Annotated in this window: 49 protein-coding genes and 2 tRNA genes (2 of these 51 running past the window's edge); 15 read left to right on the top strand and 36 right to left on the bottom strand. The window is 41.0% G+C overall.

What is annotated here, in order from left to right:
• Positions 1-359: the 5' portion of a GGDEF domain-containing response regulator gene (locus OCV39_RS18625; protein ID WP_171756350.1), read on the bottom strand. It extends 604 nt beyond the left edge of the window; the window shows 359 of its 963 coding nt (coding positions 1-359); it begins with the start codon at positions 357-359; its stop codon lies beyond the left edge, outside the window.
• A 138-nt stretch (positions 360-497) separates the two neighbouring features.
• On the opposite strand from OCV39_RS18625, the gene OCV39_RS18620 reads away from it, so the two are divergent.
• Positions 498-935: a DUF3069 domain-containing protein gene (locus OCV39_RS18620; protein WP_017051200.1), complete on the top strand. Its 438-nt coding sequence runs from the start codon at positions 498-500 to the stop codon at positions 933-935.
• A gap of 157 nt (positions 936-1,092) precedes the next feature.
• Here the strand turns inward: OCV39_RS18620 and modC are convergent, their stop codons facing one another.
• Genes modC through OCV39_RS18600 form a run of 4 tightly spaced genes read right to left on the bottom strand, consistent with a single transcriptional unit; the run spans position 1,093 to position 5,143 of the window.
• A complete protein-coding gene (gene modC / locus OCV39_RS18615; RefSeq protein ID WP_261889662.1) occupies positions 1,093-2,202 on the bottom strand; it encodes a molybdenum ABC transporter ATP-binding protein ModC in 1,110 nt (369 codons plus the stop codon).
• The gene (gene modB, locus OCV39_RS18610) at positions 2,199-2,891 is read right to left on the bottom strand and encodes a molybdate ABC transporter permease subunit (protein WP_390903256.1); all 693 of its coding nucleotides are present in this window, start codon (positions 2,889-2,891) and stop codon (positions 2,199-2,201) included. Before modB ends, modC begins: the two co-directional genes overlap by 4 nt.
• Before the next feature lie 10 nt (positions 2,892-2,901).
• Positions 2,902-3,660 (bottom strand): molybdate ABC transporter substrate-binding protein, encoded by a 759-nt coding sequence (modA, locus tag OCV39_RS18605; RefSeq protein WP_261889661.1) that lies wholly within the window; start codon positions 3,658-3,660, stop codon positions 2,902-2,904.
• Complete coding sequence (locus OCV39_RS18600; RefSeq protein ID WP_261889660.1) at positions 3,653-5,143, bottom strand: cobyric acid synthase; 1,491 nt, start codon at positions 5,141-5,143, stop codon at positions 3,653-3,655. The genes modA and OCV39_RS18600 overlap by 8 nt, the downstream gene beginning before the upstream one ends.
• Positions 5,144-5,316: 173 nt before the next feature.
• On the opposite strand from OCV39_RS18600, the gene OCV39_RS18595 reads away from it, so the two are divergent.
• From OCV39_RS18595 to OCV39_RS18580, 4 genes are all read left to right on the top strand, one after another.
• Positions 5,317-5,691 carry a YgiW/YdeI family stress tolerance OB fold protein gene (locus tag OCV39_RS18595; protein WP_261889659.1) on the top strand — a complete coding sequence of 125 codons (375 nt, stop codon included), beginning with the start codon at positions 5,317-5,319 and terminating at the stop codon, positions 5,689-5,691.
• A 91-nt stretch (positions 5,692-5,782) separates the two neighbouring features.
• Positions 5,783-6,307 carry a hypothetical protein gene (locus tag OCV39_RS18590; RefSeq protein ID WP_017052785.1) on the top strand — a complete coding sequence of 175 codons (525 nt, stop codon included), beginning with the start codon at positions 5,783-5,785 and terminating at the stop codon, positions 6,305-6,307.
• A gap of 292 nt (positions 6,308-6,599) precedes the next feature.
• The gene (locus OCV39_RS18585) at positions 6,600-7,325 is read left to right on the top strand and encodes a substrate-binding periplasmic protein (RefSeq protein ID WP_017052786.1); all 726 of its coding nucleotides are present in this window, start codon (positions 6,600-6,602) and stop codon (positions 7,323-7,325) included.
• Positions 7,326-7,328: 3 nt separating this feature from the next.
• Positions 7,329-9,500: an HD domain-containing phosphohydrolase gene (locus tag OCV39_RS18580; protein WP_261889658.1), complete on the top strand. Its 2,172-nt coding sequence runs from the start codon at positions 7,329-7,331 to the stop codon at positions 9,498-9,500.
• A 143-nt stretch (positions 9,501-9,643) separates the two neighbouring features.
• On the opposite strand, the gene OCV39_RS18575 is transcribed toward OCV39_RS18580, so the two are convergent.
• From OCV39_RS18575 to OCV39_RS18545, 7 genes are all read right to left on the bottom strand, one after another.
• Positions 9,644-10,327: an ATP-dependent zinc protease family protein gene (locus tag OCV39_RS18575; protein ID WP_261889657.1), complete on the bottom strand. Its 684-nt coding sequence runs from the start codon at positions 10,325-10,327 to the stop codon at positions 9,644-9,646.
• Between the two features lie 75 nt (positions 10,328-10,402).
• Entirely contained in the window at positions 10,403-11,584 is a 1,182-nt protein-coding gene (locus OCV39_RS18570) for an amino acid aminotransferase (RefSeq protein ID WP_261889656.1), read from the bottom strand.
• A 104-nt stretch (positions 11,585-11,688) separates the two neighbouring features.
• The gene (gene nrdG / locus OCV39_RS18565; RefSeq protein ID WP_113797975.1) at positions 11,689-12,165 is read right to left on the bottom strand and encodes an anaerobic ribonucleoside-triphosphate reductase-activating protein; all 477 of its coding nucleotides are present in this window, start codon (positions 12,163-12,165) and stop codon (positions 11,689-11,691) included.
• 179 nt (positions 12,166-12,344) lie between these two features.
• The gene (nrdD, locus tag OCV39_RS18560; RefSeq protein WP_261889655.1) at positions 12,345-14,465 is read right to left on the bottom strand and encodes an anaerobic ribonucleoside-triphosphate reductase; all 2,121 of its coding nucleotides are present in this window, start codon (positions 14,463-14,465) and stop codon (positions 12,345-12,347) included.
• 572 nt (positions 14,466-15,037) lie between these two features.
• Positions 15,038-15,496, bottom strand: coding sequence for a YeeE/YedE family protein (locus tag OCV39_RS18555; protein ID WP_261889654.1), 459 nt, complete (start codon positions 15,494-15,496; stop codon positions 15,038-15,040).
• Between the two features lie 15 nt (positions 15,497-15,511).
• A complete protein-coding gene (locus OCV39_RS18550) occupies positions 15,512-15,931 on the bottom strand; it encodes a YeeE/YedE family protein (RefSeq protein ID WP_113798085.1) in 420 nt (139 codons plus the stop codon).
• 47 nt (positions 15,932-15,978) lie between these two features.
• A complete protein-coding gene (locus OCV39_RS18545; RefSeq protein ID WP_261889653.1) occupies positions 15,979-16,287 on the bottom strand; it encodes an ArsR/SmtB family transcription factor in 309 nt (102 codons plus the stop codon).
• 175 nt (positions 16,288-16,462) lie between these two features.
• Between OCV39_RS18545 and OCV39_RS18540 the strand changes: the two genes are divergently transcribed.
• From OCV39_RS18540 to ylqF, 3 genes are all read left to right on the top strand, one after another.
• Positions 16,463-18,166: an FAD-dependent oxidoreductase gene (locus OCV39_RS18540; protein ID WP_261889652.1), complete on the top strand. Its 1,704-nt coding sequence runs from the start codon at positions 16,463-16,465 to the stop codon at positions 18,164-18,166.
• A gap of 571 nt (positions 18,167-18,737) precedes the next feature.
• On the top strand, positions 18,738-19,667 hold the full coding sequence (locus OCV39_RS18535; protein ID WP_017052797.1) for a carbamate kinase: 930 nt from the start codon (positions 18,738-18,740) through the stop codon (positions 19,665-19,667).
• Between the two features lie 625 nt (positions 19,668-20,292).
• Entirely contained in the window at positions 20,293-21,237 is a 945-nt protein-coding gene (ylqF, locus tag OCV39_RS18530; RefSeq protein ID WP_017052798.1) for a ribosome biogenesis GTPase YlqF, read from the top strand.
• A 67-nt stretch (positions 21,238-21,304) separates the two neighbouring features.
• Here ylqF and OCV39_RS18525 read toward each other — a convergent pair whose 3' ends face one another.
• Positions 21,305-22,288 carry a CobW family GTP-binding protein gene (locus OCV39_RS18525; RefSeq protein WP_261889651.1) on the bottom strand — a complete coding sequence of 328 codons (984 nt, stop codon included), beginning with the start codon at positions 22,286-22,288 and terminating at the stop codon, positions 21,305-21,307.
• A gap of 591 nt (positions 22,289-22,879) precedes the next feature.
• On the opposite strand from OCV39_RS18525, the gene clcA reads away from it, so the two are divergent.
• Both clcA and OCV39_RS18515 read left to right on the top strand, forming a co-directional pair.
• Complete coding sequence (gene clcA / locus OCV39_RS18520) at positions 22,880-24,286, top strand: H(+)/Cl(-) exchange transporter ClcA (protein WP_261889650.1); 1,407 nt, start codon at positions 22,880-22,882, stop codon at positions 24,284-24,286.
• Between the two features lie 187 nt (positions 24,287-24,473).
• Positions 24,474-25,451, top strand: a complete 978-nt coding sequence (locus OCV39_RS18515; protein ID WP_261889649.1) for a TDT family transporter — start codon at positions 24,474-24,476, stop codon at positions 25,449-25,451.
• Positions 25,452-25,479: 28 nt separating this feature from the next.
• On the opposite strand, the gene OCV39_RS18510 is transcribed toward OCV39_RS18515, so the two are convergent.
• On the bottom strand, positions 25,480-26,169 hold the full coding sequence (locus tag OCV39_RS18510) for a DNA-3-methyladenine glycosylase I (RefSeq protein ID WP_017052802.1): 690 nt from the start codon (positions 26,167-26,169) through the stop codon (positions 25,480-25,482).
• A gap of 153 nt (positions 26,170-26,322) precedes the next feature.
• Positions 26,323-27,408: a ketoacyl-ACP synthase III gene (locus OCV39_RS18505; RefSeq protein WP_017052803.1), complete on the bottom strand. Its 1,086-nt coding sequence runs from the start codon at positions 27,406-27,408 to the stop codon at positions 26,323-26,325.
• A 426-nt stretch (positions 27,409-27,834) separates the two neighbouring features.
• On the opposite strand from OCV39_RS18505, the gene ushA reads away from it, so the two are divergent.
• Positions 27,835-29,541: a bifunctional UDP-sugar hydrolase/5'-nucleotidase UshA gene (ushA, locus tag OCV39_RS18500; RefSeq protein ID WP_261889648.1), complete on the top strand. Its 1,707-nt coding sequence runs from the start codon at positions 27,835-27,837 to the stop codon at positions 29,539-29,541.
• Between the two features lie 237 nt (positions 29,542-29,778).
• Complete coding sequence (locus tag OCV39_RS18495; protein ID WP_261889647.1) at positions 29,779-30,936, top strand: MFS transporter; 1,158 nt, start codon at positions 29,779-29,781, stop codon at positions 30,934-30,936.
• A 168-nt stretch (positions 30,937-31,104) separates the two neighbouring features.
• Here OCV39_RS18495 and OCV39_RS18490 read toward each other — a convergent pair whose 3' ends face one another.
• Positions 31,105-32,007: an AraC family transcriptional regulator gene (locus OCV39_RS18490; protein ID WP_136995319.1), complete on the bottom strand. Its 903-nt coding sequence runs from the start codon at positions 32,005-32,007 to the stop codon at positions 31,105-31,107.
• A 52-nt stretch (positions 32,008-32,059) separates the two neighbouring features.
• On the opposite strand from OCV39_RS18490, the gene OCV39_RS18485 reads away from it, so the two are divergent.
• Positions 32,060-33,445 (top strand): MATE family efflux transporter, encoded by a 1,386-nt coding sequence (locus tag OCV39_RS18485; RefSeq protein ID WP_261889646.1) that lies wholly within the window; start codon positions 32,060-32,062, stop codon positions 33,443-33,445.
• 91 nt (positions 33,446-33,536) lie between these two features.
• Here OCV39_RS18485 and OCV39_RS18480 read toward each other — a convergent pair whose 3' ends face one another.
• Positions 33,537-33,917 (bottom strand): nitrous oxide-stimulated promoter family protein, encoded by a 381-nt coding sequence (locus OCV39_RS18480; protein WP_136995317.1) that lies wholly within the window; start codon positions 33,915-33,917, stop codon positions 33,537-33,539.
• 137 nt (positions 33,918-34,054) lie between these two features.
• Between OCV39_RS18480 and OCV39_RS18475 the strand changes: the two genes are divergently transcribed.
• Positions 34,055-34,264, top strand: coding sequence for a DUF2986 domain-containing protein (locus tag OCV39_RS18475; protein WP_017052809.1), 210 nt, complete (start codon positions 34,055-34,057; stop codon positions 34,262-34,264).
• Here the strand turns inward: OCV39_RS18475 and OCV39_RS18470 are convergent.
• The 15 genes from OCV39_RS18470 to OCV39_RS18400 all read right to left on the bottom strand — a co-directional run bounded on the left by OCV39_RS18470 (position 34,256) and on the right by OCV39_RS18400 (position 51,690).
• Positions 34,256-34,729, bottom strand: coding sequence for a LabA-like NYN domain-containing protein (locus OCV39_RS18470; RefSeq protein ID WP_261889645.1), 474 nt, complete (start codon positions 34,727-34,729; stop codon positions 34,256-34,258). The genes OCV39_RS18475 and OCV39_RS18470 overlap by 9 nt on opposite strands.
• A gap of 79 nt (positions 34,730-34,808) precedes the next feature.
• The gene (gene cobA / locus OCV39_RS18465; protein WP_017052811.1) at positions 34,809-35,579 is read right to left on the bottom strand and encodes a uroporphyrinogen-III C-methyltransferase; all 771 of its coding nucleotides are present in this window, start codon (positions 35,577-35,579) and stop codon (positions 34,809-34,811) included.
• A 275-nt stretch (positions 35,580-35,854) separates the two neighbouring features.
• A complete protein-coding gene (locus OCV39_RS18460; protein ID WP_113797948.1) occupies positions 35,855-36,670 on the bottom strand; it encodes a formate/nitrite transporter family protein in 816 nt (271 codons plus the stop codon).
• A gap of 130 nt (positions 36,671-36,800) precedes the next feature.
• Complete coding sequence (gene nirD / locus OCV39_RS18455) at positions 36,801-37,130, bottom strand: nitrite reductase small subunit NirD (protein ID WP_113797946.1); 330 nt, start codon at positions 37,128-37,130, stop codon at positions 36,801-36,803.
• A 17-nt stretch (positions 37,131-37,147) separates the two neighbouring features.
• The gene (nirB, locus tag OCV39_RS18450; RefSeq protein ID WP_261889644.1) at positions 37,148-39,709 is read right to left on the bottom strand and encodes a nitrite reductase large subunit NirB; all 2,562 of its coding nucleotides are present in this window, start codon (positions 39,707-39,709) and stop codon (positions 37,148-37,150) included.
• Positions 39,710-40,127: 418 nt separating this feature from the next.
• Positions 40,128-41,315 carry a choline ABC transporter ATP-binding protein gene (gene choV / locus OCV39_RS18445; protein WP_261889643.1) on the bottom strand — a complete coding sequence of 396 codons (1,188 nt, stop codon included), beginning with the start codon at positions 41,313-41,315 and terminating at the stop codon, positions 40,128-40,130.
• 2 nt (positions 41,316-41,317) lie between these two features.
• On the bottom strand, positions 41,318-42,160 hold the full coding sequence (gene choW / locus OCV39_RS18440) for a choline ABC transporter permease subunit (protein WP_017052816.1): 843 nt from the start codon (positions 42,158-42,160) through the stop codon (positions 41,318-41,320).
• A gap of 142 nt (positions 42,161-42,302) precedes the next feature.
• Entirely contained in the window at positions 42,303-43,244 is a 942-nt protein-coding gene (locus tag OCV39_RS18435; RefSeq protein ID WP_261889642.1) for a choline ABC transporter substrate-binding protein, read from the bottom strand.
• A gap of 29 nt (positions 43,245-43,273) precedes the next feature.
• The gene (gene betA / locus OCV39_RS18430; RefSeq protein WP_261889641.1) at positions 43,274-44,980 is read right to left on the bottom strand and encodes a choline dehydrogenase; all 1,707 of its coding nucleotides are present in this window, start codon (positions 44,978-44,980) and stop codon (positions 43,274-43,276) included.
• A gap of 30 nt (positions 44,981-45,010) precedes the next feature.
• Complete coding sequence (gene betB, locus OCV39_RS18425) at positions 45,011-46,471, bottom strand: betaine-aldehyde dehydrogenase (RefSeq protein ID WP_261889640.1); 1,461 nt, start codon at positions 46,469-46,471, stop codon at positions 45,011-45,013.
• A 77-nt stretch (positions 46,472-46,548) separates the two neighbouring features.
• Positions 46,549-47,157, bottom strand: a complete 609-nt coding sequence (gene betI, locus OCV39_RS18420; RefSeq protein WP_017052820.1) for a transcriptional regulator BetI — start codon at positions 47,155-47,157, stop codon at positions 46,549-46,551.
• A 517-nt stretch (positions 47,158-47,674) separates the two neighbouring features.
• Positions 47,675-49,063 carry a C4-dicarboxylate transporter DcuC gene (dcuC, locus tag OCV39_RS18415; protein WP_171756379.1) on the bottom strand — a complete coding sequence of 463 codons (1,389 nt, stop codon included), beginning with the start codon at positions 49,061-49,063 and terminating at the stop codon, positions 47,675-47,677.
• A 404-nt stretch (positions 49,064-49,467) separates the two neighbouring features.
• Positions 49,468-49,541: transfer RNA gene (locus tag OCV39_RS18410), tRNA-Cys, on the bottom strand.
• Positions 49,542-49,592: 51 nt separating this feature from the next.
• A tRNA-Leu gene (locus OCV39_RS18405) sits at positions 49,593-49,679 on the bottom strand.
• A 247-nt stretch (positions 49,680-49,926) separates the two neighbouring features.
• Positions 49,927-51,690, bottom strand: a complete 1,764-nt coding sequence (locus OCV39_RS18400) for a COG3904 family protein (RefSeq protein ID WP_261889639.1) — start codon at positions 51,688-51,690, stop codon at positions 49,927-49,929.
• Positions 51,691-52,080: 390 nt separating this feature from the next.
• Here OCV39_RS18400 and OCV39_RS18395 point away from each other — a divergent pair, with 390 nt between their 5' ends.
• Positions 52,081-53,250 (top strand): HD-GYP domain-containing protein, encoded by a 1,170-nt coding sequence (locus OCV39_RS18395; RefSeq protein ID WP_171757407.1) that lies wholly within the window; start codon positions 52,081-52,083, stop codon positions 53,248-53,250.
• Between the two features lie 106 nt (positions 53,251-53,356).
• Here the strand turns inward: OCV39_RS18395 and OCV39_RS18390 are convergent, their stop codons facing one another.
• From OCV39_RS18390 to OCV39_RS18375, 4 genes are all read right to left on the bottom strand, one after another.
• Entirely contained in the window at positions 53,357-55,330 is a 1,974-nt protein-coding gene (locus OCV39_RS18390) for an LTA synthase family protein (RefSeq protein WP_261889638.1), read from the bottom strand.
• A 21-nt stretch (positions 55,331-55,351) separates the two neighbouring features.
• Positions 55,352-57,001, bottom strand: a complete 1,650-nt coding sequence (locus tag OCV39_RS18385) for a phosphoethanolamine transferase (RefSeq protein WP_261889637.1) — start codon at positions 56,999-57,001, stop codon at positions 55,352-55,354.
• 17 nt (positions 57,002-57,018) lie between these two features.
• A complete protein-coding gene (locus OCV39_RS18380; RefSeq protein ID WP_113799692.1) occupies positions 57,019-57,375 on the bottom strand; it encodes a diacylglycerol kinase in 357 nt (118 codons plus the stop codon).
• Between the two features lie 157 nt (positions 57,376-57,532).
• Positions 57,533-57,671 carry the 3' end of a glycine zipper family protein gene (locus OCV39_RS18375; RefSeq protein ID WP_136995303.1) on the bottom strand. 254 nt of this gene lie beyond the right edge of the window, so the window shows 139 of its 393 coding nt (coding positions 255-393); its start codon lies beyond the right edge, outside the window — the gene reads right to left on this strand; it ends in the stop codon at positions 57,533-57,535.

Here is a 57,671-nt window from a genome sequence, read left to right as displayed (position 1 = left end):
AACTTCGAGTTTAATACAAGGCGATCAACGGGTTTAATCAGGTAATCATCCCCCCCAGCCTCAATCGCTCGTGCAATCATTTCTGGCTCTTCATGGCTACTCAAAAAGATAATGGGAACCCAATCAGGAAACTGACTACGAATTTTTTGAGAGACTTCAAAACCATCCATGTCGGGCATTGATATATCGAGTAAAACTAAATCCGGGTCAAAGCTTGAATAGACAGCTAAGGCCTCTTTTCCGCTTCCTGCCGCTTCCACTTGATGTCCTAATTGCTTGAGCCTAATAGCAAGCTGCATACGGTCTAACTTCACGTCATCGACGAGTAGAATTCGCATTGAAGAACCCGCAACACTCATAAATAGCCTTATTAATTATTAGCTAACATACAAGTAGATATACCATATGAAACAGGCTCATTCACGATTTTTTGCTATATTTCGTTGACTTTTGGCTGAAACTTTTTAGCATTGCTTTCTTTTATACGAGAATTTGTCATGTCAGACGCAACTAACACAGAGCAACCTAAAGTTGATCTAGAAACTATTTCACCAGAACTACGCAAAGTCATGGAGTTTGATCAAGTCCCTGAAGCGATGTATTTCATGGTTACGTCGATTCATGAAGTATCTGAAGATGCAGTACGTGATGCTTGGGATACACTTCCAGCAAGTGCACAAAATGTGCTAGACAGTTTTGAACAATTCCACGCATTAATTTCTGTAAGTCAGGGTTTTGCTGGTATTAACGTAATGGAAGAGTTCCCTACGTTGAAATTACCAGAAGATATGACTGACGAAGCGAAAGAAGAGTATCGTGCAGAGCTTCTTGACCAAGTCCTTCACAACTGTGTGAAAGATATGGTTAAGCAAATAAAGAAAGCACGTCGCGACCCAATTTTGAAGCGTGATTTCAAAGAAGTGTTCGTAAAATAATATAACTATTTATCGGTTACATTATTAAAAAACACACAAAAAGCATGGCATTGGCGAGTATTAACTCGTGGGTGACATGCTTTTTTGTTCCTGCCGGTTTTATCTAGTTACTGAGTAAAATGGCTCATTAAATCCAATACGGATTAGCGCATGAAGACTATTCATGTGTAAATGCGATATCGCGTTGAGTGACACTCACACCTTTGATTTGAACATAGACATCCATCCCTATATTAAGATCCAACTCATCTAATGCCCAAGGGGTTATTGTCGCCCAAAGTTGCCTATTTGTTCCCAAATCAAGTTGAACACCAACACTCTGCTTATCATTCGCAATGTTCTTCGACTCTATGAGGCTTACACGGGCTTTTAAGATGTTCCTGATGGATGTTCGCTCCGGTTTATCTAAAGCAATTGAAACATCGTTAGCTCGTACCTGAAGCCTAATGGATGAACCTAGCTTCCCATCAATCCCTTGAACCCATAGAAAGACATTCTCTGCTAATTGAACTTTGGTCAGTGCATATTGGCGATGATGTTCAGCGATGGTGGCTTCAAACAAACTACTTTGCTCAGAGAAAGACTGCCACGGGCGCATGGAGTTTGAACCCCAAACTTCTTCAATTGAACCTGAAATTTCTACCTTGCCATCATTCACAATCACCAGATGACTTGCTAATCGCAAAATTTCATTCAAGCTGTGTGTCACATACAGGATTGGCGTTTTTACTTCGTCAGCTAACTTCTCTAGAAACGGCATAACTTCACGCTTACGGGGCAAATCCAACGATGCTAAAGGTTCATCCATGAGCAATATGTCTGGTTTACTCAATAATGCTCGGCCAATCGCCACACGCTGCTTCTCCCCTCCAGAAAGATCCGCAGGATAGCGATCGAGCATCTTAGTCAGAGACAACAGTGTAACGACCTTAGAAAAATAAGCGTCATCTGCTTGCTTTACACCATAGGTTAAATTGCCTTTGACACTATAATGAGGAAAAAGGCGAGCGTCTTGGAATACGTAGCCTACGTTTCTTTTCTCTACGGCGACATCGATTGAATGGTTATCATCGAACAAAATACGGTCATTAACTTTTATCAAGCCAGAATCGGGCTTGATTAGCCCACTGATAACATTAATTAATGATGTTTTTCCTGCACCAGAACGCCCAAAAATAGCGGTAATCCCTGTCGCCGGAATATCAAGATCAACATCAAATTGCGTTTCACCAAGCTGCTTTTGAAATTGCAGTGAAATTAAACTCATGACTGACTTCCCAAGCGTTTATTGGCTTTTTTGGACAACCAATCAGAAAAAAGTAAAGATGCCAGTGCGATCGCAATTGAAATCCCACACAGTCTCGCCGCTTCGAATTCCATCCCTGGGGTTTCGATAAAATTGAACATCGCCAATGGAATGGTCTGAGTCTCTCCTGGAATGTTAGAAACAAAACTGATGGTTGCACCAAACTCCCCTAAACTTCGGGCAAAAGAGAGCATAGTACCGGTAATAATCCCCGGAATGATCATAGGCAGTGTAATCGTGATAAATACTTTAAAAGGAGAAGCTCCCAATGTTTTTGCCGCTTGCTCTAACTTAGGGTCAACACTATCTAAACTCAGCCGAATTGCACGTACCATTAGAGGTAAAGCCACAACGACGCACGCTAATACGGCCCCTTTCCAACTGAAACTGAAAACAACATTGAAATTATCCGCTAACCATCGGCCGATAATACCTTGCTTTCCCATGACTACGAGCAATAGATACCCAATGACAACAGGAGGAAGAACAAGGGGAAGATGTAAAATACTATCTACTATCCCTTTTCCAATAAACTGTTTTCTTGCTAACAGCCATGCGAACCCAACCCCAATAGGAATTAGCCATAAAATGCTGATCGATGCGACTTTCAAACTTAAATAAAGTGCATCGCGTTCAAAGTCTGACAACATGTCGATTCTCTTATTGAGCTAAAGAGTTGAACCCAAATTGAATCAAGATCTCTTGAGCCTTTTCAGATTGTAAAAATGCCGCTAACTCTAACGATTCCGGCGAAGTATTAACGATAGCAAGAGGGTAACGAATAGGATCATGACTTGTACTAGCAAACTCAGTGATCAATTGGACATTCTTACTTTGTAATGCATCCGTTTTATAGACAATACCGAGTGGAGCTTCACCCCTTTCAACCAACGCTAAGGTCATGCGTACATTACTCGTTGGCGCAGTTAATGACTTCATAGCATTCCAAACATTTAACGATTGAAGGGTTTGTCTTGCATAAATACCAGCAGGCACGGCTTGTGGATTTCCGATTGCCAGTCGCCCTTTACCAATATTGGTTTGCCAGTCGCGAATATCCTCAATGGCAAACGGTTCAAGTGTCGATGTTTTAGGGGCTATAAGAACCAATTGGTTTTGAGTAAACGGGAACACATTCTCTTGCAAAACAGAACCACGTTTCACTAAATGCTGCATCCAACTTTCGTTAGCAGAGATAAACAGGTCCGCAGGTGCACCACGTTCAATTTGCCTTGCTAATGAGGAAGACCCCCCATAGATTGGTAATACATCCGTATCACTAGTCGTTTTAAACTCTGCCAATAAGGCATTCATAACATTGGTTAATGATGATGCAGAATATATTTTCACGTTAGCTTGCGCATTCAGTGAAATACAGAGCATGCTTATAACACTTGTTGTAATAACTTTTTTAAGCATTTGAATTGTCTCTGCCCCAGTGGTTTTTCAGTTCTGGCCATAATTGTTCTAAATTCATATGCTCTTCAATCGCATCAGCTATCGTATTGATCGCATTATCTTTAATAGATTCAAAATCAACACTTTCAACCGTGGATTGGTTTGCCCATTCGCAAATCAAGCTCGTCACTTGTGGTGATTCAAACAAACCATGGAGATACGTTCCCATGATTTGATTACAGTTGCTCACTGCCCCGTCTGCTTGCCCGTTACTCAACAAAACAGGCTGAGATTCATTTACCTGACTCACACCAGCATGAATTTCATACCCTGAGACTGGGACAGATTTGTTATTCAAAGTGAGCGTTCCAGTTACGTTGGTAAGATTCTTTTCAGATTTAAGTTCGGTTTGAATATCGAATAACTCTAAACCCGCGCTACTTCCGGCTGGCCCTTCAATACCTTGAGGGTCTTCAATCAATTGCCCAAGCATTTGATAACCACCACAAATACCAATCACCTTTCCGCCTAAACGAATATGACGTTTGATATCCGCATCCCACCCCTGAGATCGAGCGTAATCAAGATCCGCTCTTACCGATTTCGTACCGGGGAGAATGATCAAATCAGCTCTATCTAATTTTTCACCTTTACCCACATAACGGAAATCTATATCAGGGTTCAGCCGTAAACTATCAAAATCGGTGTGATTACTGATTCTTGTAAACACAGGAACCACAATTTTTATTTTCGCATCATCATTTGAGACCTGTTCCGATATGATGGCATCTTCTGCTTCTAAATTTAACCCGTGGATAAAAGGTAGAACACCAAGCACGGGCTTGTTTGTTTTCTCTTCTAACCAGTCTAAACCGGATTGCAATAACGCGATATCACCTCGGAATCGGTTGATAACAAAACCAATAACACGATCTTGCTCTGATTGAGAGAGTAGCTCTAGCGTGCCATAGAGATGAGCGAACACCCCACCACGATCAATATCGGCAACGATAATAACCGGAACGTCTGCTTTCTCCGCAAACCCCATATTCGCAATATCATTCGCTCTTAAATTAATTTCAGCAGGGCTGCCCGCGCCTTCGATCATGACGCTCTCAAACTCTGCATGAAGCTTTTCAAACGAGTCCATGACGGTTGCCATCGCCACTTTCTTATAATCATGGTAACTCGTCGCCTCCATATTACTAATAGCACGCCCCTGAAGAATGACTTGCGCGCCAGTATCAGAGTTAGGCTTTAATAATACAGGGTTCATATGCACTGTTGGTTCAACATTGCAGGCTTGAGCTTGCACCGCTTGTGCTCGTCCTATTTCACCACCATCTTTCGTAACGGCACTATTGAGTGCCATATTTTGTGGTTTAAATGGGGCAACTTTAACGCCCTTCCTCGCTAATACACGGCATAAACCTGCCACAAGAACACTTTTCCCGGCATCGGATGTCGTGCCTTGGACCATTAACGATTTTATCGGTGCATGCATAGTGATACGTCTTCTTAAGTCATTAGATTCGTTATTGATAAAACTATTTTACCCTCATTCCCAAGATAGTGCTCCGATAAATGAACCGAAAATGAATGTAACACTCAGTATTAATTCAAAAAAGGAGTGCTTTAATAGTGACAACTTAAACGAACAACGAAAGAGACATTCTTATGAAAAAAACAATTATCGCTTTAGTATCCACTTTAATCCTTGCACCTTCACTAGCGCTAGCGGGCAACGGCCACGATAACAATCGCCAAGCTTCTATCCAGTATAATGGCCCTGTCGATACAACCTCCGTTTCAGAGTTACTTCAAGATACCAGTATGTTTACAGAAAAAGATGTAGTTATCGATGGCACTATCATTCGTCAATTAAAAAATGACAAGTTTGTTTTTTCAGATGGCAACGCTGAAATTCAAATAGAATTGGATGATGTCCATTTAGCAACACCACTAGATGCAAATACTAAAGTCCGTATTTTTGGTGAGTATGAAGGAGGCAACACGCCAGAGATTGAAGTAGACCACATCCAAATCATGTAATAAATCAAAGTTCTAGCACTAATGGCCTGCATATTGCAGGCTTTTTTTGTATTATATCGAAATTCAGTCTACCTATGACTTCGGAGCATTCATGCTAGGACAAGCACGACGTATCGCAGCTTTGGGATTATTAAGCCTTATTCCAATTTCAGCACAGGCTAATAATTTCAATTACAACATGATGGAATTCAGGATGGGTACTAGCCCTGCCACATTTGGAACTGAACTGACTACCTATTTCACTGAAAACTCACACTTTATTGGTCGTTTCGATAGTGAATTTAGCAATGACTGGGATCTTGCTGGTGGCATAGGGTTTAATGGTCCTATTAACCAATTTGGCGATGTATATGGACAAATGCTACTTCATAGTGTGAAAGACAGCTCAGACACAACGTTCAAAACCGAAGTGAATATCGGCACCCGTTTTTGGGTACTAGAAGGAATCGAAGCCCATGTCAAATTCGGCAAAATCATCGATAACGATGATACAAAATCGACCTTTGCTTTTGGTGCCCGTTTTTACTCTACAGAACAGCTCGCGCTTGGGGCTGAAATGAAGAATAACGGCGTTTACGGCCACCAGATGGTGATGTCTGTCCGTTTTCATTATTAGAAAGGCAAGCGTGTTATAAAATTAGCACGCCTGTATAGAAAAAACATAACGGTAACATTAATTCACAATGATACAACCCGCCCATTAACCATCCAAAAACCAATCATTAATCATCTGTATTCATTACTTTTTTGGTGTGTATTATTTAGTTGAACTTCATCACAATATAAAAACTAAGATTTTTTTTCACACTCAATATGTTATTATTTTGTATGTATTTAATCTAAAAGATGCACATTTTTAATAAGCAAGTTAGTGCACGATAATAATAGTAAACAATGAAGAGATGGCTATGAAAAAAAAGTTATTAATTGGCCTAATTGCAACGTTATCTTGGGGTGTATCTAGTGCCGAAACTGTTTTAAACGTTGGTTTAATCGATCAGGATCGAGCGCCTTACTTCTATCGTTCAGGGGATGATGGTCAAATCCGAGGGGCCTACATCGATATCCTCAATATTATTGGTGAGAAACTCGATGTAACATTCACATACAAGCAGCTACCCCAAGCAAGAATTCGCTTGTACATGAAAAATGGCCAACTGGATCTGGAGCCTGGTATTGCGCAAGACTGGAGACTTGAACCTGGAGAAATTAAAGCTACTGTTTATACCGATACATTCTACCGCTCCGAAGAGGTTATTGTTTATAACCCTAAACAATTTAAACAAACTAAAGTCGATATCAGCGATTTTGACCAGCTTATCCCTTGCTCAATTCTCGGCTTTAATGATTTTAAATTAATTAACGTCAACACTAAGAATGAAATCGCAACAGAAAAACAATCCATTCATCTATTGAAGTTGAATCGTTGCGATTATGCCCTTTTCCCAATTGATGTCATTAAGCCTGAGATTGAACAAGGTTACTTGGAACGAACTAAACCTGTTGCCATTTATAACCTTAGATTTAGACTGGCAAAAAAGTATCAGTATTTACTTCCTGAATTTAATCGCCAAATCAAGTTAATGACAGAAAGCGGTGAAATAACACGCATCATGAATGAGCATACGGAATAATTTATGCATTTTAAGGCTAAAATACTCTCCATATTACTGCTCGCTGCCAGCTTATTTATTCTTGTGCATCAAGCGATCAAGGTTGAAATGACGCCTTCAGCCAATACAAGTACTGCCATTTCTGTGGCAACAAGTGAAATTGCAGATCTAAGCGCGCCTTTTGTTTATAATATAAACAAAGATCAATTGCGCCATTCCCTCAGTTCACAGCTCAATAATAATAAAATCATCCGTGGTGTTAAAATTACTGACGCCTTTTCTGATGAGGTCTTCTTTAGTTATTATACTTTGCATGAAAAAACGTACTTCAATGTGCCTCTTCCCAAAAAAATTACGAACCTTGCAAAACAAGAAGCCAATATTGCATTTAGCAATCAATATATAGGTCTATTAGAAGTCTATTACGATCTTGAAATGCAACCGATACGTAATAGCGAAGAAGGCTCAAGGTTTGAAAATAAAACGATTACCTTAGCAGGGTTTTTCATTGCTCTTATATCTAGCCTATTTTTAGTTTTTTCTATTCTCTCTCAGCGAAGCCTTGCAGACGATAACTCTTACTCATTTGGTACAACCAAGTTTTCAATCATACTCGTGGTTTTGATGAGTATTTTTATTACACTGAGTATGGCTGGTGGTTGGTACATTTTAGATGTAAATAAGCAATCAATTGAAGATAAATATAAGAATACAGCCCGTCAAACCTTGCACGAGATCTCTGTTAACATCAACAAACTTAGTGAAATTAGAGCAAATATTCACCACTACATCACCCAAAAACCTACTTTCCAAACTGCATTAGCAAAGCTGGTACTTGCTAGTGAAAAAGAGAACCTTCAAGAGGCTGCATTTCATGAAGCAGAACTCATCGCCTTCTTTAATAAATATGATGCTTTCATTAGCGGAGAATCTAAGACCATCATTTCAAGTGAAGGTAAGATTTTATTAAATTACGGCTCACCACTAAACCTGTCTCAAATTGACATGTCTTCCAATAGTGCTTTTATTCGAGCGGTCAGTGGCAAAATGACGCTATCACCGTCGATAACCTCTGTCAGTTTTGATGGGAAAATTAAAACATCACTCTACTTAGTCATTCCTATTTTCAACTTAGATCAACAAGTCGTAGCGGTATCATTTAATGAAATCGGCCAAAACAATGGCTTAAGCTCTGACTTTGATAATTATAATGTTGGAGAGAGCGGTGAGTTCTTATACACCGATCGTAGCGGTAACATTATTTCACCGTTACGCTTTGATATTGTTAGCAAAGCTAACATAAAATTTTCTAAATCCATCGCCCAGATCACCGCTCTGAGTGTCGATGAGAATGAACAAGCACAACTTGCATCGATTGTTGATTACCGTGGAAAAGAAGTATTTGTAAGCGCTCAGTGGAATGAACACTTAAACATGGCCTACTTCATTAAGAAAGATAAATCTGAAGTATTAAGTAGCTTTTATTCATTGCGCGACGGGGCATATATAATCTTCGGTCTCATTACTTTATTTAGTGTTCCATTTACGCTATTTACCCTTTACACAGGTAAACGTGCAAACGATAAAGTGAAAGCCTCTCGGTATGAAATATTAACTAGGCTTGGTAGCGCTGCTGAATTTAAAGATAATGACACAGCCCACCACATTACGAGAATGAGTTACTACTCCGTTATCCTAGCGAAAAAAATGTCGATGAATAAAGAGTGGCGCGAGTTACTTCTTCATGCTTCTCCAATGCACGATATAGGGAAGATTGGGGTACCAGACCATATATTAAACAAACCGGGTAAACTTGATCCTGAAGAGTGGGAGATAATGAAGCGTCACCCTGAATATGGGGCTGCCATTATTGCTGACTCAAACTCAGCCCTATTAAACATGGCTAAAGATATTGCGTTATATCACCATGAAAAGTGGAACGGTAAGGGATATCCGTACGGTTTGATTGGTGAAGCCATTCCCCTATCAGCGCGTATTGTTGCTGTTGCCGACGTTTTTGATGCTCTAACTAGTGAGCGAGTGTACAAGAAGGCTTGGTCTATTGACGATTCGGTAGAACTGATAAAAAGTGAGTCAGGACAGCACTTCGATCCTGAGGTCGTTGATGCCTTTACACAATCTATTGATGATTTCGTTGAAGTTAAACACAAGTTTTCTGATTCAATTGACGACTGAAAAACTAAACCCGCGAGTAATTAATGCTTAAATACTCGCTCTATCTCAATCAAGAGATATAAATAAAAAGCCTAAATCGGAATACGGTTTAGGCTTTTCTATTTTAATTCGATCAATGTTATGAAAACGGTGAACAGTAGAATTTATTTCTTTCTTTTTGACTGTACGAATTTTTTACTCACATCCACAACTGCCATATCTCTAAATAAACTTCGCCCAATGAGTACCGGATAAGAGAGGTGACTACGATCGGCTAACGTGAACTCGGTTCTATCTTTCAAGTTTCCTATCTCAATCCAAGCAACAACAATCGCCCTTTTATCACCCTCTTCACTGCTAGACTGGCGAATCTTAACCCAACGTTCAACAGGAAGATTAATCTCTGCACTTTTAAGATCTCCATGTGAGATTTTAAATTTTACCCAATCTCTACCGTCCCGCTCAAACTGCACAATATCTGTCGCACTGATAGAGGAAGTTGTTGCTCCAGTATCAATACGAGCTTTAAAACTCTCTTTCAGACCGGGAAAGTATACCCACTCTTCCTCACCTAAGATCAGCTTCCCATCAACCGTCTTTTTCTCATTGACTACGGGAAGCTTAGGTTCTTCAACAGAACTTACTGCTTTATTTTCCTGTTTAATTTCAGCTTCAGCCTCTAGTGCAGGGTCAGTTTCTATCTTTGGCTCAGTAGCTATCTTTGGTTCAATTTCTGCTTTTGGTTGAGATGCCATCTCGCTTTGTTCTGATGACAATGGGCTTGTAGAATTGCACGCCATCAAACTACTGCAAAGCATGAGGGGAATTATGTTTTTCCACTTATTCATTCGTTCACCTAATCCAACTTATAATGCTTACAGCTTGGAAGAGTTAACCAACCAAGCAATACAAAACATTGCTCATTACGCCACTTGTACAATCGATCGGGCGACAAAAGGAATGTGCTGCTCTGATAAACCAGCGATATTTATTCTGCCATCTCCAACCGCATAAATGCCAAATTGTTCGCGTAATTGCAGCATCTGTTCCGAATTAAATCCTAGCACAGTAAACATCCCCTTGTGACTTTCGATAAAGTCAAATTGATCTGTGTTGTGTACTGTTCGAAATTCATTACACAATGAGTGACGAAGGCTCACTAATCGCTGCTGCATTTCATAAAGTTCTGTTTTCCAAATACCAGTTAATTGTTGATCTTGAAGAATGGTTTTGACCAACGCTGCGCCATGATCAGGTGGCATCGTATAAGTAGAACGAGCAAGCGTGAGTAGTTTCCCTTTCGCATTCGCCACATCATGATTACTTTTACCAACTACAATTGCAGCCCCTGTTCTCTCACGATATAGACCAAAGTTTTTTGAGCATGATGTGGTGATTAACATCTCTTCCACATTATCAGCCATGTAACGTAAGCCTTTGGCGTCCTCTTCTAAACCATCTCCAAACCCTTGGTACGCAATATCTACAAATGGGGTAAAGCCATTTTTTTGAGACAGCTCAGTGATGGCTTGCCATGCTGAAAAATCAATATCAGCTCCAGTTGGGTTATGACAACAACCGTGCAAAAGTACAACATCGTTTACTCCCGCATTCGAGAGGTCATCAAGCATACGACTGGTATCAACTTGCTTAGTTTGTGGGCTAAAATAGTGGTAAAAGCGAACGTTCAGTCCCGCAGATTCCATGACTGGCTTATGGTTCACATAGCTTGGATTTGATATCCAAACCGTCGTATCAGGCTGGGCGATTTTCATTAAATCACCAAGCATACGCAAGGCTCCACTGGCTCCTGGTGTTTGAATTGCTGCAACTCTCCCGATAGCGGAAGTATCAGTCAGTAACAGATCAATCATACTTTGATTGAATTCTTCACAGCCTGCCAAGCCGACATAAGCCTTCGTTTTTTGAGTTTCAACGACGATATCTTGAGCCATTTTTACGGCTTGCATGATAGGCGTTTCACCTTGGCTATTACGATAAACACCTATGCCTAAATCTACTTTATCAGCACGAGCATCGTTACGGTATGCAACCGAAAGAGAGAGTATTGGATCGAGCGTTGGTTCTGGTAAGTGTGTAAACATGAAAGTCACAACCCTTTGAAATTCAAGTAATGACTTCACGTTAACACTAGTAAGATTAAAAATCGAAAGGAATTTTATAACTTTGTTATTGAACTGTAGCTTAGTTAATCATCAAAGGAAGTAAAACAGTGGATGATTTGATTTGAACTTCCTCGCCACTCCAGTGCGGGATCAGCCAATTCTTGCTCAAACTTTCCATCAATCAGAGTATCAACAAATTTGACGATTTCTTGTTGCTCAGATGTTAATTCATCTAATCTGTACCCTGTCCACATCCAAATGTCTTTTCCTTCGCATTCAGTTCGAACACGTTTCACTAACGTTAAGATCGCAGATAGATTGGCTGGATGTAACGGGTCTCCACCAGATAAAGATAGCCCTCTTCGCTTTATTCTTGTGTCATTCAGCTCATTAATGATGTGATCTTCTAACTCTTGCGTGAACAGATGACCAGAATCGAGTTTTTGGGTGATTTGATTGTAACAACCTTTACATTGGTGGATACAACCAGACACAAACAGCGTACAGCGGGTTCCGGGACCATTGATAACATCAACAGATTGATATTGATTGTAATTCATCAATCATTACCCCTTGTGGCAGTGGAGAATTAAGACGGACTTAGTGAGGGCGAAGTGGGACATTAAATTGAGACAATTATCAGGCATAAACATGAATGCTTTGCCTGATAATTGAATTTCAGAATATCAGCAACGAGTCTCTTGTTTTAGGTTGAGCCTAAACGTTGCTAATATGATGACTACAAGTGTTTAACGCGTCGCTGAACTTCTTCTTGTTTACCGAAGTTAAATGGACGCGCGTCTGGGCTGCCTAAGTAGCCACATACACGGCGAGTAACCGACACTTTTGTTGAGTCATGGTTACCGCATTTCGGACAAGTAAAGCCCTTACTGGTACATTCAAACTCACCGTTATAGCCACACTCGTAACACTCATCAATCGGTGTATTCGTACCATAGTATGGAACGCGGCTGTAACTGTAATCCCATACATTTTCTAACGCTTCAACGTTCTGCTGCATGTTAGGGAACTCACCGTAACAGATAAAACCACCATTTGAGATATCAGGGTATGGCATTTCAAAATCGATCTTATCGTATGGGTTCACTTTCTTTTGTACATCAAGATGGAAACTGTTGGTGTAGTAACCCTTGTCTGTTACACCTTCGATTAAGCCAAATTCTTTGGTGTCAATACGACAGAAGCGACTGCATAGGTTTTCACTCGGAGTACCATACAAGCTAAATGCATAACCCGTCTCTTTCGTCCAAGTTTCCACTGTTTTCTTTAAGTAACGAACAATATCAAGCGCTTTTTCACGTAATTCAGCTTCATCATAGATGTGGCCTTCACCACTTGATAACGCCGTCATTGTTTCATGGATACCAATGTAGCCCAGTGAAATTGATGCTCGACCATTCTTAAAGATCTCTGCAATAGAATCTTCAGCATTCAAACGTACGCCACACGCGCCTTCCATGTATAGGATAGGAGCAACGCGAGCTTTTACATTCTCTAAACGGCTAATACGAGTTTCTAGTGCTCGACGTGCCAGTTTAAGTTTGTCATCTAACAGAGTGTAGAATTGATCAATATTACCACCCGCAGAAAGTGCAATACGAGGTAAGTTCAGGCTAACCACACCAAGGTTATTACGCCCTTCGTGTACTAATTCGCCATTCTCTTCGTATGTATTTAGGAAGCTGCGGCAGCCCATTGGGGTTTTGAATGAACCCGTCACTTCGACAACTTTGTCGTAGTTAAGAATATCTGGATACATACGCTTTGTTGCACATTCCAATGCTAACTGCTTGATATCGTAGTTCGGATCTGTTGCTTGATGGTTTAAACCGTCTTTAATTGCAAACACAAGTTTTGGGAATACCGCTGTTTTACGGTTTTTACCCAAACCAGCAATACGGTTTTTCAAAATTGACTCTTGGATCAGTTTGGAAGCCCAGCTAGTCCCTAGACCAAAACCAAAGGTAACAAAAGGAGTTTGTCCGTTTGCTGTGTGGAGTGTGTTTACTTCATACTCAAGCGATTGGAACGCGTCATAACACTCTTTCTCTGTACGAGACATTGCAAATTTTTCTGGATTATGGATATCCCACTCTTTTGCAACGGCTAAGTGCTTTTCGTAGCTTGTTAGTACATAGGGTTCTAACACTTCATCAATACGGTTGATGGTTGTGCCACCATAAATATGACTCGCCACTTGCGCAATGATTTGAGCTGTCACTGCGGTTGCTGTTGAAATCGATTTTGGTGTATCGATTTCTGCGTTGCCCATTTTAAACCCACGAGTCAGCATGCCTTTGAGATCAATCAGCATACAGTTAAACATTGGGAAAAATGGTGCGTAATCTAGGTCATGATAATGGATATCACCATCTTCGTGAGCTTGTACTATATCACGCGGCAAAATATGAGTTTTTGCATAATGTTTTGCTACGATGCCCGCTAATAAATCACGCTGGGTAGGGATCACTTTGCCATCTTTATTGGCGTTTTCATTTAGTAGATCTGCGTTACTTTCTTCGATTAAGCCTTCGATTTCTTTTGTTAACGCACTCGATTTTTCACGAGAAATATCGCGGTCATGGCGATATTCAATATATGAGCGAGCAAGTCCTTTATACGGACCTTGCATCAGTTCATTTTCCACTAAAGTCTGGATTTCTGAAATGTGTACTTCATCGTAATCTTTTAGCTTCACTTCAACGGCTAAAGCTACGTTGAGTGCGTATATCGCCATTTCATTATCAATGTGTTCAGCTGCACTTTCTACTGCTGATTGAATACGATCTCTATTGAATGGCGCTCTTGAGCCGTCGCGCTTAATTACGATTGGTTTCACTATTTCCCCTTACCCTTAGAATACTCACAGACTTATCCACAAACACACTATATAGGGCTATTTATTATTTAACTGACACCATATGTTGTGGCGTATTAGACGAAAAGCACCTATTTATAGCATTGATCTAGATCAAGGAATTGCGTCTACTGTGCAAGATCAACTCGATCTAACGCACGCGATCCCACTTCTAAAAGAAACAATGAAATTATTGAAAAATGTGCTTTGGGGACTTGAAATTTACTCAGCCCTTTTGGCTAAAGGCTCTAAAGATTAGTGTTCGACGTCGACTGTCATCGGCTCACAAAACGTGGCGTTTTTCTATCATTTTTATTGTTTTTTATGCACCTTTAAATTTGATGTTTTAATGAAACAAAAATGTACATTTCAGACACCAAATATCTAAAATGTACTAAAACTAATCCACAATTTTCGATCAACATCAGCATCACTTCAATCTCTAACGCATAGACTCAATAACAATGCGTTAATCAGAGGTAGTTAAACAAGGTCAGTTAAACAAGATCAGCAACCTTAAACTCAATTCAAGTTACTGCTACTGTCGATGGTCATTAGTTCATGGCTTTTTTCATGATTTTATTATCACGATACTGCAATGCCCTATTCGTACCACCGAGTCCAAGCATCATCATTGAAAAGAAGACTAAGACGTCGACATTCCCTAAAGCCAAACTAGATACGGCAGGCCCAGGGCAAATTCCTGCCAATCCCCAACCTAAACCAAACACAGATGCTCCAACCACTAACTGCATATCAATGCTAGTCTTTGATGCTATACAAAACTCATCCGCCGCCACAGGAGCTTGGCGCGGTTTAATTACAAAATGGTAGAACGGCATGAATACTGCCAATGCTCCGCCCATCACAAATATCAAGCTAGGATTCCACTCACCGAATACATCAAGAAACCCAATAACAACGGCTGGGTCAGTCATGCCCGAGAGCACCATACCCACGCCAAATAAAATGCCCGAAACTAAGGCTGAAAGACTAAATATAAGATGCTTCATGTTTATTCCACTCTCTTAAATTAAATGTAAACGAACAAAAACAGTGAATGCGGCAACACCCATAAAAATAGAGGTTGCTACAATTGAGCGACGAGAAACCCTGCCTAAACCACAGATCCCGTGTCCACTTGTGCACCCATTACCTAATCGAGTTCCAACACCAACCAGTAAACCCGCTACGGCCAAAACCAAAAATGACGAATCAAACTGCGCGGGTACACTTCCACCGAATAAGTTTACACAAAGAAAACCACCGCTAATCATGCCAATCACAAATAGTAACCGCCATATGAAGTCGCCTTTCTTAATTTTCATTAACCCGCTTAATACACCACTTATCCCGGCAATTTTTCCACTAAGCAACAAAAGCAAAGATGCTGATATGCCTAGCAAAACGCCTCCAAATAATGCATCCCATGGAATCACGTTACTCATCATTACCTCACTTTTATGTACATTTTCTTATGAATTTTGCTTTGGCTTTATTTACAAAAGACGCCATGCAAGCTCTGAATAAGACTCTCAACTCTTGGGTCTGAAAGGGAGTAGAAAACTTGTTGTGCTTCTTTTCTCGTCTTTACCATGCCAAATTTTCTTAGCACCGTTAAATGTTGAGAGAAGGCTGACTGACTCAACACTGAATTTTGCTGTAGCTCTCCGACGCCGACCTCTCCTTGCGTCAACTGACACAAAACAATAAGTCGCTCAGGATGCGCCATATGCTTGAGCAACTCAGAAACTTCAATCGCCCTATCTTTCATTTCATGGATATCCATTTGCACTGCATCCATCTCACTCTCCCCTTTCTAAATCTTTAATTAGAGCATACTAATAAAAGTAAATTAGTCAAATCTAATTTAGGAAAGCTGCAATTAGCAACATTAACATTAGACAAGGCTAATTTAAGGTGTCATAGTAAATTCAACAGCGATATAGTGCTAAAATTCTAATGATTCGGAGTAAGTGATGACTAAAATAGTGATTATAGGTGGCGTTGCAGGTGGCGCATCGGCTGCGGCAAGAGCAAGACGTTTAAGTGAAGATGCCGAAATTATCATGTTTGAGCGGGGTCCATTCGTCTCCTTTGCAAATTGCGGCTTGCCTTACCACATCGGTGGCGATATTGAAGATCGCAGTAAATTGCTATTACAAACGCCTGAAAGCTTTCTCGCGCGATTTAACGTCGATGTACGAGTAATGAACGAAGTGATGAGTATCAATCGTTCAGAAAAAACAGTCACTATCCGTAATTTACTCGATCAGTCAGAATACACCGAGAGCTATGATTTTCTTCTCTTAAGCCCAGGAGCAGGCCCTATTGTTCCTCCAATTCCAGGGCTGAAAAACCCTCTCACGCACACGCTGCGTAATATTCCAGATATGGATAAGATTCTTCAAAGCATCGCGATAAATAAACCCGATCATGCAACCGTCGTCGGTGGCGGGTTTATCGGTTTGGAAATGATGGAAGCTTTCCATCAACTTGGAATAAAAACCACACTCGTTGAAATGGCCGATCAAGTCATGACACCAGTTGACAAAGAGATGGCGGGCTTTGCGCATGCTGAGATCAAGGAAAAAGGGGTAGACTTACGTTTAGGCGTTGCTTTGGAATCAGTGGAATTTGTCCCAAATACAAGTATAGCAAGCACAGAAGCAGGCCAATCAACTGAGCACCAACATTTAACTGGTGAGCTGAATTTATCTCTAAATAATGGCGATATATTAACGACTGATATTTTAATTATGGCAATTGGTGTGAAACCCGAAAGCAAGCTCGCGGTAGACGCTGGATTGGAGATTGGAGCACTTGGCGGGATTCATACCAACGAATTTATGCAAACCAGCGATCCTGTAATTTACGCTGTAGGTGATGCTGTAGAGGAAGCCGATTTTGTTACAGGCAATCAGGTACTCGTGCCACTTGCTGGCCCTGCAAACCGCCAAGGTCGCATGGCTGCCGATAATATGCTTGGCCGCGAAGAGACCTATCAAGGAACTCAAGGAACGGCAATTTGTAAGATCTTCGATATTGCCATTGCTTCAACAGGTAAAAATGAGAAAGCGTTAAAACGTGATGGAATTCATTACGAGAAAGTTTACGTTCATACTGCAAGTCATGCGAGTTACTACCCTGGGGCGGAAATTGTCTCCTTGAAGCTCCTTTTCGATCCTGAAAATGGCACCATACTTGGAGCGCAAGCAGCAGGTAAAGAAGGAGTAGATAAACGAATAGATATCATTGCAGTCGCACAACGTGCAGGAATGACCGTTGAGCAACTGCAACACATTGAACTGACTTATGCTCCCCCATTTGGAAGCGCAAAAGACGTGATAAACCAAGCGGCATTTGTCGCAAGTAATATAATGAATGGTGATGCTAACCCTATTCATTTTGATGAAATCGATCATTTACAAGCAGACCAACTCTTACTTGATGTTCGTAACCCTAGTGAGCGTGAAGATGGTAACTACATAAAAGGCGATATTAACATCCCTGTAGATCAACTTCGTCAGCGAATAGATGAACTTCCTGAAAATAAAGAAATTGTAATTTATTGTCAGGTAGGCTTACGTGGCAATGTTGCTTACCGTCAGCTAGTCAACAATGGTTTAAAAGCGAGAAACTTAATCGGGGGATTCCGCACCTACAAGTTCGCTAAAGCATAACAATAAGACGAAAAGAGCCTTTATTTATCGTAAAGGTTCTTGTAATCGTCTCATTATAAGCAACTCATGTTGTCAAAATTCAATGGCGCTTTGCTTCTCGGGTATAAAGTAAGAGCGCCATTTTTGTAAGAACATGCACATAATCCTTTGTTTTATTCATAATTCTTTCATCGCAAACAATATTTCACGACATTTATTGTGACTGACTCGTCATTTTTTGAACAAATACTTATTATTTTAGATTTTTCACAATGAGATAATATTCACTAAAGGCGAATCGTTGGTGATAAAAACTGCTTAATCCCTGCCTTTGCACTGTTCTTGTGAATATTTAATCGAATTATTTTCACTGCAAGTGAATAGTGTGAATATCTAGTGAAATGATATTTTGATTGCTATCACATTTAGACCTATTACTTTGCCATACTATAGCTTCATATTAATTACTCCCCTACAGAATAATTAAATCAAATAACTAAGCTCTTTGTTTATTAATAAAAACCAAAGAAGCAATTAGTTAATCCCTACGAAAAATATATAAATCATTATTAAATGATAGGAGATCATTATCATGCGCATCGTATTAGCTTTAGGTGGCAACGCTCTTTTAGCCCGAGGACAAGCATTAACGGCTGAAAATCAACGTGAAAACATTATCAAGTCGGCTGCAAGCATTGCAGCAATTGCACGTGAGCATGAAATCGTCATCGTCCATGGCAATGGCCCACAAGTGGGATTACTGATGGAACAGAATGCGGCATACCATGAATGTTCCCCGGAGACGACTCCTTATCCTATGGATGTTTTAGGTTCTCAAACTTGTGGCATGGTTGGCTATATGCTTCAACAAGAGCTAAGAAATATCGACTCTGAATTAGAAGTGGCAACGTTAGTTACACAAACAGAAGTAAGTAAAGAAGACCCTGCTTTTGCTAATCCAACAAAATTTGTTGGCCCTGTCTACACAGAGCAACGAGCAAAAGAGATCATGTCTCAAACAACAATGAAATTTAAAGCAGATGGCGAATATTACCGCCGCGTTGTACCTTCACCAATGCCAAAAGATATTGTTGAAATTCAACAAATAGAAACACTTCTAGATACAGAAAACCTTGTTATTGCTTGCGGCGGTGGCGGTGTGCCAGTATGTATTGAAGAAGGCAAAAGCACAGGTGTTGAGTGCGTGATTGATAAAGATCTAACCGCTGAATTATTAGCAGAGAAAATCAATGCTGATTTATTTATTATTTTAACAGATGGCTCTATCTACCGTAATTACGGCAAAGAAGATCAAGCAGAAATGAAACAAGCAACTCCTTCAGGTTTGGCTGAATTTAATTTCCCAGCGGGTTCTATGGGTCCTAAAATTGATGCTGTTTGTAAGTTTGTTGAAGCAGGATTAGGTAATGCAGCCATTGGTTCTCTGTTTGATTTAGATAAAATCATTACTAATGAAGCAGGTACACTTATTACTAAAGGCGACGGTGTCGTTTACTATTAATGGTTTGCTAGTGCTTATTCATTCTTAATAAGAATTTTTAAATACGCTTCTATTATATGCCTCAATATCATTGAGGCTTATTTTTATTACTATATACTAAACATAGCCGACAACTCACTTCATAATCACGCTTTAAATAGATCACCACTCATTACTCACTTAATTAAAAAACAATAATTACATTACTCCGATATTTTTGCTTATTAAAATACAGTCAGACTATCAAAACCTCTTCATTTTCTTTCTTCAAATTAACATTGTGCCCGTTAAAACCTACCACTTGATGCTGAATCTAGAATTCCCCTTAAAAAGGGTAATGAGTAAAGATCGCAGTTTGGAGCGTCATTAATCTGCATTCGCTCTTTGTTGTGGTTAGATCGGTAAGTTTTTGGAGAATACCTCTACCTAGCGGTCAGCACTTCTGTTCATCAACAGCTACACCGAGAGACCATACTTCATAGTAAGATTCCCGCCTACTGAATAAAGTGTTAAGATCATCACATCAAAATGGCTATGAACAGATTAATCCTGTTTTTGGGTTAGTTCTCCCTCTTTAATGGTTTGAGAACGTTATGTACCCCAAAAGCCCATAGCAGCACACAAATTATCAATATAAGGCTTTCAAATGGTTAACAACAGTATTCAATGGTTTCCGGGCCATATGCATAAGGCTCGTAAAGAGATTGAAGAAGTTATCCCGCAAGTTGATGTAATTATTGAAGTACTTGATGCGCGAATTCCGTTTAGCAGCGAAAACCCTATGATCTCGGAACTACGTGGCGATAAACCATGTGTCAAAGTACTAAACAAGCGTGATTTGTCAGACCCAGACTTAACACAATTGTGGATCGATCACTTTGAGAAAGAGCAAGGCGTAAAGGCAATGGCAATTACGACATCTAATCTCAATGAAGTTCAAAAAATCATGGAGTTGGTTCGTAAGCTTGCTCCTCACCGTGAAGAAATTGGTAAAAACATTCGTACCATGATCATGGGGATCCCCAACGTAGGTAAATCAACAATTATCAACTGTCTTGCTGGTCGTATGATTGCGGTAACAGGTAACCAACCTGCTGTGACTCGTCGTCAACAACGTATTAATCTTCAGAATGGCATTGTACTTTCTGACACTCCAGGGATTTTATGGCCAAAAGTAGAAAACCCTCACAGTGGTTTCCGTTTAGCGGCAACAGGTGCGGTTAAAGATACGGCGATGGAATACGATGAAGTAGCGTTTTACACTGTTGAGTACTTAGCAAAGCACTATCCTGATCTTCTCAAAAATCGTTATCAAATCGAAGAATTGCCAGAAACTGACATTGAATTAATGGAAGAAATTGGCCGTCGTCGTGGGGCATTACGCTCGGGTGGTCGTGTGGATTTACACAAAGCATCCGAAATACTCCTCCATGAACTTCGTAGCGGAACATTGGGACAGATCACTCTAGAACGACCAGAGATGATCACTCAAGAACTCATCGATGTTGAAATCGAGATAGAGCGTAAGAAAGAAGCACAAATTAAGAAAAAAGAAGAGCGAAGAAAACGTTACTTGCGTAATAAGCGATAGTTCCAATCTCCAGTTCGAAAAATAGAGAGGCGTGGATTAAATTCAACGCCTCTCTTTACATCAAATATTACTTAATACCACCAATTTTCAAAAGCAGCCCTTCAAGCTGATCCCAAGGCATGAGTTGCGAATCAATGACTTCAATGCGAGATTCAAAGCCTTCTAAACTGATTTCATTCACCGAAACGACTTGATTCGCCACATTGAACGCATAACAGCCTTTATCGGTATTGATCACGGCTTTTACTCTTTCCGCCGTTAAGTCACTCAGCAGCGAAAATAGCTCATCAAAATCAAATTTATACTCTGCGCCAATCAACCAACCGCAACTAAAATACCCTTGCCCGCGATTCTCTTTTCGCACATAAGATTGGCCAGGAGGCAATTCAAATTGAGGTTCCAAATCCGCATGATCATGGTGATGCGACTCTAATAGAGTAGAAGCACTGCCATCACGACGTTCAATATCTAGAACTTCTATCGGCAATTCACCTTTCTGAACTAATTTGCTAAATATTTTAGATGGTGTCTGATCCGTCACCCAATCGTTGAAGGCATCAATATCGTCAGCAAAGCACTGATCGATTTTATTACCAATCACCACATCAGCACTATCAAGTTGATCGTTGAAGTTCTGATTTTCGATATATTTTGAGTTGCTTAAATTTCGTGGGTCCACCAGCGCGATGGTGGCCTTCAAATCGACATATGGCAAATATTGCGCAGACGTTAATGTTGCAACCACCTGTTTCGGATGACCAAGTCCAGTAGGTTCAATCAGCAAGCGATCTGGCTTTTGGCGCAACAATGCATTAATTCCGACACTCATAGGAACGCCAGCTGTACAGCACATGCATCCTCCAGGTACCTCTTTAATCATCGCACCTTGATCAGTCATCAAAGCGCCATCAATGCCGATTTCACCGAATTCATTAACCAATACGGCCCATTTCTCACCCTCTGGCTTTGTTTTAAGCAGGTTTAGTATTGCCGTCGTTTTACCTACGCCAAGAAAACCAGTGATAATATTTGTAGGGACTTTGTTTGACATGTAATTACTCCTCTCTTAATTGGAGTATACAAGAGATATTTCAGATAAACATAAGGTTATGGTGATCGGAATGGGATTAAAGAGTACTACGAACAAAAACGTCTATCCCGTAGAGATATTGACTAATCAAACAAATATAACTATAGGAAATATAGCTTCAGGAAATATTCGCCGCCAAACGTCAAAAGGCGCACTAACGAATTGTCTAGTACGCCTTAAACCTCGTTACTCAATCGTGAGTTCGCGAATCAGGGAGTCTATTGACGCGACCTGAACATATTACGAGGACTTAAAAATGGTTTTCGAATCCATCCAAATTGTAAGTAAAACCAAACATTCCTCCTTGGTGTAGGTTGATGTCGCTTTACAATTTAACTATGGCCTATATTTTCAATAATTCAAGATCCTACATGATGAATGTATGTTTATGTGACCATGGTTCCACTCTAGAGCCCATTAATCCGTAGCCTTGTTTCATTTATGGAATTCAACATTGCAATCTTATTGCTACTGGATAAACAGTGAGAGCGTATAATTCCGGCTCCCCTGACGACCAATCCTATTTAACCTACCTAGTGGAGCCCTATTTTTATGTCCAGAAGAGAGAGAATCAAGCAATCTTTACTCGCAAAAGTGCCTAGAGATGCGATCAATCAATTTCTCTCAAGAGACAAAACACCTGTCTCGGTTCTGATTTTATCATGCATTGTTGGTTTATTCGCAGGGTTAGTTGGAAGTTACTTCGAAGTCGCGGTTCATTTCGTTTCTGAAACGCGAACAGACTGGTTGAAGCTTGAAATAGCGCACTTCGTTCCTCTATGGCTAGCCGCATTTATTATCAGTGCTGGGCTCGCATTTATTGGTTATTTCCTCGTGCATCGTTTCGCACCAGAAGCCGCTGGTTCAGGCATACCTGAGATTGAAGGAGCAATGGACAATATTCGTCCTGTTCGTTGGTGGCGAGTATTACCTGTGAAGTTTTTTGGTGGACTAGGCGCACTAGGTTCGGGCATGGTTTTAGGGCGCGAAGGGCCAACCGTGCAAATGGGGGGCAATATTGGACGAATGGTCACGGATATTTTCCGAGTCAAGGATGATGACAGCCGCCACTCATTATTAGCATCAGGAGCTGCTGGAGGACTAGCGGCGGCATTTAATGCTCCATTAGCTGGGATCATGTTTGTTGTTGAAGAGATGCGCCCTCAATTTCGTTATTCTCTAATTTCTATTAAAGCGGTCATCATTTCTGCTATTTCAGCCAACATCGTTTTTCGTTACATCAATGGTCAAGCTGCGGTCATCACCATGCCGCAATATCAGCCACCAGAATTGAACACATTGTGGTTATTTCTTTTGCTCGGCGTTCTATTCGGGTTGTTTGGTGTTGTTTTCAATAAACTCGTGACCCTAGCTCAAGATATGTTCGTTGCGATTCATAAAAATGACCGTAAGCGCTACTTACTTGTCGGCACTTTACTGGGTGGCTGTTTTGGCTTGCTGCTTCTCTATTTGCCTGAATTAACAGGAGGTGGCATTGGCATTATTCCAGATATTACAAATGGCAATTTCTCGACCAATGTTCTACTGATGATTTTTGTTGGGCGAGTACTTACAACTCTGCTCTGTTTCGGCTCTGGTGCACCTGGTGGTATTTTTGCACCGATGCTCGCTTTAGGTACCCTTTTTGGCTATACATTTGGTGTCACTGCTGACGCATTTCTACCTCAATTAGATATAGAACCTGGTATGTTCGCGATTGCCGGCATGGGAGCACTTTTTGCCGCAACGGTTCGAGCGCCAATTACTGGGATTCTGCTCGTGATCGAGATGACAAATAACTACTACTTGATCTTACCTTTGATCATTACCTGCTTAGGTGCAGTAATTATTGCTCAAATGTTAGGTGGACAGCCCATCTATAGTCAACTTCTTCGTCGTACACTGAAAAACGACAAACTTAGACAAAGAGACTTACCAACACAAGAAGAGCCAAGTTAATAGCGGCTCAATCTATTTAAAGGATTACCTCTCGGTTTATCACTTAAATAGCGCAGGCAAACGTTAAACTTGATATTATCCGCTCAATTACCTAGCACTCTATTTTTGTTGCATATAGGTACATTGAGCGTTGCTTTATCTCGCAAGTAGCGAAATAAATAATATTGAGTTTAATTGGAGCAAATCGTTGAATTGGAAAAGACTCACCCATGTAAAAAATGTGCCTCCTTCACAGGCATCATTAGCGCTAGGTGTCATTGGTTTGGGTCACGCTTGGGCACTCTATGTCCCTAGCATTGGAGAAACAATACGTCCATATTTGGCTTTACTTGGTGCAGTGTTATTACTTCCAGTGTTATTGCGCTACATTACTAGCTTTAAGACCTTCTTCAATGATATTCGTCATCCATTAAGTGGCAGCCTGATGGCCCCAATGAGTATGGCATTACTCATTTTATCTGATTACTTGGCGGTTGTTTTACCTGTGGTCGCTTATCCGCTTTGGTTCTGCGCGCTCATATTACATTTCACCATGATGGTGCTTTTTTTTAGTTTCCAGATCATAAACTTCAAGATGTCCCACATTGTTCCTAGCTGGTTTCTCTACCCTGTCGGACTTATCAGTAGTTCGCTCGCAGGTTCGCAATTAGGTCATGCCGTCTTTTCTGAAACCTTAGCCACCATTTGCATTGCAATCTACTTTTTCATGCTGCCGTTGGTTCTATATCGGCTCGTATTTGAAGGGATGCTACCGCGAAAGGCAAGACCGACTTTGGCTATTATGGCTGCCCCGGTTAATTTAACTCTAGCGGCTTATATTGTTAATTTTGAGCACCCAGATCCCATTCTAACGGGCGCTTTAGCAGGCATAGCCATCACGATGACATTGCTCATTTATCTCTGTTATATCCGCTTAATGCGTTTAAAGTTTCAGCCTTCCATTGCAGCCGTCACCTTTCCTTCTGTTATTAGCGCCATTGCAATGCATCGTTTAACTTCATTTTTTGCCGAATCACACCCAAACTGGTACTGGTTACATAACTTTGGCTTCTTTGAATTGAGCATCGCAACAGGCTTAGTGATTTGGGTTTCTGGCGGTTACATAAAAATGTATTGGCCTGAATTATTTATTAAAAATCAGCCTCGAACCGATACTCAATCTTAATCCGAGAGTGCTAGCATCTTCCATTCAATTAGAGGACTCGATTATCCCCACAACTGTACGCGATGATCTGACTAATTTCACTCAAGCTTCTACCCGACTCTTGCTGCCATTGGTTAAAAGCTTTGTTCGCCGCAAGTTGAGCTCGTTTGGTGGTACGTCCGCTGTCGATAATTCCCGTTTGGCGCAAATAGGATTCAACATCTGATGATAAGATAAACGTATCCTTCCCCATTTGACGCAGTGCGTAAGCACCCGTGTTTCCACCCAACCGCTTACCATGTTTCTTTAAGTAGTCCCACAGCTCTGTGATGCATTCTGATGGCCACTCTGCAACCATCTCTGAAAAAGAATCATGCTGCTGGCGGGCAGATCGAATCATCATCGCATTCGCAGGAATCGTCATCACCTTAGTTAGGTGGCGAATAATTCGTGGATCTTGTGCTTTCTTTTCCCACATTTCATCTGACAACATCATTAATGAGTCGATTTTAAAACCGAAGAAAACTTCTTCAAAATTGGGCCACTTCTTTCTGACTACATTCCAAGAAATTCCGCACTGAAACACCTTTTCGGTAAACCCAGCAAGCCAGCGATCATCAGTAATACAACGTAAATCATCGTTACTCAAAGGTTGATAAATCAAGTTCTCCAATTGAGTTTCACCACCTTTTCTCTCTTCTGCCCGCTGGTAAATATGTTCAAATTTCTCTTGTGTCACGCTTATTACCTATATTTTTATTTTATCTGTAGAGTCTACAAAAACTAGATGCTGATATATCGGCTATCCACCCAAGTTAACTATTACCCCATAAAAATAATGCCGCAAGCTGCGGCAATATTTATTGATTTCGAAGACGATATTTTATTTTCGCTATTCAGGTTTATTCTGACAGTGCTGAATGGCGTTCTCTAATAGCTCTAATGCTGTCTCTTTACACTCAGGTAAACATGCATCAGGCTTAGCAATAGGCGTCACACGATCGCCCCATTTAATATGACCTGCTCCCCAAGTTAAACCCGCACCAAATGCTGCCACTAATATCTCAGCGCCTGGTTTTACACGACCTTGTTCTAGAGCTTCACACATCGCAATTGGAACCGTTGCTGCCGATGTGTTGCCGTACTGCTGAATGTTTACAAATGCTTTATCTTGGCTAATACCTGACATATCACATAGTGTTTGAATGATTCGGATATTAGCTTGGTGAGGAATAACCACATCAATATCATCAGTAGAAATGCCCGTACGAGAAAGAACGGTATGAGCCGCCGCCCCCATTCCTTTCACCGCACGTTTGAAGATCTCTTTACCGACAAAATTAAAGTCAAAGTAGCCATTATCAGCAGCAAAACGATCCATCGCAGTACCAAATTTAGGTACGGCTAAAATATCTCGACCAGCAGAATCACAACCGATTTGCGCTTGCTGTAAACCTACCTTTTGTTCTGTACGGCTAAGAGTCACTGCACCAGCGCCATCACCAAATAGAACGGCGGTATCACGCTTGGTCCAATCGATATAGAAAGACAAACGTTCTGCACCCACTACGATTGCATTGCGATAATTACCCGCTTGCATCAGTCTCGTAGCCGTTTCTAATCCGTAGACAAAACCCGTACATGCAGCATTTAAATCAAACGCAGCCGCACCTTTAATACCAAGGTTCTGTTGCACTTTTGACGCAATATTTGGTAACAGCGAATCCGCAGAGCATGACGCGACAATGATAAGGTCAATATCTTCAGCCGTTAATCCAGAACATGCCATCGCATTTTTTGCTGCTGCGGTTGCAAGCTCAGAAGTATTCACATGACTGATTCGACGGTTTTCGATACCAGTTCGAGAACGAATCCACTCATCTGATGTTTCTAAGAATGTACTAAGATCTTGATTCGATAAAATAGCTGGTGGTAGGCACTTTCCCCAACCTGTGATTTCAGCGTAAAAATTTGTCATTCGGGACCTATTTATTGTATTCCAATTGCGTATTTTAAGCCTCAACCAATAAAACTCGCTTACATTCCTATATTGTTCATTAGAGGACTAAGTTGAATTGTAATAATTTGGCTTTACTGTATTTCACAGATTATACGCAGAATTGTTAAAACTGTAAGCAGTGGTTACACAATCATAATTCTCAAGTAGACGATCTGTTTGATATTATTTATATCAATATCAACCTTGTACATCACATTTTCTGTAATTTTTTGCGTTACACATTGTTAATCCACGAAAAATGTTTATTTCAAAACTCAGCCTCCAAGATCATCACAAATATATTTAGCCCAACTTCAACCTAGATCTTCATCACGAAAAATAATAATGGTTTCAGTATATTGCAACGAAAACTAAAATCATGTCATAAAAACAAGGATCCCCCTCATGAAGTTTTCCAAATCTCTACTCGTACTTTCTGTAAGTATTGCAATGGCTGGTTGTGGCTCAGACAGCGACAGCACAGACGTTACTTGCGAAACTGCAGATTCATGCACTAAATTTACAGTTCTCCATACCAATGACAACCATGGTCGCTTCTGGGAAAACAAATATGGTGAGTATGGCATGGCTGCTCGCAAAACGCTGATCGATCAAATTCGAGCTGAAGTGACTGCAAATGGTGGTGAATCTATTTTGCTATCTGGTGGCGATATCAATACAGGCGTTCCTGAATCTGACATGCTGAATGCCGTGCCTGATTTTGTCGGCATGAACTTACTAGGCTACGACGCTATGGCTCTTGGTAACCACGAATTTGATAACGAGCGTAGTGTTCTGGATATGCAAAAACAGCTAGCGGATTTCCCGATGCTAGCGGCAAACATATACTTAAAAGATTCAGATGGAAACGTAACAGACGAACGTTTATTTGACCCATACAAAGTTTTTACTATTAATGGATTAAAAGTTGCTGTCATTGGTTTAACAACAAAAGACACTGAGAAACTTGTCAACCCTACTAATGTTGCTGATTTAGAATTTGCAGATCCTCAAATTGAGATTAAAAAAGCAATTGCGGAAATTGAAGCAAATGAAAATGTTGATTTAATATTTGCAACTACACATATGGGTCATTATGCAAATGGACAACACGGAAGTGAAGCTCCTGGTGATGTTAAATTAGCTCGATCTCTAGAAGAGGGAGAATTAGACGCGATTATCGGTGGTCACTCTCAAAACCCAGTATGTATGGAAGGCGAAGAATACGCAGACTTTAAACCTGGAGATGCTTGTAAACCAGATCAACAAAATGGCACTTACATCATGCAAGCTCATGAATGGGGCAAGTATGTTGGCCGTGCAGACTTTGAGTTCTACGAGGGTAAACTTCATTTAGCTGATTACAGCTTAGTTCCGGTAAACCTGAAAGCAAAAGATGAAAATGGTGTTCGTCAATTCATTCAAGATGAAATTAAGCCAGATGCAACAGTAAAATCGATCCTTCTTCCATACCAACAAGAAGGTCAAGAACTGCTGGATGTTGTTATTTCAAATACAGATGATGTACTTGTTGGTGAACGAAGTGTCGTCCGTTCAGAACAAACAAACTTAGGCCACCTTCTAGGACACGCTTACCGTACCTATAACCTTGTAAATGCCGATTTTGGGGTTATGAATTCTGGTGGTGTTCGAGCTTCAATTCAACCTGGAAACATAGCTTATCGTGATGTACTAACGGTGCAGCCATTTGGTAACTTTGTCACTAAAGCGACAATGACAGGTCAAGAAGTTAAAGATTACCTTGATGTTGTAGCGACAAAAACAGCTGGCTCTGGTGCGTATGCTCAACTGGATAACATTAACCTAACGGTAGATTGTGATTTAAGTGATGTAACGATCCACGACATCAATGGCAAAGGTTTTAACCTAACGGATACATACTCTTTCTCTGTAATTAGCTTTAGTGCTGCAGGTGGTGATAACTACCCTGTTATTGATGTGGAGTCTACTCAAATAACTGACGCTGCTGTACTTAGAGAATTCTTTGTCAATAACCCACAAGTTAATGCTGCTGATTATGCTCCTGTTGATGGTGTTCTCACTTACATGAGTGGCGGCCAAGAAGTTAAAGGGTGCCCTTCTGCTCAATAAATAACAACACTCTATTAATGAATAGGCTATCAGTGCTATTCAAAAAGGCCTTAATGATTTAAGGCCTTTGTCTTTTCTGGCGACTAAATAAAAGAATATATACAACACATCTTAATCAATTTATCTGATAACAATTTTCTATCGTCTAGATAAAATTCTTTCGTTTTACAGTCAGTTCATTTCCCTCCATATTCGCGAAATAAATCACTATCAACCTGCGAATTGGAGACCCCGACATTGGAAAACACCCTAACCTTAGCGCCTAAAAAAAGCATTGCTGTACCTGTTATCGCGCTAACTCTCTATGCTGTGTCATCAGGCTACTTAATGAGCCTGATCCCACTGATGCTGTCGCATTACGGTTTAGAGAATCAACTTGCCAGTTGGTTAGCGAGTGCCTTCTATGCAGGTCTTTTGATTGGTGCTGTCTTCATTGAGCCTCTTGTCAAACAAATTGGTCACCGCAATGCTTTCGTTTTATGTTTAGCCTGTTTCATGGTCACCATTCTTGCGATGCCAACATTTGCATATTCGTCTGTCTGGCTTTCAGCTCGTTTAGTTGCGGGTATTGCTGTTGCTGGTGTATTCGTGGTGGTTGAGTCATGGTTGATGAGTGGTGATGAAGCAAGCCGAGCAAAGCGATTAGGTATTTACATGGCTGCGCTGTACGGTGGCGCTTCAATAGGTCAATTAGGGATCGGTACCATTGGTGTTGAAGGGGCCGTACCATTTATTGCGATTCTAACGTTGCTGCTGATGGCAGTCTTAGTCTTAATGTTTGGCAATGCGCAACAGCCAGAGAGTCACAACACCAGTGCTCTGTCGCTTAAACAGATCGCAAAACTGAACCATGCTGCAATCATTGGCTGTATTATTTCTGGGCTTACCCTGGGTGCGATTTACGGACTAATGCCAGTAGAGCTTACTCAGCGTGGTATTGAGACGTCTGATGTTGGAAGCTTAATGGCATTGGTTATCTTAGGGGGAATGGCGATCCAACCCGTCGTGCCTTGGTTATCCAAATTCCTAGGACGTACTCTGTTAATGGCAATGTTCTGCTTTCTGGGTGTTTTCTCGATAGGGTTAACCGCTCAATCAGACAGCCAAATAATACTAGCTGTTTGTTTGTTCATGCTAGGAATGGCAACGTTCGCTTTATATCCAATTGCGATTAATTTAGGCTGTGAAGGGTTAGACGAGTCGTTCATTGTATCAGCAACCCAAGTCATGCTGTTTAGCTACAGTGTTGGCTCTGTGGCTGGCCCTTTAATTGCGAACAGTTACATGGGTTCGAAAAACGGCCTACTGAGCTACCTATTTATCTCATTAATGGCGACGTGTATTTACATGCTACTGGTAAGCGTAAAAGGCAAAAAGCAAGCGATGGTGGGTTAAGAGAAAAAGGTTTTATGCTTATTTCCAAGTGCTTTTCCACAAGAGCTTTTTCACAAGAACCAATTTTCAAGAGCTTATTTACAAGTACTTATTTATAAAGCTTTTTCTCGAATATTGTTTTAAGCGGATACCAAAGGAGAGCTCATCACTCTCCTTTTTTATTGGCATCTAAATAGACGCTAACTGCTGAATAATATTCTTACGATACCGACTAGGAGAACAGCCAAAATATTTACGAAATCGATGAGTAAAATTATACGGATCTTTATAGCCAAGCCGCTGAGCAATCATCGAAATAGTCCACTCTTGGTATTGAAGTAAATCTGCGGCTTTTTCCATCCTCAAATGAATCAATCGGCTTCTTGGTGACATCCCATAGAGATTTTTTGAAATACGGTTCAACTGCTCTTCACTAATGAAACACTTCGCAGCCATCTCTTTTACTGTCCATGGCAAATGTAACTGGCTTTCTACTTCATTAAACAAGGTATGAACCCGAGACACGGAACTGGTCGATTTTGATTCAACGCCAGTCAAAATTAAATTAAGTTCACTGACCAAAAGCCGACGAAACGCCGTTCTTCCCTCTATTTCACAATGAATTAAATTCAGTAATGACCACATCTGTTCACATTGGTGATACGGCAAAATGGTTAACCCTAACGCTTCAAATTGCTGCCATTTGGCTATTGCTTGTGGCAACAACCAGATCATCTTCCAGTAGTTATCGACACTATTGAGCTCAAAGCGAAATGGTTCACCAGCAGGGATCACCAACAGCGAGTAAGGTTCGATCAATTCAACTCGATCCGATGTCGTTAAAATGCCACCGCCCTCTAGCGTGAAGATAAGAGTGTGTACCGCAACCCCACAGCGCTCGACATAATAACCGTCCGTTAACTCCGCCATTCCTGCCATGAAAATCCCTTCTTGACTAAGTTCTGGAATGTCTGACGTAGTTAAAAATCGCTCTTTACAAGCATCTGCCAGATAGACCTCTTCATGCCATTCGGTTTTAGGTGACATTTTACTCATGACGGATTTGCACAGGTTTTCTCTATTTTCACACATTCTACTTATAACCCTTTCACTCTATAGTTGCGTTCCAAAATGAGGAATGACAATGACTTTTAAAAACTACCCGAAAACACTCAACAAAGCCACACCTGACGGTATGTTATCTAAGGTGATAAAACTGGGATTCCCTGTTGCTATTCAAAGTGCGCTAGTGGCAATTCTTGCGCTTGCAGACGTCTTAATGGTCAGCGACTTTGGTAAAGAAGCAACTGCATCTGTGGGAATCGCCTCAAAATGGCATTTTGTCGCAATCATGATCATGGCTGGTATGGCATCTGCAAATGGTGTTCTGGTGGCTCAATACTGGGGGCGAAATGACCGCATAACAGCGAAAACGATAACTATGCTGGCAATGCGTTGTGGAGCAAAAATCTTATTGCCTGTGACTTTAATCATTACTCTAGGTTCTAGCTATATCATGATGCTACAAACCAGCGATGCTAGAGTCATTGAATTAGGGGCGACTTACCTTTGGTACAGTTTTCCCGTTCTCATTTTAACTCACTTAATTGTGGTCGCTGAGTCCGCCATGCGATCATCAGGTGACACTGTCACCCCTCTATTTTTAGGTGCAGTGACTATTGTTGTCAATATTGGCTTAAACTTTTGGTTAATCAAAGGTGGGTTAGGAATTCCGGCAATGGGTGTGGCTGGGGCGGCATTAGCGACGACTATTTCAAGGCTGCTGCAAGTGGTATTGATGTTTGGTTTCTTAAACTGGCGTAAACATTGGCTAATCACGTCACAGACGCTGACTGAATCCACTCGATTATGGGCTTCTTATAAGCGTCTTGCGATTCCAACAACGGCCAGCGCGGTGATGTGGGCGACGGGCACCTTGATGTATCAAATGATCTTCGGTCATATGGGCACAACGGAATTAGCCGTGTTCAGCATGATTGGTCCTTTTGAATCACTCTGCTATTCACTATTTTTTGGCATTTCAGTGGCGTGTTCCATTTTACTTGGCCAATCGTTGGGAAGAGATGAATTTGCAGATGCATTTAAAATGTCGAAGTTCTTCATCAAAACCGTATTAGGATTCGGCCTGACTGTTGGAGGAGCATTGCTGTTCGGAAAAGATATGATTCTATCGTGGCTGAATTTGACCAGTGCCGAGCTCTACCCTCTGGCCTCTCCTGCACTGAGTGTACTATGTTGTGCGATCTGGTTACGTATGCTCAACATGATCATCATCAACGGAATTTTAAGAGCAGGTGGTGATAATCAGTTTTGCTTGCGTATGGACTTCATCTCGATGTGGATGGTTGGAGTACCACTGACTGCATTGGCGGCTTTTGGTTTAGGATGGGATTTTAAATACGTTTACATGTTGATGTTGGTGGAAGAAGTGGTGAAATTTTCACTCTGTTTCCACCGTTACTTAAAACGTCACTGGATGAATAACCTAACGTTGCCAATATCAGCATAAAATCAGTTAGAACAGCGTAATTAAGAGAATGGATTAGTCGGTGAACAGGTAAATAGGTGAGACAAGTTAAGCGCTCTTAAGCTTGTTTCGCCTATTTTTTTAAGCGTATATGTCGATTAGAAGCATTTGGTTTAGGTTTATCTGGTACTGTCCGCTTTTCATGTATTAAGTGTCGAATCGCCAAAATAGGATGTGGAAGTAGCATGCGAGGCCCAGCATAGCGCATCACTAGTCGCATCTGCTCTTTAGGCTCGGGTTTATAGCAATGGATAGGGCATTTATTACACGTTGGCTTCGCTTGTCCGTATGGGCAGCGATCAAGCCTTACTTCAGCGTAACGCAATAAATCAGCACACTCAGAGCAGAGTAATTCTCCACCATGATGCTTACGGCAGTATATTTCAACCATCGCTTTCACCGTTTTAAATTCGGTATGTAACCCACCTAATAAAATATCACTGACTTTATTCATAACTCTATCTACTACGGACTAATAAGGGTGGTTCATTCTCTTGTGATTTGGATCAAAATTCTTTATTCTCCCCCACAACGAAAATCGCGAAATTAACGCATAAATGCCAAACGCGATAAGGCCACAGGGTAAACACCATGAACCGTAAAAAAAAGATTAATGATATTCTAAAAAAGAAAATGAAGAAGCAAAACGCGAAGCTTCATTCAAGCAATAAACCTCGTTACATTTCGAAAGCTGAACGTGCAAAAATGGAAGCAGAAGAAGCCGCGAAAAATGAAAACACGGCTACAGAAACAGCTACCGATAACAGTGCTGAAGCAGTAACGGCACCTGAATCAGAGTAACAAATCGTTATCGATCGGGTGAAAACGACTGGCAGAATCAATAAGATTTTGAGCTGTCAGTCCAGGCACACCATACACTTCAACTGGCTTGTTAAAACGCTGCTTAATACGCTCTACAAGTACTTCAAAATCACCGTCACCTGATACTAAAACGATCACATCGGCTTCTTCAGCCAGTTCGATAGCATCTAATGCGATACCAACGTCCCAGTCACCTTTAGCACTACCATCACGCCTTTGGATGAATGGCTTTAATTTAACTTCAAAGCCTACCCCACGTAAGATATGGTGAAATTGACGTTGACGTGGATCTTGACTGGCGATCGCATACGCATTCGCTTTAATCACCTCACGTCCAGTGGTAGCAACATACCAAAACTGGTTGTAATCGAAGTTAGAGCGGTATTTTTCTTTAGTGGTGTAGTAAACATTTTGAACGTCTACTAAAATTGTGACTTTTTCCATACGACATAAGCTCTGTTAAATTTTCATCACCCTAGACGATTCCACTGAAAAAAGCGAACACAATTGTCAGGTCTTAAACCTACTTACCAAACCAATCCAATTTTTCATGAAGCGAAGTGACACTGCCAACCACGATAAGTGCTGGGCTGATTGCTTGTTTTGCAAGTTCAGGAAGTTCAGCTAACCGACCGTGGAATACTCTTTGTTCTGGTCGCGTACCATTTTCGATAATGGCACAAGAAATATCCGGTGACAGGCCGTGATCAAGTAGATTTGCGGTTATGGTTGGGCTCTGTTTTAGTCCCATATAAAAGACTAAAGTATTGTTGGACTGAGCTAATGATGCCCACTCAATTTCCTGCCCATCTTTCTGTAAGTGCCCTGTAATGAATTGCACACTCTGCGCGTGATCTCTATGAGTTAACGGTATACCAGCATAAGATGTTGCTCCCGCTGCCGCAGTGATCCCTGGGATCACTTCAAATTTCACACCCTGTTCAGCCAATGTCTCTAACTCTTCACCGCCTCGGCCAAAAATAAACGAGTCACCGCCCTTCAAACGCGCGACATGTTTCCCCTCTTGCGCCTTATCGACAAGTACCTGATTGATTTTATCTTGTGGCACAAAATGAAAATCTAACTTTTTACCCACGTAAATCATCTCTGCGTTTTCATTCGCCAGTGCCAAAATTTCTTTTGAAACCAATCGATCGTAAACTACGACATCAGCCTGCTGAATAACACGTGCACCTTTTACCGTCAGTAAATCAGGATCGCCCGGCCCCGCACCTACTAATGATACAAATCCTTTTTTTTCTGTCTGAGTATTTAATTGTGAAGCTTCTGACATGTAGTACTCCGAATACGATTCGATCCCTTTCGAATCTGATGATATCTAGGATAAACGTAAATGTGCGCTCAATCCTTTAAATTTCTAGTTTCTAGTTTCTAGACTATCAGTTGTGACAAGCAAACATCAGTCTTACTTCCAATTAAGAAAGAAGTATTTATAACTAAATGATCTATTGTTCTTCAACCCTATCCCAATACCACTGAAAATAGAAAAAGCCTCAAGCTTAAAAACTTGAGGCTTTACGGTCAGAACCACGACAAATTAATGGTTGATTATTTAGCGTTAACCATTGGGGCTGTTTTTGCGTGCGTTAAGTATAGAGGAACACACGTAAACAGTAGGCCACCAACAATATTACCAAGAATGGTAGGGATTAGGTTGAAGTTCAACCATGTCGCGATACCAAAATCAGCACCTAAAATCATACCTAATGGGAATAGGAACATGTTTACTACTGTGTGTTCGAATACTAGCGCGAAGAAGATGAAGATTGGGAACCACATCATTGCTACACGGCCAGACACAGTGCGTGCTGTCATGTTGCCGATAACACCTAAACAAACCATTAGGTTACAGAAGATACCGCGAACGAAACAAGTGATCCATCCGTCCATACCCATGTTTTCAAAACCTAGGCTACGAGCCGTAGAAACAGCGATGAACTTTTGCGCAACAGCGTTTGGATCTAACGAGAAGTTACCCGTTAAAGAGATTGCAACTAATACCGCAACGATAAGAGAACCGATGAGGTTACCAAGGCCAACAATACCCCAACAACGTAAAACACTACCCCAAGTCACACCGGCACGGTTATCAAATTTAGCAAGAGGAGCAAGACCGAATACACCAGTCACCAAATCGTAACCCATAACACTTAAAATAACGAAACCCACTGGGAACACAAGTGCGCCTACAATACCGATACCTGTTTGTACGATCGTTGTGATAGCAACAACAACCGCAAGAGAAAGAATTATACCAGCCATAGTGCTTCGGATCAGAAGATCACGAGTACTTGTTTTTGTTTTTGCTTCACCCACATCGATCATCGTTTGAACGAATTCAGCTGGTTTAAAATCAGTAGACATAAATTGTCCTTATTCAAAAGTTAAAAATAAAAGTTAAAATCAGATAGGAAAAGGCTCTAGTTGCCGAATTAAGGCAATGTCAGGAACTAGAACCCTTGAACTATCAAATCTTTAAGCTAGGCATCCAGACTTAAGATGCGATCTCTACTGCACCGTCAGTAACACGAGCTTTATACGCTTTCACATTAAATTGCTCATCTTCCATGCATACGCCAGTAGTCAGATTAAAGCGTTGCTTTTTCAGTGGACTTGCCACCCAAAGCTCGCTTTGGTGCTCTACGATCAAGCCACGCGATAGCACGTTCGATTGAAAATAAGGATCCGTGTTACTAATTGCGAATACCTCTTCACCTGCTACTGGGCGAAACACTGCAACTTGCTCACCGTCAACAAGTGCACACACACCAGTACCAGGAACGATATCTTCTAGCTGACAGATTTTAATAAATTTAGAAGCCATAATAATTTCTCTCGCTCTTATTCTGTTGCTGCTACGTGAAGGATATCGCCCTTCGCTTCAGGGTGTTTTTCTGTGAACGTTGCTGGGCGATGTTGTGCACGGCCATCTTTCACAAATACCACATTCTCATCACGGTCATCAGCATTGATAAAGTGAGAGAAACGCTTCAGTTGAGCTTCATCATTAATGGTATCAGTCCATTCACAACGGAACTCTTCGACCAATTTCGCCACATCAGCTTCTAACTGGTCGTTGATACCAAGTTTGTTGTCTACAATGACTTCGCGCAGGTAATCGACACCGCCTTCAAGGTTATCCATCCATACTGATGTACGTTGAAGTGGCGCTGCTGTGCGAATGTAGAACATCATGTATCGGTCGATGTACTTGATCAGTGTCTCTTGATCTAGGTCGCTTGCAAGTAAGTCTGCGTGACGAGGTTTCATACCGCCGTTACCACACACATACATATTCCAGCCTGCATCAGTCGCGATAATACCTAAGTCTTTACCTTGAGCTTCAGCACATTCACGAGTACAGCCTGACACACCAAATTTCATCTTATGAGGAGTACGGATGCCCTTGTAACGGTTTTCAAGCATCACACCTAAACCAACAGAATCTTGAACACCGTAACGACACCACGTTGACCCAACACAGGTTTTCGCCATGCGTAGTGCTTTTGCATATGCCTGACCCGTTTCGTAACCGGCAGCGATTAACTTCTTCCAAATCGCAGGAAGGTCATCTTTCTGAGCGCCAAATAAACCAATACGTTGTGCACCTGTAATTTTGGTGTACAGGTTATATTCAGCCGCAACGTCAGCAAGAACACTCAATGCTTGAGGTGTCACTTCACCACCAGCCATACGAGGAATCACTGAGTAAGTGCCGTCTTTTTGCATGTTGCCTAGGAAGTTGTCATTCGTATCATGCAGCTTAACTAGTTCTGGCTTAAGAATGTGTTCACCCCAGCAAGACGCTAGGATTGAACCAGCAAGCGGCTTACAGACTTCACAACCGTACCCTTTACCGTATTTCTCTAGAAGCTCATCGAATGTTTTGATCTCTTCGATGCGAATAAGGTGGAACAGCTCTTGACGAGAGTATGCGAAGTGCTCACATACGTCGTTTTTCACTTCAACGCCCGCTTTAGCAAGTTCTGCATTAAGAACTGAAGTCACAAGAGGAATACAACCACCACAGCCCGTACCTGCACCAGTCACCGCTTTAATATCACCAAGTGTGTGATGTCCATCAGCTACTGCTTGTGCAATCTTGCCTTTCGTTACATCGAAACAAGAACAGATAACAGCAGATTCAGGCAGTGAATCTGCACCCAATGTTGGTTTTTCTGTACCAGCATGCGCAGGAAGAATTAACGCATCAGGATGTTCAGGCAGATCAATTTCGTTCAGCATTAATTGAAGAAGATCACCATAATCAGATGTGTCACCAACCATTACTGCGCCCAGAAGTTTCTTGTTGTCTTCAGAAACAATAAGGCGTTTGTATACTTCTTGCTCTTCGTTTTGGTAAACGTAGCTCTTACAGCCAGGTGTACGGCCATTTGCATCACCAATCGAACCTACTTTTACGCCTAGAAGCTTAAGCTTCGCAGACATATCCGCACCTTCAAATTGGCTATCGTTTCCAATTAGGTGATCAACCGCAACGGTTGCCATTTTGTAGCCCGGAGCCACAAGACCATAGAAAGTACGGTTCCAAGAAGCACACTCACCAATCGCGTAGATGTTTTCATCCGTTGTTTGGCAGTGGTTGTTGATTTCAACACCGCCACGAGGAGCAATGCCTAAACCCATCTGACGAGCAAGTTTATCTTGAGGACGAATACCCGCAGAGAATACGATGAAGTCCGCTTCTAGCTCTGAACCGTCAGCAAAACGCATTACGTTACGAGCTTCTGTACCTTCAGGAGCAATTTCTAATGTATTTTTACTGGTATGAACATTAACGCCCATACGTTCGATCTTCTGGCGAAGTTGATTACCACCAGCAAGATCTAGCTGTTCTGTCATTAATTTTGGCGCGAACTCTACAACGTGAGTGGTTACGCCAAGCGCTTTAAGTGCACCAGCGGCTTCAAGACCGAGTAAACCACCACCAACAACAACGCCGCTTTTACTGTTTCTTGCCGTCGCTTCGATAGACTTAAGATCTTCGATGGTGCGGTATACGAAACAGTCTTTTCCATCGTTGCCTTTAATTGGCGGTACGAATGGGAATGAACCCGTCGCAAGAACCAATTTATCGTATTGAATTTCACGACCAGTGCTTGAATACACAGTCTGTTTTTCGCGGTTAATATTAATCGCACGCTCACCAAGCAAAACGTTAATGTTATGTTTTTGGTAGAAACCTTCTTTTACAAGAGAAAGTTCATCAGCGGTATGGTGTGAAAAATAAGAAGAAAGGTGCACGCGGTCGTAAGCGACACGAGGCTCCTCACAGAACACTGTGATGTCCATTTCACTTACGTCTGTTTTCTCTACTAAATCTTCGATATAGCGATGACCAACCATGCCGTTACCGATGATGACTAGCTTCATCTTGCTCATAAGAATTCCTGAAGGTTATGTTTCTTAACTGCGCGAATAATGAATTATGAAAGAAAATTAATAAATGATGTAAATCAATTACGGAAATAAACTACCCTAAAGGGGTAGTACTAAAGAGGTGTAAGCGCTCTAAAATCAACCAAACTGAGCGTTAAAGCATCAGGGAATGTGAATAAATGGAAACACATGAATGAAACATCAAAGGAAATACGTTGTAAAATTTCACAAACTGAAACTTTTGAATCACATTACCCACATTGCTTTACATTCATCCATTCATACCGCAAGAATAGGAAATAAGAGCTACAGTCATGAGTTATGAGATAGAGATAGATGATGACAAAGACGGTGAGAAGAAAAATAAAAATGAGAACGAAGCCGTTCCCATTTTATTAATACTATTAGGAAAAGGTAAGTATTACGCTGCTTGATGTGTTTGAAATTTTCCTAATAGAGCATTATAAAATTCGCTGTCATTCAGCAAGCCAATTAGTTGTCCGTCTTCGACCAAAAGAATCGGATAGTCACTCAACTTTTTCAATTGGATCGCATCGCGCATACTTATATTCGGGCTAGCAGTCACTAATGTCGAGTCATGAATCTCACTCCAATCCGAGTCCTTCTCACCCCACTCGACCAGCGAATCCTCTGGTGAATTCACAACTGCGATTCCCTCTTCTTTCTGTTCGATCCACAGCTCTTTTTGCTCACAAATCAGCAAACGGTTATTCTCTAAATTAAGTGATGCCAAAGGCTGCATCAAAGAGCGACCTTTTAGAACATTGAGAGGGTTGGTATGTGCGACAAAATCTTTCACATACTGTGTTTTTGGTTTTAATACGATATCTTCAGGTTTTCCATGCTGAATAAGCTTACCTGACTCCATAATCGCAATATTATTGCCAATTTTGAGCGCTTCATCTAAATCATGGCTAACGAACAGAATCGTTTTATTCAGTTTGCTTTGCAGAGTCAGTAGCTCATCTTGCAGTTGCGCTCTAATTAAAGGATCCAATGCCGAAAATGGTTCGTCCATTAATAAAATATCGGTATCCATTGCAAAAGCACGAGCCAAACCAACACGCTGCTGCATTCCACCAGAGAGTTCATGTGGGTATTTCGTTTCCCACTCCGCTAAGCCAACCATTTCAAGCTGTTCACGCGCTTTTGCTCTGCGTTCTGCTTTTGGCATACCCTGCATTTCAAGCCCGAAAGCAACGTTATCTAACACGCTCAGCCAAGGCATTAATGCAAACTTTTGAAATACCATAGAAACGCGGTTCCCGCGGAGGTGACGCAACGTTGCTTCATCACACTCAGCCAAATCAACGTGTGCATCTCCATCTTTCACTTCTAATGAACCACGGCTGATTTCATTTAAACCATTAACGGCTCTAAGTAAGCTGGATTTACCGGAACCCGATAACCCCATCAATACGCAAATTTCGCCCTCTTTAACGCTCAGGCTAACGTTATCAACGCCAACAACCTGACCCGTTTGATCAATAATTTCCTGACGTGTTTTCCCTTCATCCAAAAGATTCAAAGCCTGTTGAGCTTGTTTGCCAAATACAACATCTAAGTTTTTGATCGTAATCGCATCCATAATTACGCTTCCTTCTGGTTAGGGGTTTTACATAGACGATCCAAAATGATCGCCACGAGTACAATAGCAAGCCCCGCTTCAAAACCTTGCGAGATATTTACGGTATTTAAAGCTCTCACGACTGGTTTTCCTAGCCCATCCGCACCGACTAAAGCTGCAATCACCACCATTGAAAGGGACAACATAATGCATTGCGTTACCCCTGCCATAATACTTGGAAGTGCCGCAGGTAATTCAACCTTAAGTAATAACTTCATTCGACTGGCACCAAACGCTTTACCCGCTTCAATCAACTCTTCTGGTACTTTAGTGACGCCTAAATAGGTAAGACGAATTGGAGCCGCGATTGCAAATATAATGGTTGAAATCAGTCCTGGTACGATACCAAGCCCAAACAGTACTAACGTTGGAATTAAATACACAAACGTTGGAACGGTCTGCATGAGATCTAAAATCGGCCTCAATATGGTATAAAGCCAAGGTCGATGTGCCGCCATGATCCCTACCGGAACGCCAATTAATACGGAAATCGTTGTCGCTGCAAAGACGAGGACAAAGGTTTCCAGCATTTCTTGCCAGTAGCCAAGATTAAGGATCAACAGCAGTGCCGCGACAACAAATACCACCAAAGATATTTTGCGATGTAGATACCACGCTAGAGCAGCGGTGATAACAATAGGCACCGCTGCGGGCATCCATTTAAATACATCGACCAGAAAAAGAATCACAGTTTCGAGAAAGAATGAGATGGCATCAAAAAGACCAGCGGCGTTGATGGTTAACCAATCCACGCCCGCTTCCATCCATTGACCAAGTGGGATTTTGTTATCCGTAATAAAATTCACAATACTACCTTTATTTGTCGGGCAAACAGAACTGACCCGTGAACTTCACGATAAACACAAATTCCTCTGTGGTTACCGTGAAGAATGTAATTAACTCAACACAAACGCTACGACTAAGCGCCTTGTATTGAGGCTTCAACCGTTACGCTTTCACTTGTTTAAGATACTGAGTCACTGCTTTTTGTGCTGATTCGCCTGTTTGTGATTTCACGTTCTTCAACCACAGTTCAACTTGTTGTGGATTTTCAGCAATCCATTTTTGAGCGGCTTTTTCTGGTTTAACACTTTGATTCAAAATCGCTTCCATCAACTCATTTTCCATCTCAAGCGTGAAGTTTAAGTTTTGTAAAAGCTGACCAACATTTTTGCATTCAGACAAGTAGTCATGTCTAACGTTGGTGTAGACATTTGCTCCACCATAATTAGGACCAAAGAAGTCATCACCGCCTGAAAGGTATTCCATTTCTACATTGCTGTTCATTGGGTGTGGTGCCCAACCAAGGTATGCGATCCACTGATTACGACGCACAGCACGAGACACTTGAGACACCATGCCTGCTTCACTCGATTCAACCAAGCTAAACTCTTTCAGTCCAAATGCATCGGAGTCGATCATTGACTGAATCAAGCGGTTGCCGTCATTACCCGGTTCAATACCATAAATGCGCCCTTTAAACTTATCTGAGTACTTCGCGAGATCTGCAAAACTCTTTACGCCAGCATCGTAAACATACTTAGGAACAGCCAGTGTATATTTAGCCCCTTCTAAGTTTGCTCGAACCGTTTCAACGGTACCTGCTTCACGATATTTCGCGATGTCACCTTCCATCGTTGGCATCCAGTTACCCAAAAACACATCAATATCACCATTCGCCATTGATGAATACGTCACGGGTACTGACAATAGGTCAATCTTAGTTTTATAGCCCATGCCTTTAAGTAATTCGGTCGTTACCGCTGTAGTGGCCGTAATATCCGTCCAGCCTACATCTGAAAATCTTACCGTCTCACACTGATTTGCTGCTGCGTTAAAAGCGATTGAACTGATGCCTAATGCAAGTAAGGTCTTTGTTGTCGTTGACATAAATATTCCTTGTAATGATTACTGACTTTCTATTTTGAAGAGATCGTGTCCAATTCTCTTTCTGGTTTATTTACTCTTTGTCTCTTTTCCCAATCTGGTGCGATCCAAACCGGGACATTTTTCGCCTCAAGCAGCGCGTTACCTAAAATCAAATCGGCTGCCCGTTCTGCAACCATGATCGTTGGCGCATTTAAATTGCCATTTGGAATGGTCGGGAAAATAGACGAGTCCACCACACGGAGCTGAGCAATTCCGCGTACTCGGCAAGCTTCATCTAAGACTGCTGTTGGATCATCATGAGAACCCATCTTACAACTGCATGATGGGTGATAAGCACTTTCTACATTTTGCTTAACCCATTCATCTATGTCCTCATCAGAGGTGATATGCATTCCCGGTTGAATCTCTTCTCCGCGATACTCATCAAGTGCAGGCTGTGCAAGAAGTTCGCGTGTTAAGCGAATACAATCACGCCAGTCTTGGCGGTCTTGGGGTGTTGAAATGTAATTAAAACTGATCTTTGGTTTCGCATGCGGATCGGTAGACGTTATCTCCACAGAACCTCGACTCTCAGGCTTATTTGGCCCAACATGAACTTGGAATCCATGACCATCAAATGCCGCATTGCCGTCATAACGCATTGCTGCTGGGAGGAAGTGATATTGGATATTTGGCCATTTAAGCCCTTTGCGAGAACGTATAAAGCCGCAAGACTCAAAGTGATTGGTCGCACCTAAACCTTTTCGAGTCAAAATCCATTCCGCACCAATTAACCCTTTGCTGACAAGGCCTAATTTACTGTTTAGAGTGATCGGTTGAGAGCAATGATATTGAAAATAGACTTCCAAGTGATCTTGTAGATTCTGGCCAACACCAGGTAGATCATGTTTTAGTTCGACACCGGCTTGGCTCAGCACTTCTTTAGGTCCAATGCCTGAAAGCTGCAACAGTTGAACCGAACCAATGGAACCCGCACTCGAAATCACTTCTTTTGTTGCGCGAGCTTGTAGCGTTTTCCCCGATTTTTCGAATTCAACGCCAACGGCTGTTTTTCCTTCCAAAATCACTTTTCGCGCGACAATTCCCGTCATCAAGGTTAAATTTTTACGCTTCATTGCACGGCGCAGGTAAGCATTAGACGTCGACGCTCGTATGCCTTTTTTAACGGTCATGTGCATTGGGCCAAAACCCTCTTGCTGATAACCGTTATAATCTTTTGTTTCGGGATATCCGGCTTCTTTCCCTGCATCAATAAAAGCTTGGTAAAGCGGATTTAAAGTCATATCGTTACCGTTACAGGTACCCAACGGTCCAGTTCCACCTCGGTATTCATCCTCGCCTTGAATCCAAGTTTCAGCACGACGAAAATATGGTAGGCAAGCTTGATAATTCCAGCCATTCGCACCTTTCTCTTCCCACTCATCAAAATCACATGCATGACCGCGAACATAGACCATGCCGTTGATTGATGAACTACCACCAAGTACTTTTCCTCGTGGGCAGTGCAACTTCCGACCATCAATGCCCTGCTCGGCTTGAGTTTCAAACTGCCAAGCGTATCTTTCTGAATTCATCGGGTATGAGAGTGCGGTTGGCATCTGGATGAAGATGCTTCTATCCGTACCGCCCGCTTCTAAAAGTAGAACGTTAAATTCGCCACTTTCCGTTAACCGATCCGCTAACACACAGCCAGCCGAACCCGCGCCAACGATAATATAATCGTAGCTTTGTTGCATTGGTCGTCTCCTTGACGTTAGAAAATCGAATTAAGCGTAAGGGCTGGCATAATCACCAAGCTCAATCAGTACACTTTTCGTTTGGGTGTAATGCAGAAGTGTTTCTGGTCCATTCTCACGGCCAATTCCAGACATTTTATATCCGCCTACCGGCATCTCAGCAGGAGAATCCCCCCAAGTATTGACCCAACAGATCCCAGCTTGCATCTGATGAATGACTCGATGTGCTCTGGATAAGTTTTGAGTGAAGATCCCAGCCGCTAAGCCATAATGGGTGTCATTAGCTCGCTGAATAACCTCGGCTTCATGGCTAAACTTTAAAACGGACATAACAGGGCCGAAGATTTCACTTTGGACATGCGGCATATCATCTGTGCAATCAACAAAAACCGTTGGGGCGACAAAATTGCCTTTATCTAAACCATTTTCTGTCACTTGATAACCGCCCGTCAGTAGCGTTGCACCACTGGCTTTTGCCGTCTCAATAGCATCTAACACTTTTCCTAAATGCTCCTTTGAGATCAGAGCGCCAATTTGAGTCTCCAAATCCATTGGATCGCCAACGGTCAGCTTTTCCGTTCTCTCTTTTAGCTGCAAAATAAAATCGTCATAAATAGACTCATGAACAAACACTCTCGTGCCATTGGTACAAACTTCACCTTGTGTATAGAAGTTGGCAACCATGGCGGCAGATACCGCATCATTCAATTTTGCATCATCAAAAATCACAAGTGGTGACTTTCCACCAAGCTCCATGGTGACCGATTTAAGTGTTTTCGCACTGTCGGCCATCACCGCTTTACCTGTTCCCGTTTCTCCAGTGAAGGAGACTTTAGCTACATCAGGGTGCGCGGTAAGCATTTGGCCAACACGGTAATCCCCTTGCACCACGTTAAATACACCGTCTGGCAGTCCCGCTTCTGTGTATATTTCGGCTAATTTCAATGCGGTAAGTGGTGTCTCTTCGGAAGGTTTGAAAACCATCGCATTACCCGCGGCTAATGCGGGTGCGGATTTCCACATTGCAATTTGAACAGGATAATTCCAAGCGCCGATGCCCGCGCAAACTCCCAAGGGTTCACGTCGAGTGTAGAAAAACTGATTGTCACTCAGTGGTTGCTGATCACCCTGCATAGCGGGAACGAGGCCTGCGAAATATTCGATCACATCGGCACCAGAAGCGATATCCACTTCTAGCGCTTCTTGTAATGGTTTTCCGGTATCGGCGACTTCTAATGCTGCAAGTTCATCATTTCGCTGTCTCAGTATTTCGACGGCTTTAAGTAAAATTCGGCTGCGTTCTATAGGTGACATTCCGGACCATATAGCAAAGCCACGTTTAGCGGATTCCATTGCGAGATCAAGATCTTGTTGAGACGCTTGCCCTATCTCTGCAATCGCTTCTCCATTTGCAGGGTTATAACTGGTAAAGGTTTCAGCAGATGTTGCGCATACCGCTTTACCATCGATGTATAGTGATTTCATTTCCATTTGAAGAATCTAACTTATTTTAATTTTGTGAATGAGTGATGTATTAGAAGTAACTGACTCGATACGTTCTTAAATCATCAAGAATTCATCGATTGTTGGGAATAAAAGGTGAGTTGTTTATCTAAGTAATCGTTGATGATTTCAGTGGCTTTCTCTCCATCAATACCATCAGGGTTGAGTGTGCCCCGCAGCCATATACCATCAATTAATGAAGCAACCCCGTGAGCCACGAGATCTGCTTGTTCAATTGGCAATAATGCTTTCAACTCAATTTTAAGATGTGACAATAGACGTTTTTCATTGACCCGTTGTAAGCGTTTAAGCTGAACGTCATGCATTGAATAAGACCAGAATGCTAACCACGTTTTAGCTACTTCATTTTTAACTTGATAGCCTTCGAAATTACCTTTAATGATCGCGTTGATCCGCTGATGGTGAGCATCCACAGGCAGTAATTTCAATTGGGAAGTGATACTGGTGGACAGCTGACGAAGGATCTCTCGCATCGTCTCTTCAAGCAGGCCGTGTTTGCCGCCAAAATAGTGATTAATGATCCCAGTCGACACACCAGCTTCTTTGCTGATCAACGAAATGCTCGCACCATGAAGCCCTACTCGATCTATCACTGCCATCGTCGCTTTAACAAGTTGCGGTTTGCGAATATCTGGCATTCCAACCTTGGGCATTTCTGAACCTTTTATTTTTTATTGAACGGTCAATTAAGTATAAAATGCCAGAAAAATAGTTAGAGTACAAACTATTATTTCACCAAAAAACCACATCTCACAACATACAAGTGCCACAAAATCACATAAAGGCAACATTTAATGCTTATATTCAGAACGTAAACAGAGTCATTAATACTTTTAATTACAACAAGATAGAAACAGTACTGAATATTTACAATGTAAACCCAGAAAGAACAACAGGATGAAAAATCATTAGACTACGAATTAATTACTTTGTAACAAAAACGGTTCCACTAACTTCATATAAGACACGTATTAAAGAAACATTCATCTGTTCAAATGGTGTTTTACTGGCACAAAAAAGCCCCAGTATCTAACTGAGGCATATAAGTTACAGGCATTAAAATCTGCCGTTCTCACCATTCATTGATTGTATATTGTCTGATCACCCTAAATCAAATTGCACTAAATCAGGTTCCAATCTTGATTCTCAGCAAGAGTCATTTTGAGGATGCTAAAAACTAATGATACTGACAAATACAGAGATGAGGATCCCGCCGACCATTGGAATCGTTGTTCTTTTTGCAAGTTCAAATGGTGAGACATCTGCAACGCCCGCAATGGCAACCATGTTAGGTGCGATTGGTGAGATATTACGACTCATCCCGGCAACAAACTGCATCGGTAACAGCATCATCACTGGTGCAATGCCCATCTTACCTGCGATTTCAGGAACTAAATTGGCAAACGAGAAAAATGCCGCATTACCTGACCCCATTAAAATAGCTGAAACCATAATGATTGCGACCATCACAATCGTCATAAGTACTGGGCTAAATCCAGCAGATTCGGCTGCATTTACAATCACATCGATGGCACCAATGGTTTTCAAACCTTGCGCAAAAACTTGGCCTGCAACAATGAATGTCACGACGTTAGCAAACTGACGCCCCATCCCATCGAAGAATATTTGAATCGAATCAACGACCGCTTTAGCATTGTCACGACGGACAAATTCAAATCCTAGAGTGATAACAATAGAAACGAGCATTGCAGTAGTCACGTCCATTTTAATGCTACTTATCATTAATTTACTGAATGTAAAAATAAGCACTAAAGGAATAACCGGTAAAATAGCGTAGATGGTAGGCGCAATCGCTGAGCTTTCTTCGCTTACAGCCACAGTTTCTGATTGCTCATTCAAATGGCGATGTTCACTTGCGATATGGCCACTTTTTACATCAAAATACTTTTGTACCAGCACATGAAGAACAGCAATAACAGTTAATGCAGCAAGCGCAACCGTCAATTGATATTGCACAACGTAATCAACAACATCTATACCAATGATCTCTGCTGCAAAGTTCACGTTACCTTGACCCGGTCCCATCTCTACCGCAACCGCAGTCGCAATAGGCGCACATGCAGACAAACGACTTAAACCAACACTTCGCATTAATGGATATAGCGTCACCATTAGTAGTACACCTAAACCAGATGCACTTGTAATGAAAATAGAAAGAAACTCACCAATAATGAAACACATCGCCATAAACAGGTAAGGCATATGCTTAATGTGAGTTAGCGGACGAGTAAGAACACGCACCAATGCCTCTGATGCACCAATCTCATGCATATAAAAAGCAAAGCCGGCAATTGCCATGATTTTCAGACCTAAACCGGCGCTCTGACTTGAAAACGTGAGCTTAATAAAATGGAAAATATCAAGCCATTGAGACCCCGTAGAAGCACTTTCTGGTAGTGGCAAATCCTGCCCAATTAGCATTGCTGAAACCATCAAAACAATACCACCAGCAATTAAGATGGCTTGAGCCTTGTATCCCTTGAGTACAAAAGTCGCAACAAGCCCTGTCACGATCAGAGATATAATAATAGATAACATATAAATTCCCGAATAAAGTCCTAAAAAATCAATTCGCGCGGAGTTTATATTAAGAATTTTGACAATAATGTGATATTTGCTCGGAATATAAATTTATATAACATTAAATGCTTACGTTCCAAATATCGAATATTACATTGCATGTATATGCATAAAATATAATAGATAACGTGTTCTCTAGCACTTTAAATATTGCTCAATTGTTGTAGCGCTACAATTAAAATCAGACCAACGATGTACTTTGCCCTATTATTTATTACTAACTAATTTATAAACCAACTGTATTTACCTAATTAATGCGCGCAAATTTTATAATTAAAGAAATACACACTAAAAAAGCAAAAGTGATTTGTGATAGATATGAAAAAAGCCCCAGCATTTCTGCTAGGGCTTTTAATCAATAATGGAGGCGCCTCCCGGAGTCGAACCGAGGTCCACGGATTTGCAATCCGCTGCATAGCCACTCTGCCAAGGCGCCATAATTGATATTGCTCTAATGAGCTTTGTTTCGATTTTACTAAAAGTAAGATGGTGCCCCGGGCCGGACTTGAACCGGCACAGCGCGAACGCCGAGGGATTTTAAATCCCTTGTGTCTACCAATTCCACCACCAGGGCACGCAATTCTTGATTGCGATAATCGGCACCACTGTCAATAATGACAATTCCAATTTTCGTAAAATTCTTTTACTCAACAAGCTAACTGTGCGTTGCTCCCTGAGAACGAGGTGTACTTTAACTGATTAAGAAAATGAGTCAACAATAAATTATATTGATTTGATTCAAATGGTTAAAAACCAAGCTCAACGAACATTTTAACACCAAAACGCAGTAAAAAAGGGGCTCAAACTTTACTATTTAAGCTTTAGAGTTCTTGTTCAGAATTTGAAAACTTCAATATCTCAATATCTTTCACCGTCACTTTGCCATCCCTTCCCGCTTGATTGTCTACGATAACATAACGATTCGCGTCAGTTTTGGTTATTGTATAATCACTTTCTGCTCCTGAAAATATAACGCTATTATTTCCTGAGTTACCTGTAATCACATTATCGAGTTGGTTAATGATTACATTAGAATCATTGGTACCTGTTAAGGTGATATCTTTTAAATAGCGAGAATGATTCGTGTAAGGTTTTGACGCATCATATTTCAAGCTGAAAGTGCCATTAAAACTCTCATCAATTCGAGCATTATAGGTGATGTAAGGGTGGAAAAATTTAGTCATTAGTTCAGCACCAAGAGGATCTTCTATCAGAATTTCCGCCCTAGTCTTTGCCAAATAAATTCCCCACATTCCTTTTTGGCTATCTGCTGTATTCAAAGCAGCGTTTCCTGAAGCATCCGAATTCCATGCCCCCCATAGTCCATAATACGAATCAACAACAGCGGCTAAATATTCTTGAGAGAGACTATTTTCTTGGGTTAGCTCCGTGATCCAGTCCTTATTTTCGTCCCCAAGTCCCCATATGCTCTGAGTTAGTGCTGTAACTTGAGCACTTCGAATTTCGGCCTGATACTCAGGTAGTACACCATCAAATGATTGGTTTTGATCCACACCAATACCGTAATCATGAACCAAGTGCAGAATCTCTTCATATGTCGCATCTCGGTGATTATAGTCTTGTTTGATGTACCACTCTCCCCCTTCAACTTGGATTTCATTCTTGTATAAAGGCTGACCATCAAGTTCTGACGCTGAGTTACTTCCGTCATCACTGCCATTCAACAACATCAATAATGCACCGTTATCTGCCATCTTATTAATGACACCCGTTTTATCATCCCCAAATTCAGATGAAGTGTAATCCGTTAAATAATGGCTTAACACAGAGCGTACTCGGATGATTTGATTATCGGTTATCTGATCTTGCGACACGATATGAATCGGTTTTCCATTTGGTGCAACAAGCGAAGTATAGCGGTCAAATTTCAGTGCCGGACTATACGTTGCCGAAAGAGAAGCTGGAACCGGAGTAATCCCGACGTTTTCGACTTTGGTGATCAGTTGATATTGTTCAATCTCTTTGCTCGTCATATAGTGCATCTCATCTGACGCAGCGACATTAAGCGTAAACCAATAGAAACTCGCAGGAACCCCCATTTCTTGATAGTAATCTAAATATGGCTTATGCACGGGGCTTGATATAGGAAAGCTCCCACCATCCTTTACTCCATCACTCCAAGAATGCACTCCCACTCTAGCACCTTCTACGAGTCTTCTCTTTGTTCCAGCGAGAAACAGATCGGTACCACCAGACGCAACATGCCCAGTTTTCCCAATTGACGTTGTAACTCCACTTTGTCTAATAAGCCTGCCTAACTGTAGGTTCGCATCATCGTCCGCTGAGCCATCAATATTAATGAGTGATAATGTTTTTATATTGGAGTTCGCTGCCAACATCTTACTAAATGCGGATGGTGTCCCGTCACAAACAACCCCAGTCACTTTTGCGATATCCCCTTCCACTGTGAATGACAGAGGCTGATCACCATCCATAGGAATTGAGCAGCTTGATTCAAATACTCCGGAGTTAGGAGAGACCGCTGTTGATGTTGAAGATGTTGAATTACAACCAACAAGAGATGAAACAACCATTGTGGTTAAAAGCGCAAGTTTTATATTCATTGCAATAAGCCCTATTTCGAGAAACGATGTGTTTACTTGAAATCACTTTAACAACATCAATACTGTAATTCTGGGCATGACACTTAGTACGACATACTGATACAAAGTGATACACAACAGCACAAATGAAAAGCGTCAGCTCATGTTCATAATTACGCCAAGGGATCAACTTCGTTCCCTATATTTGGGTAACTTGTTCAAAAAATTCGGCTAGTGAGGCGCTTTTGCACTTTCCATTAGATGAAACTTATATACAATATCGAGATTGCTCGCACATAACTAAAAATTTATATAATTAATACCAATACTACTGGGCAAAATTGCCCTATCTTGGTAGATAGTAGAATTATTGCTCTATCCAGTTATAAGAATAAATAAGGAGCAAATCTGGTGCTTCAGGAAGTAAATCTATCCGATCTAGAAATTGGAATGTACATCGTAGAAATCGCGCAACAAAAAAGTAACTCGCGTTTGCGTGATCCCGACTGGGTAAAAAGACAGTCAACCATTAAAAAGCTCGCAGAAAATGGCGTAATAAGTGTCATGGTTAATCCAGAAAAACGTAAATACGTTAAATCTGAAAACCATATAAAACACTTACAGCATAAGAGTGCGTTTGAAGATCTTGATGAAGCAAGTGAGCTTTTTATCGAGTCTAAATCTGTACAAAGAAAAGTTTTTGAAAACATACAAAACGGATTACAAATTGATGTGGAACTTGTGAAAGCAGCCACTGATAAGTCCATAGATATGTTATTCAAAAACCCTAACGCTATCAGCTGTATGCTGAATATTCGTGAAAAAGATGAGTATTTGTTAGAGCACTCGCTAGGTGTTGCTATTCTCACGGCCATGTTTGCTCGTTACCTCAATCTCAAGAAAGAAGTTATTCAGCACATGACTGTCGGTGCAATTTTGCATGATGTCGGTAAAATTGATATTCCAGACAATATTCTGCACAAGCCAGCGCGGTTAACTCATCCAGAGTTCGATATTATGAAAAAACATATCGACCACTCAATCACTAGGTTAGAAAAAACACCAGGGTTATCCAAACTAGCGCTAAGCACTGCCGCTCTGCACCATGAAAAAATCAATGGTAAAGGCTACCCATACGGTTTATCTGGAGAGGATATTCCACTCAATGGCCGAATAATTGGTATTTGTGACGTATTTGACGCATTAACAGCAACACGTTGCTATAAGCAAGGATTTACTCATACTAAAGCATTCACTATTGTGCGCAAAATGGCAGCTGAAGGTGATCTAGACGAAGTGTTAGTTAAAAAATTCATTGATTGCGTGGGCTCATACCCTGTTGGTGCAATGGTTGAATTAACATCTGACAAGCTTGCGATTGTTGACACTCGCAACATAGATGATTCAACGAAGCCGAAAGTCTACACCTTCTATGACTTGAGCTCTCGTAAATACAGTGATGTGGTTCGCGTTGATCTAGCTGAAAAAGAAAATGTACAAATTGTTAAATGCATTCGAGCGGAAGAATATGGCTTAAATTTCCGTGAAGCGATTGAGCATATCAACACAAATAAAATTTAATCTTGATAATAAAAATCGCTACAACTAAATACTTAGCTGTAGCGATTTTTAATGAAATCAAACACTATCGAATATTTATTAATAACATTTGCTTAAGTACTAATAATTATCGTTTTTCAAACTCAGATATAATCTTATTTATCTCAGAGGATTTTGGCATGGTATATAGGTTCTGATTGTATGCCAAACTCCCCCATAATGCGTTAGCTTTTGCAATATCAATGACTTCAGAATTAACTTCCATCGGTTGCTGAGTTTTTTTGTCGAAGTCATATGAGTAAGCATAAGGTGTATTACCCGGTGTCAATACAACTAAATTGTCTCTAGTAAGATAACCAAAGTTATTCGCAAACTGCATCATTGCTCGTTCATCTTCTTTCAATAGTGGTTTCGTTAAATCGTGTCCAAGCATAGGTGAAACTGATGAAACTCCAATCAAAGACATCAGTGTTGAAGGCATATCTATATTGCTCGCCAAGCGATCATCATTTCGTGGTTGAATATCTTTCCCCACGATCACTGCTGGGATATGGAATCTGTCGACAGGAATCAAATCTGTCGCGCTTACTCTTGAATCATGGTCAGCAATAACCACAAAAATCGTATTATCCCAATACTCAGATTGTTTAGCTTTTTCGAAAAACTTACCAAGTGCATAATCTGAATATTTAACAGTGTTATTACGAGTATGTTTCTCAGCATCGTATTGCTCAATTTTCCCATCAGGGTATTCAAACGGACTATGATTTGATGAAGTGAAAACTAAGCTGAAAAAAGGTCTATCTTCCTTGTTCATTTTCGTAAATTGTTGGTCTGCCATGTTGTACAAATCTTCATCAGACACCCCCCATGAACCAGTAAATATCGGTTGTTTATAATCACTCTCATCAACGATATTTTGAAAACCATTACCTAGAAAAAAGCTTTTCATATTATCAAAGTGACTTTCTCCACCATATATGAATTGAGTCATATAGCCATAATCAGAAAGTAAAGCTGCTATATTAAAAAATCCATTCTGGCTTTTGCTTAGCTTAACGACTGCACGAGATGGCGTTGGCGGAAACCCCGTTGTCATCGCTTCAATACCTCTAACAGAGCGAGTACCGGTTGCGTACATCTGGTTAAAACTCCAACCTTCCTTAATTAATACATCCAAATTAGGGGTTAAAGGTAAGCCACCCAATCCACCGACAAATCTCGCCCCCAAGCTTTCTTGCAACAAGATAACCAAATTTTTTTTTGGCCCTTCATAACTCGATGAATTATAATTTAATGTTGTAGTTTCATTCAAAAAACGTCCAGATATAGCTGAAGATTCTCTCACTAAGTCTACTATTCTATCCTTAGCCATCATGCCATACATAGAGGTTGCATTTTTTTCTGAGCCCATATTTTTTAAGGCGAAAATGACCGAGTACGCAGAATTCAAAACTAAATCATTCATTAATGGATCGGTAGAGAAAGACACCGCTGCAGGGTTTATTGGACGATGACCGAGAGATGAACGAGCTCCCCCAACACCAACAAGTACAACTAAAACCGCCATAATGATTCTTATATGTAACTTTGGCATGGTAATGTTTTTCGTCGCATAACCACTAAATTTCCAACCATAATAAAAAGTTATTAACGACCCAACTAGCCCAATAAATAATTCTGTTTTATAGCCAGTAAAGAGCATTCCAAACACTTCTTTTGGATAAACTAAGTATTCAATGAATAACCTATTTGGCCTTAAGTCGTATTCTAGGATAAATGGAACGGTAGCAAGTTCCATATAAACAAAGATCCAAAGCCCTATTACGAGCCAAATTCTCTGAACATAAACCCATACTCTACCTACAGCTTTTTCTGTAGGTAGAAGAGCAGCAAGCAATGCCGGAATTAAAAAAAACCAGCATATACTAGCTATATCAACTCTTACACCTTGTAATAGAATAAAAAACCAGCCCGAAGAGTCTGTCACTCTTTCATTGAGCCATAGAGAAAGCAAAAATCGACTTGTAGTTAATATTAGTAAAGTTAAGGCACTAAACATCACTACTGGTTTCAATCCATAAAAACCAAGCTTTTTCATACTACACCCTTGAATAATAAGTTAACTTCTGCAGGAGTTGAATATATCCATGTTTTCATTATAGATATTAGTATTTACATCCATTACACCAAGAATAGAATGAAATATATTATCCTGAGAATACTTGTTACTGCTCGCTTCACCTTTAATGCACGAAGTGTTGATCTTTTTAGTCTGCTTGAAACCATCAGACATCCAAAGCATCAGGGGAACTTTGGTTTGATATTCTGGAGCTAATCCATACGGCATTCCATGTAAGAACATACCGTTTTCTCCAAGAGATTCACCATGGTCAGAAATATATACCAGCGCGGTATTATATTTATCATTCAGATCTTTTAGCTTTTGTATCGCTTGGCTGATGACATAGTCAGTGTAAAGAATCGTATTGTCATATGTGTTAACTATCTCTTCAACGCTGCAGTTCTCAATATCGCTTCGTGGGCAATCGGGTAAGAATTTCCTCGCCTCTTTAGGGTAACGCTTATAATACGTTGGTCCATGACTGCCAATTAAGTGCAATGCAATCATTCTATTACCATCTAATGACTCGACATCTTGCTCAAAGCCTTCTAACAGAGCCATGTCATAGCATGTACTCCCATCACAGAGTTCATTCACTTCACTACGATCTACCACTTTTTTTGTAATGCGTTCGGCGACATTTTTATCCCCACCATCATTCTCTTTCCAAAGCACTGACACCTTCGCTCTATTTAAAATATCGAGTAAGTTATCTTGATTATCGGCAACCTTACGGTCGAAATTATTTCTAGTTAATGAAGAGAACATACATGGAACAGAAACGGCGGTTGCGGTTCCACAAGAGCTAACATTTTGAAATGAAACCACATCTAAATCGCGAGTAAACGCATTCGTAGGTTTAGAGTAACCGTTTAATTCATAATTTTGTGAACGAGCAGTTTCGCCGACCACAAATACAAGCAGAGTGGGCTTAGATTTTGAATCCTGTAGAGCTTCATCACTTTGTTTTGCATCTGTCCCAATATATTGATATTCAAGTGGCGTTGTGAAGTATTTATCCTTAATAAAGCCTGTCGCGCTGTATATAAACTGAGTTGGAATGATTGCTTTTTTAAGTGCGCTATTATTTCTGCCTACTGATGCATAATCTTGATAATACATCATTGCAATTAAAGCAATCACTATAACGGAAGCTAACATCGAACCGAGTTTAGATAAAACCATTTTGATGATATTTTGGTTCGCACTCAGCTTCGTCATCATTAGCATTAAAGCGGGCACTACACCCATTAAGAGAGTCCACACAACGGAGTAAACACTCAAATAAGAGCCGGCTTCACTGGTATCTGTTTCTATAACGTTTGCGATCATATTATAGTCAAACAGAGTTCCATAGTTATAACCCGCATAACTTACGACACTAGATAAAATTAAGACTATTACAAAAAATGGCTTTGTAATCATCGGCCAACTAAACAGATTGAAAATTAGATTCAATGCTGCCAAAAAGAAAATTGGGATTGATATTACAAACCCGACTTTAACGCCATTGATATCATTCAATATTGAACTAAGCTCGCTGTAAACAGGGATATTAACCACTACCGCAAAATACAAAGCGAGTATAAAGGTGACACAAGTATATGAAACCTTTCTTTTAAAGAGAGGCTTAATTAAATAATTCATTTTATTACCAATAGAGGTTAAAGCAGGATAATAGCCCATGTTAAAGCGGCAAAAACAAGCGAAACAAATACTGCGGCTGAGCCTATATCTTTTGCTCGGCCACTCAACTCGTGCCATTCAGACCCAATTCTGTCAACCACAGCTTCTATTGCAGAGTTAAGTAACTCGGCTAATAGGATTAAAACTAAGCTACCAATTAATACAACCCTTTCTACGTCGGTAATTGTAAAAACAAATGTAGCTATTGTTAATAAAAAGCAAAGCACCACTTCTTGTCGGAATGCGGCTTCATTTATCCATGCCGCTTTTAAACCTTTCATTGAATATCCGGTTGCATCATATATTCTAGCAATTCCGGTTTTACCTGGTTTCATAATACATCCAAATATGAAAATCATTTCGAGGTCATACTAATCTTGTACGCGTGAATTTTATGTGTACAACTGAGTTATTTCCTCTTACTTTTTATAAATTAGGAAAAATATAGTCCATCAATTCCTAAATTCAATTCAATATTATTAAATTAGTTGCTTAATCTTCCGCATCATATACGGTGTATCCTTTCTTCACTAAACAACGTCTTAACACTTTGCTTTGCACTGCGGTCGCATCATTTGCTCCGGTTGCTGCTCCTGCTCCGGCACCAACAGCACCTCCGGCAACGGCACCA

The organism is Vibrio cortegadensis, from assembly GCF_024347395.1.
GTDB lineage: Bacteria > Pseudomonadota > Gammaproteobacteria > Enterobacterales > Vibrionaceae > Vibrio > Vibrio cortegadensis.
Note: the sequence above shows the minus strand (reverse complement) of the source record. Positions and strands in the feature narration are given on the sequence as shown.

Bases quoted from the DNA above. Each gene is read 5' to 3' on its own strand.
- OCV39_RS18535 (WP_017052797.1), top strand. From the start codon at position 18,738: ATGCGCATCGTATTAGCTTTAGGTGGCAACGCTCTTTTAGCCCGAGGA.
- modC (WP_261889662.1), bottom strand. From the start codon at position 2,202: ATGAGTTTAATTTCACTGCAATTTCAAAAGCAGCTTGGTGAAACGCAA.
- OCV39_RS18380 (WP_113799692.1), bottom strand. From the start codon at position 57,375: ATGAAACCAGGTAAAACCGGAATTGCTAGAATATATGATGCAACCGGA.
- betA (WP_261889641.1), bottom strand. From the start codon at position 44,980: ATGCAACAAAGCTACGATTATATTATCGTTGGCGCGGGTTCGGCTGGC.
- OCV39_RS18600 (WP_261889660.1), bottom strand. From the start codon at position 5,143: ATGCATGCACCGATAAAATCGTTAATGGTCCAAGGCACGACATCCGAT.
- OCV39_RS18435 (WP_261889642.1), bottom strand. From the start codon at position 43,244: ATGTCAACGACAACAAAGACCTTACTTGCATTAGGCATCAGTTCAATC.
- ushA (WP_261889648.1), top strand. From the start codon at position 27,835: ATGAAGTTTTCCAAATCTCTACTCGTACTTTCTGTAAGTATTGCAATG.
- OCV39_RS18550 (WP_113798085.1), bottom strand. From the start codon at position 15,931: ATGAGTAACGTGATTCCATGGGATGCATTATTTGGAGGCGTTTTGCTA.
- OCV39_RS18390 (WP_261889638.1), bottom strand. From the start codon at position 55,330: ATGAAAAAGCTTGGTTTTTATGGATTGAAACCAGTAGTGATGTTTAGT.
- OCV39_RS18525 (WP_261889651.1), bottom strand. From the start codon at position 22,288: ATGTCAAACAAAGTCCCTACAAATATTATCACTGGTTTTCTTGGCGTA.
- OCV39_RS18470 (WP_261889645.1), bottom strand. From the start codon at position 34,729: ATGGAAAAAGTCACAATTTTAGTAGACGTTCAAAATGTTTACTACACC.
- OCV39_RS18490 (WP_136995319.1), bottom strand. From the start codon at position 32,007: ATGTGTGAAAATAGAGAAAACCTGTGCAAATCCGTCATGAGTAAAATG.
- OCV39_RS18590 (WP_017052785.1), top strand. From the start codon at position 5,783: ATGCTAGGACAAGCACGACGTATCGCAGCTTTGGGATTATTAAGCCTT.
- OCV39_RS18540 (WP_261889652.1), top strand. From the start codon at position 16,463: ATGACTAAAATAGTGATTATAGGTGGCGTTGCAGGTGGCGCATCGGCT.
- OCV39_RS18585 (WP_017052786.1), top strand. From the start codon at position 6,600: ATGAAAAAAAAGTTATTAATTGGCCTAATTGCAACGTTATCTTGGGGT.
- OCV39_RS18485 (WP_261889646.1), top strand. From the start codon at position 32,060: ATGACTTTTAAAAACTACCCGAAAACACTCAACAAAGCCACACCTGAC.
- clcA (WP_261889650.1), top strand. From the start codon at position 22,880: ATGTCCAGAAGAGAGAGAATCAAGCAATCTTTACTCGCAAAAGTGCCT.
- ylqF (WP_017052798.1), top strand. From the start codon at position 20,293: ATGGTTAACAACAGTATTCAATGGTTTCCGGGCCATATGCATAAGGCT.
- nirB (WP_261889644.1), bottom strand. From the start codon at position 39,709: ATGAGCAAGATGAAGCTAGTCATCATCGGTAACGGCATGGTTGGTCAT.
- nirD (WP_113797946.1), bottom strand. From the start codon at position 37,130: ATGGCTTCTAAATTTATTAAAATCTGTCAGCTAGAAGATATCGTTCCT.
- OCV39_RS18595 (WP_261889659.1), top strand. From the start codon at position 5,317: ATGAAAAAAACAATTATCGCTTTAGTATCCACTTTAATCCTTGCACCT.
- cobA (WP_017052811.1), bottom strand. From the start codon at position 35,579: ATGTCAGAAGCTTCACAATTAAATACTCAGACAGAAAAAAAAGGATTT.
- nrdG (WP_113797975.1), bottom strand. From the start codon at position 12,165: ATGAATTACAATCAATATCAATCTGTTGATGTTATCAATGGTCCCGGA.
- betI (WP_017052820.1), bottom strand. From the start codon at position 47,157: ATGCCCAAGGTTGGAATGCCAGATATTCGCAAACCGCAACTTGTTAAA.
- OCV39_RS18460 (WP_113797948.1), bottom strand. From the start codon at position 36,670: ATGTCTACTGATTTTAAACCAGCTGAATTCGTTCAAACGATGATCGAT.
- betB (WP_261889640.1), bottom strand. From the start codon at position 46,471: ATGGAAATGAAATCACTATACATCGATGGTAAAGCGGTATGCGCAACA.
- OCV39_RS18385 (WP_261889637.1), bottom strand. From the start codon at position 57,001: ATGAATTATTTAATTAAGCCTCTCTTTAAAAGAAAGGTTTCATATACT.
- OCV39_RS18575 (WP_261889657.1), bottom strand. From the start codon at position 10,327: ATGAATAAGTGGAAAAACATAATTCCCCTCATGCTTTGCAGTAGTTTG.
- OCV39_RS18505 (WP_017052803.1), bottom strand. From the start codon at position 27,408: ATGACAAATTTTTACGCTGAAATCACAGGTTGGGGAAAGTGCCTACCA.
- OCV39_RS18580 (WP_261889658.1), top strand. From the start codon at position 7,329: ATGCATTTTAAGGCTAAAATACTCTCCATATTACTGCTCGCTGCCAGC.
- OCV39_RS18475 (WP_017052809.1), top strand. From the start codon at position 34,055: ATGAACCGTAAAAAAAAGATTAATGATATTCTAAAAAAGAAAATGAAG.
- OCV39_RS18400 (WP_261889639.1), bottom strand. From the start codon at position 51,690: ATGAATATAAAACTTGCGCTTTTAACCACAATGGTTGTTTCATCTCTT.
- OCV39_RS18480 (WP_136995317.1), bottom strand. From the start codon at position 33,917: ATGAATAAAGTCAGTGATATTTTATTAGGTGGGTTACATACCGAATTT.
- choV (WP_261889643.1), bottom strand. From the start codon at position 41,315: ATGGATGCGATTACGATCAAAAACTTAGATGTTGTATTTGGCAAACAA.
- modA (WP_261889661.1), bottom strand. From the start codon at position 3,660: ATGCTTAAAAAAGTTATTACAACAAGTGTTATAAGCATGCTCTGTATT.
- modB (WP_390903256.1), bottom strand. From the start codon at position 2,891: ATGTTGTCAGACTTTGAACGCGATGCACTTTATTTAAGTTTGAAAGTC.
- dcuC (WP_171756379.1), bottom strand. From the start codon at position 49,063: ATGTTATCTATTATTATATCTCTGATCGTGACAGGGCTTGTTGCGACT.
- OCV39_RS18620 (WP_017051200.1), top strand. From the start codon at position 498: ATGTCAGACGCAACTAACACAGAGCAACCTAAAGTTGATCTAGAAACT.
- OCV39_RS18555 (WP_261889654.1), bottom strand. From the start codon at position 15,496: ATGAAGCATCTTATATTTAGTCTTTCAGCCTTAGTTTCGGGCATTTTA.
- OCV39_RS18545 (WP_261889653.1), bottom strand. From the start codon at position 16,287: ATGGATGCAGTGCAAATGGATATCCATGAAATGAAAGATAGGGCGATT.
- OCV39_RS18570 (WP_261889656.1), bottom strand. From the start codon at position 11,584: ATGTTTACACACTTACCAGAACCAACGCTCGATCCAATACTCTCTCTT.